Source organism: Streptomyces colwelliae, from assembly GCF_048158785.1.
GTDB lineage: Bacteria > Actinomycetota > Actinomycetes > Streptomycetales > Streptomycetaceae > Streptomyces.
In genome coordinates, this window is sequence record NZ_JBLTJC010000022.1 from 1 (window position 1) to 56,945 (window position 56,945).

Sequence of the window (56,945 nt, forward strand, 5' to 3'; positions counted from 1 at the left end):
TTGTAGCCCTGGGTACGCAACTTGCGCAGGATGCCCGTCAGTTCAGTGGCCGTCCAGGCGTCCTCGGTGATCGCCGTGGAGGCGTACGCGAGCCGGGCGAAGGACGGCGGCGGACTGTCCCTGCCCGGCGGACTCTCGGACGGGCCCGCGAGCGTCCTGGTCGGCTGGGTGCTGACCGCGATCGGGCTGGCGCTGGCCGGGCCCGGACTCACGTATTTCTGCGGGCGGTTGCTCCAGTCGGTCAGCCCCGGCGCGCTGCGGCTGCTGGCCGGGCGGGTGCTGATGGAGGAGGCGACCCGGATCGGACGCCCGCTGGGCGTCGTGTGCGCGGTGGCGTCCGGCGGCTTCGCGATGACGGCGCTCTACGACGCGGACGCCCCGGCATTCGGCCCGCTGACCACCCTCGGCGGGCTCCTGGTGACCGGCTGCACGGTGGCCACCCTGCTCACCGCCGCCCTGGAGGCCAAGCACGCCCGCGCCGACACCACGGCCGCGCTGCTCCGCCTCGGCGCCCCCGCGACCATGCTGCGCAGCGCCGCGGCCCTGCGCGCGGGCGCGCTGCTCGCCCTGTTCCTCCCGCTGACCCTGCTCGTGGCCGAGCTGGCGGCGCTGCCGCTGGCCGGCCGATGAGTTTTGCGCCGGACTCCGGTCTACCCACCGAATAGCACGCACGCCCGATGGGAGAGACACCGTGTACCAGCAGATGATCTTCGTGAACCTGGCCGTGAACGACGTCGACGCGTCGAGGAAGTTCTTCACCGAGCTCGGTTACTCGATCAATCCCCAGTTCAGCTCCGACGACAACACCTGCGTCGTGATCAGCGACACGATCATCGTGATGCTCCTCAACAAGAAGCGCTACAGCGACTTCACGAAGAAGGAGATCGCCGACTCGGCCAGGACCAGCGAGGTGCTGCTGTGTCTGAGCGCCGAGAGCCGCGAGAAGGTCGACGAGCTGGTGAACAAGGCGGTCTCGGCGGGCGGCACCGCCAACGACGACATCAACGACCAGGGATTCATGTACGGCCGTTCCTTCGAGGACCTCGACAACCACTCCTGGGAGGTCGTGTGGATGGACCCGGCGGCCGTCGAGAGCTGACCGGTCGGATGCCTAGCATGGGCGCGTGCAGACGAGCCCGGCCCATGCGGCCCACCACGACGAACGCGAGATCGAGACGGTCGAGGACTTCGACGCGACCGTCTCGGCCCGCGGCACTCTCGCCGGACACCGCGTCCAGGGCGTCGATCTGACGGACCGTACGCGGGAGTTGCTCACCACGGACACCGCGGGCGCCGTCTTCCTCGGCTGCCCGATGCGCGACGAGGCGGCGACGAAGATCCGCGCCGACGGCGCCCTGGTCTTCCCACCCGTCCCGCACCTCCCCTTCGACCCCTACCGCGGCCATCTCTACACGCCCGCCGAGCTGTTCGACTCGCTCGGCAAGGGGTACGAGCAGACCCCGGACGCGCTCGCGTACGCCTGGCTCCAGCGGACCAAGGCCGACGGTGACATATACGCGTCGATGCTGCGCGCCGTCCACGACGACTCGATCTCCGACGCCCTCGACGAACTCCTGCGCGGCGCACGGGTGGTGGGCGTGATGGGCGGCCACGCGATGGCGCGCGGGACGGAGGCCTACGGCGGTGCCGCGCGCCTGGGCCGTGAGCTGAGCCGCGCCGGGTTCACCGTGGCGACGGGCGGCGGACCCGGCGCGATGGAGGCGGCGAACCTGGGCGCGTACGCGGCGCCGTACGAGGACGACATGCTGGATGAGGCGTGCGAACTCCTCGCCTCCTCCCCGTCGTTCAGCCCCTCGATCACCGACTGGGCCCAGCGCGCCTTCGAGGTCCGCACCCGCTGGCCGAAGGGCAATCACTCGATCGGCATCCCGACGTGGTTCTACGGCCATGAGCCGCCGAACGCCTTCGCCTCGCACATCGCCAAGTACTTCGCCAACGCCACCCGCGAGGACGGGTTGTTGGCCCGCTCGAACGCGGGTGTGGTGTTCCTGCCGGGCGCGGCCGGGACCGTGCAGGAGATCTTCGACAACGCGACGCCGAACTACTACGAGTCGCGCGGCGAGCCCACGCCGATGGTGCTCGTGGACCGGGAGCACTGGACGGAGCGGCTGCCGACGTGGCCCCTGCTGCGTGCACTTGCCCGGGAACGGCCAATGGAGGCCCGTATCGCCCTCGTTGACCGGATCGAGGAGGCTCCGGAGGCACTGAAACGTCTCACTGATTAAAGTGCAGGTAAAGGCAACTGCTGTACACCGCATATGCATTGACACTGCTTACGCAGCACTTATAGACCAGTGAGACTCCTGGGGGTAGTGGTGCCTCACCTCATTGCCGCTCCATCTCCCCCTAAACCCCCCGCAGTTGCACATCCCGTGAAGGGCAAACGTGTCCATATCTCGACGTTCCGTACGCATCCTCGGTGTCGCGTCCGCCTCGGCCGCACTCGCGCTCGGATTCGCGGGCAACGCGCTCGCCTGCAACATCAGCGAGTTCTCCGCCGAAGCCACTTGTGACGGCACCAACGGTGTCATCACCGTCACCGACAAGGATGCCTCCGGCACCCCCGCCGTCATCACCGTGTTCCTTGAGAACAACGGTGCCGACACGAAGCAGGTCGGCAAGCCGACCGAGGTCAAGGGCTCAGCCCAAGGCGTCACCGTCAGCTTCGCCGAGGACTGGCAGCCGAACGCCACGTACCGCGTTCACGTCAAGGCCGGCAACCAGGTCGACAAGGACATCACGCCGAACCTGACCACCCCGTCCAAGGCCTGCGAGACGGAGTCGCCCAGCCCGTCCCCGTCGGAGGCTTCCCCGACGCCGTCGGCGACCCCCTCGACTCCGGCCGAGTCCGACACCCCGACCCCGTCGGCCTCGGAGAGCAGCAGCACCGCCCCCGCGACGACGACGGACAACGCGCCGTCTCCCGCGGCCGGTGACTCGAACCTCGCCGAGACCGGTGCCAACTCCAACACCGGCATGATCGCCGGCATCGCGGGCGCCCTCGTCGTCGTGGGCGGCGGAGCCGTCTACTTCGGCATGCGCCGCCGCGGTGCGAGCAACGGCAGCTGATCAACAGCCGCTGAACAACCCGCTGTTGTGGCCCGTCCGGTTCGTGGGGACGGGCCACACACATGTCCGCTAGGCGCCGAGTACGACGATCTCGGCCGCGTCGAACTCCACCCCGACCGTGCCTCCGACCTCCGGCGCCTCCCGCAGCGCGCAGGCCGCCTCCAGGCGCGGCGCGTCCTCCGGCTGGAGCTGTACGGCGACATGGGTGCCCTTGAAGGTGCGGGCGGCGACCGTACAGCGCAGACCCTCGTCGGCGGGCAACAGGCGTACGCCCGCGGGGCGTACGAGGAGCGTGTGGGTGCCCTGGGGGGCGTCCTCCGGCACCGGGAGCTTGCCCCAGGGTGTGTCGGCGGCCTCTCCGGCGACGGTCGCCTCGACCACGTTGTCGAAGCCGAGGAAACGGGCCACGAACTCGTCGGCGGGGTGCTGCCAGACCTCAAGTGGCGTACCGGACTGGGCGATCCGCCCGTCCCGCATCACCACGACCCGGTCGGCCAGCGCGAACGCCTCGCCCTGGTCGTGCGTGACCGCGAGCACGGTCGTGCCCAACGCCCCGAAGAGTTCCCGGAGTTCGACGACCAGCCGCTCCCGCAGTGACCGGTCGAGCTGGCCGAGCGGTTCGTCGAGCATGAGAAGACGGGGGCGGGGCGCGAGGGCGCGGGCGAGTGCCACCCGTTGCTGCTCACCGCCGGACAGCCCCGCGACGGCCCGGCGGGCGGCACCCGGCAGTCCGACGAGGTCGAGCAACTCGCCGACCTGGGCGTCCTGTTGTCTCTTCGACGCCCCGTGCATGCGCAGGCCGAAGGCGACGTTGCCGGCCACGTCCCGCTGCGGGAACAGTTGGTGGTCCTGGAACATCAGGCCCACGCCCCGCTTGTGCGCGGGCACTCCCGACTGGTCCCGGCCGTCGAGCAACACCCGCCCGGAGTCCAGGGGTTGGAGCCCGGCCACCGCCCGCAGCAGCGTCGACTTGCCGCTGCCGCTGGGCCCGAGCACACACACGATCTCGTGCTCCACGACCCCGAGGTCGACGGCGTCCAGCACGGGCCGCCCGCCGAACCGCACGGTCGCGCCCTCAAGGCTCAGCAGCATGTTCGGCGGCATGTCCGTCAGCGGGTTCTGCGGCGGGTTCAGTGGCGTGTTCGGTGGCATCTAGAACTCCCCCGTCCGGTCGGTGCGCAGCCGCTCCAGCACCAGCAGGGCCACCGCGCACACCACCATCAGAATCGTCGAAAGGGCCATCGCCTGGCCGTAGTTGAGATCGCCGGGCCGGGACAGCAGCCGGGCCACCGCGACCGGCAGCGTCGGGTTGTCGGGCCGCGCGATGAACACGGTCGCCCCGAACTCCCCCAGCGACACCGCGAACGCGAACCCGGCGGCGATCAGCAACGCCCGCCGTACGAGCGGCAGATCGACCTCGCGCCACACCCGCCACGGCGACGCCCCGAGCACGGCCGCCGCCTCCCGCAGCCGCCCGTCCACCGCCCGCAGCACGGGCAGCATCGTCCGTACGACGAAGGGGACGCCCACCAGCGCCTGTGCGAGCGGCACCAGGATCCATGAACTCCGCAGATCGAGCGGGGATTTGTCGAGCGAGATCAGGAACCCGAAGCCGACCGTCACCGCCGACACCCCGAGCGGCAGCATCAGCAGCGCGTCGAAGCCCCGCACCAGCCGCCCGGCATCGCGCCGGGTGAGGGCCGCGGCGGCGAGACCACCGATCACCACGGCGATGGCGGTGGCGGCGACGGCGTACTCCAGCGAGTTGCCGATCGCCGCGATCGGCGGGACCAGGAAGGTACCGCCGTCGTCGTGGGTCAGCGCCCGGTAATACCCGAAGTCCGGTGAGTCGAGCGACCGTTGGACCAGCACGGCGAGCGGCAGCAGAAGCAGCACGGCGATGGACGCGACGACTCCGGCCAGCAGGGTCCACTGGCCGGCCCCGCGCGGGCGCCGTGCGGTCACCGACGGGTCCACCAGCCGTAGGGCGCTCTCCCGTCGTCGTACCGTCCAGGAGTGGACGGCGAGGATCGCGCCCACCGCGACGAACTGGACGATCGTCAGGACAGCCGCCGTGGAGAGGTCGAAGACCTCGGAAGTCTGGCGGTAGATCTCCACTTCGAGGGTCGAGAAGGTCGGGCCGCCGAGGATCTGGACCACGCCGAAGGACGTGAAGGTGAAGAGGAAGACCATCAGCGCGGCGGCGGCCACAGCGGGCCCGAGCGCGGGCAGCGTCACCTTGCGCCAGGCCCGGAGCCGGGAGGCGCCGAGCATCCGCGCGGCCTCCTCCTGACGCGGGTCGAGCTGTGCCCAGAGGCCGCCCACCGTCCGTACGACGACCGCGTAGTTGAAGAAGACGTGCGCGAGCAGGATCGCCCAGACGGTCGTGTCGAGCCGTACGCCCCACAGGTCGTCCAGGAGTCCGCCCCGGCCGACGAGCGCGAGGAAGGCCGTACCGACGACGACCGTGGGCAGCACGAAGGGGACCGTCACGACGGCCCGCAGGACGTGCCGGCCCGGGAATTCGAAGCGCGCGAAGACATACGCGCCGGGGAGCGCGATCAGCAGCGTGAGCGCGGTGGACGCGAGCGCCTGCCAGGTGGTGAACCACAGCACGTGCCGGATGTCGGACTGCGCGAGCACGTCCCCGATGCGGCCCAACTGCCAGGCGCCGTCGGCCTTGAGGCCGCGCGCGACGATCGCGGCGACGGGGTAGGCGAAGAACACCGCGAAGAACGCGACGGGCAGGGCCATGAGCCCGAGCCGCGTCACGTTGCCCCTACGGGAGGATTTCCGCGGAGCTACTTCAGCCGCCGCTTCGGCTACTTCAGTACGAGCGAGGTCCACGACTTGACCCACTGGTCCCGGTCGGCGGCGATCTTCGCGGGCGCCATGGTCTCGGGGTTCGGGGCCTGGCGGCCGTACTTCACGAACTCCTGCGGCACCTGGGCACCTTCGATCACCGGGTAGACGAACATGTTCAGCGGCATGTCCTGCTGGAACTCCTTGGTGAGCAGGAAGTCGAGGAACGCCTTGCCGCCCTTGGTGTTCTCGGCGTTGCTGAGCAGCCCCGCGTACTCGGTCTGCCGGAAGCAGGTGCCGTACGACACCCCGGTGGGCGCGGTGGTCGGCTTCGGGTCGGCGTAGATGACCTCGGCGGGCGGCGAGGAGGCGTACGAGACGACGAGGGGCCGGTCGCCGCCCGCCTTCTTGCCGCCGGCGGAACCGGAGAACTCCTGGTCGTAGGCCTGCTCCCAGCCGTCGACGACCTTCACGCCATTGGCCTTGAGCTTCTTCCAGTAGCTCTGCCAGCCGTCGTCCCCGTACTGCGCGGCGCTGCCGAGCAGGAAGCCGAGGCCGGGCGACGAGGTGGCCGCGTTCTCGGTGACGAGGAGGTTCTTGTACTCGGGCTTGACCAGATCCGCGAAGGAGGTCGGCGGGGTCAGCTTGTGCTTGCTGAAGTACGCCTTGTCGTAGTTGACGCAGATGTCGCCGGTGTCGATGGGCGTGACCCGGTGCTTGGTCTGGTCGACGCGGTACTCGGACTTGACGAGGTCGGAGCCCTTCGCGTCGTAGGACTGGAAGAGGCCGTTGTCGAGCGCGCGGGAGAGCAGGGTGTTGTCGACGCCGAAGAAGACGTCGCCCTGGGGGTTGTCCTTGGTCAGGATCGCCTTGTTGACTGCCTGGCCGGCGTCGCCGTCCTTGAGGACCTTGACGGTGTAGCCGGACTGCTTCTCGAAGTCCTTGAGGACGCTCTTCGAGACGGCCCACGAGTCGTGGCTGACGAGGGTGACGGTCTTGGAGTCGCCGCCGCTGCCGCTGTCGGACGAGCCGCACGCGGACAGCGTGACGAGGCCGAGCCCGACGGCTGCGGCCACGAAGGTCTTGGTGTGGTGCACGGTTGTTTTCCTCCTGGGGTGTCCAGGAAGAGACGCGGCCCTGCCCACAGGATGTGGGCAGGGCGCAACAGCAAGAGTGGTGACCGAACTTCCTACCCAGAATGACCTGGGCGAGGTTCAGAGGGTCTGCGGACAATCCCGCACTCTCAGCGCTGTGGCGCTCCCCTGTCGGAATATGAAGATGTACCTACGCCGGTCAGCCTACCGCTCGGTCGCGGCGAGCTGGCCGCACGCTCCGTCGATCTCCTGGCCCCGGGTGTCCCGGACGGTGACCGGCACCCCGTGCGCCGCGATGGCCTCGACGAACGCCTTCTCGTCCTCGGGGCGGGAGGCGGTCCACTTCGAGCCCGGCGTCGGGTTCAGCGGGATCAGGTTGACGTGCACGGGCTTGCCCTTGAGCAGGCGGCCGAGGCGGTCACCGCGCCACGCCTGGTCGTTGATGTCGCGGATCAGCGCGTACTCGATGGACAGCCGGCGCCCCGACTTCGCCGCGTACTCCCAGCCGGCGTCGAGAACCTCGCGCACCTTCCACCGCGTGTTCACGGGGACCAGGGTGTCGCGCAGCTCGTCGTCGGGCGCGTGCAGCGAGATCGCGAGCCGGCACTTGAAGCCCTCGTCGGAGAACCGGTGGATCGCCGGCACCAGTCCGACGGTCGAGACGGTGATCCCGCGCTGCGAGAGCCCGAGGCCGTCCGGCTCGGGGTCGGTGAGGGCGCGGATGGACTGGACGACCCGCTTGTAGTTGGCGAGGGGTTCGCCCATGCCCATGAAGACGATGTTGGAGAGCCGCGCGGGACCACCGGGGATCTCGCCGTCCCTCAACGCCCGCATACCGTCGACGATCTGGTGCACGATCTCACCGGTCGACAGATTGCGGTCGAGGCCCGCCTGTCCGGTCGCGCAGAACGGGCAGTTCATGCCACACCCCGCCTGCGAGCTGATGCACATGGTGACCCGGTCCGGGTACCGCATCAGCACGGACTCGACGAGCGTCCCGTCGAACAGCCGCCACAGCGTCTTACGTGTGGTCTCTTGGTCGGTCGACAGATGCCGTACGACGGTCATCAGCTCAGGAAGCAGCGCCTCTTGCAGCTTGGCGCGCGAGGCGGCGGGGATGTCGGTCCACTCCGCCGGGTCGTGCGCGAACCGCGCGAAGTAGTGCTGCGAGAGCTGCTTGGCGCGAAACGGCTTCTCCCCGATCGCGGCGACGGCTTCCTTGCGCTCGACGGGCGTGAGATCGGCAAGGTGCCGCGGCGGCTTCTGGGCTCCGCGGGGGGCGACGAATGTGAGTTCTCCGGGCTTAGGCATGGCCCTACCAGTGTCGCAGACATACGAAGAGGGACTCGCCGCCCTGTGGACAACGAGCCCCTCACGCATAAACCCGCAGGTCGGGCCGTGTTTCAGCCGGACCCGACGAACAACACCAGCAGCAGCCACACCACCGGAGCGGTCGGCAGCAAGGAGTCCAGGCGGTCCATGATGCCGCCGTGGCCCGGCAGCAGCGTGCCCATGTCCTTGATGCCGAGGTCGCGCTTGATCATGGACTCGCCGAGGTCGCCCAGCGTGGCGCTGGCGGCGACCGCGAGGCCCAGGACGAGACCTTGCCACCAGCTGCCGTCGTCGATCAGGAACTGCATGCACAGCGCGCCAGCCACCATCGCGAACGACACTGCCCCGAACAGGCCCTCACGGGTCTTTCCGGGGCTGATGCGCGGGGCGAGCTTGTGCGTGCCGAAGCGCCAGCCGACGGCGTAGGCGCCCGTGTCGCTGACCACGGTCAGCAGCAGGAACGTCAGGACCCGCCAGGCGCCGTCCTCGGCGGTGAGCATCATGGCGACGAACGTGGCCAGGAACGGCACATAGAACGCCGCGAAGACGCCCGCCGTGACGTCCTTGAGGTAGCCCTCGGGCGGCTCCGTCATCCGCCATACGAGGACGGCGAGCGCCGTGAGCGCCATGGCGACCCAGGCGCCCTCGGGGCCCCGGACGTATCCGGCGACGACCATCGCCGCACCGCCGACCGCGAGGGGCACGAGGGGCGCTTTGATGCCCTTGCGCTCCTGCAGCCGCGAGGTCAGCTCCCACAGACCCACGACGACGGCGACCGCTATGACGCCGACGAACGCGGCCTTGACGACGAACAGGGACGCGATGATCACCGCGCCGAGTCCGACCCCGACCCCTATGGCCGCACCGAGGTCCCGGCCCGCGCTCTTCTTCTGCGGGGCGGGCGCCGGTGGCGGGACGTCGGGCATGGGCTCCGGATTCTGCGGCACCGCCCCGTAGGGCTGCGCCTGCGGCGTGTCAGAGGGCTGCGTCCGCGGGTCGTACGGCGGTGACTGCCGTACGTCGTACGGCGGTTGCTGCGTCTCGTCGCGGAACAAGGGGCCGCTCAGCCGAGCGGCCCCCCGGTCGTCATCCTGGTGTCCGCCGTATGCGGGCTCGTCGGGCACGATGGGCATGGGGCGAGTCTGCTGCGCCTCAGGCGCATCGTACGTGGGACCCGCCGGGGCAGCCCCCTGGACAGGCCCCTGGTCGGACGGCCCCCAGTACCCGGCTTGTGGCGGTGCTCCCCAGGAAGAGTCGTTCATCAGACCTCGAGCAGCTCCGCTTCCTTGTGCTTGAGGAGTTCGTCCACCTGGGCGACGTACTTCGCCGTGGTGTCGTCGAGCTCCTTCTCCGCACGACGGACCTCGTCCTCGCCGGACTCCTTGTCCTTGACGAGCTTGTCCAGGGCGTCCTTGGCCTTGCGGCGGACCGCGCGGATGGACACCTTGGAGTCCTCGGCCTTGGTCCGGGCGACCTTGATGTAGTCCTTGCGGCGCTCCTCGGTCAGCTCGGGGAACGTCACTCGGATGATGTTGCCGTCGTTGCTGGGATTGACGCCCAGGTCCGAGTCGCGGATCGCCTGTTCGATGTTCCGCAGTGCGGTCTTGTCGAACGGGGTCACCACGGCCATGCGCGGCTCCGGCACGGAGAACGAAGCCAGCTGGTTGATCGGCGTCAGCGCTCCGTAGTAGTCCGCCACGATCTTGTTGAACATCGCCGGGTGCGCACGGCCGGTGCGGATCGCGGCGAAGTCCTCCTTGGCGACCACGACGGCCTTCTCCATCTTCTCCTCGGCCTCGAGGAGGGTCTCTTCGATCACCACTTGCTCCTGCGTGTCTTGAGTAGGCCCGGCTGCTGTGCTGTGTCGGCGTCGGCGGCCGGCTGCGTCGCGTCTTCTTCCTGCACGGTTCCCGACCGGCAGGACATTGTCCATCCCCCGGTCAGGGTCATCAGCCCTGGCTGCCTTGGTCACCCACAAGCGTGCCGATCTTCTCACCCTTGACGGCGCGGGCGATATTGCCCTCCGCCAGAAGCTCGAAGACCAGGATCGGAAGCTTGTTGTCGCGGCACAGGGTGATGGCGGTCATGTCCGCGACCTTGAGGTCCTGGGTGATGACCTCGCCGTAGCTGAGCGAGTCGAACTTGACGGCTTCGGAGTTCGTCTTCGGATCGGAGTCGTAGACCCCGTCCACGCCGTTCTTGCCCATCAGCAGCGCCTCGGCGTTGATCTCCAAGGCGCGCTGGGCGGCGGTGGTGTCGGTGGAGAAGTAGGGCATGCCCATACCGGCGCCGAAGATGACCACGCGACCCTTCTCCAGGTGGCGCACGGCGCGCAGCGGGATGTACGGCTCCGCGACCTGGCCCATGGTGATGGCGGTCTGGACACGGCTGTCGATGCCCTCCTTCTCCAGGAAGTCCTGGAGGGCGAGGCAGTTCATCACCGTGCCGAGCATGCCCATGTAGTCGGAGCGTGCCCGGTCCATGCCGCGCTGCTGGAGTTCGGCGCCGCGGAAGAAGTTGCCGCCGCCGATGACGACGGCGACCTCCGCGCCGTCCCGGACGACGGCCGCGATCTCACGGGCGATCTTGTGCACCACGTCGGGGTCCACGCCCAGGCCACCGCCTCCGGAGAAGGCCTCTCCGGACAGCTTCAGCATGAACCGGCCGCGTACCTTGCCGTCGTCGCTCTTCTGGGGCTTGGTGGTCATGGTGTTCTCGCCTCTTCAACGTGGTCGCACATACGAAGAAGGCCACTGCCGGTGGGGTGTCGTTCGCATCCCATGCTCGGCAATGGCCTCCTCGTCAGATCTGCTGTCGTCCGCCACGCGCGCGTGCGCGACGGCGTACCGGGCCGACTGCTCACGACCCTAGCGGGATTCCGCGGGGCGTCGCGCGTCGATCGCGGTACGGACTCAGATGCCGACCTTGATGCGCGTGAAGCGCTTCAGGGTGACACCCGCCTCGTCCAGAACCTTCTGGACGGACTTCTTGGGGTCGAGCGCGTACGGCTGGCCGAGCAGCGTGGCGTCCTTGAAGAAACCGCCCACGCGACCCTCGACGATCTTGGCGATCGCGGCCTCGGGCTTGCCCTCGGCGCGGGTGACCTCCTCGGCGATGCGGCGCTCCGACTCGACGACCTCGGCCGGCACATCTTCCTTGGCCAGGTACTTCGGCGCGAAGGCGGCGATGTGCTGGGCGACACCGCGGGCGACCTCGGCGTTCGGCTTGTCCAGCTCGACGAGGACACCGATCTGCGGCGGCAGGTCGGGCATCGTGCGGTGCATGTACGCGGACACGTAGCCGTCGGTGTACTGGGCGAAGCGGTCCAGGACGATCTTCTCGCCCAGGTTCGCGTTGGCCTCGTCGACGAACGCCTGGACCGTCTTGCCGGACTCGATCTCGGAGGCGAGGAGCGCCTCGATGTCGGCCGGGGAGGTGGCGGCGACGTGCTGGGCGATCTGGTTGGCGACGGCCTGGAACTTCTCGCCCTTGGCGACGAAGTCCGTCTCGCACTTCAGCTCGACCAGGACACCGGAGGTGTTGTCGTCGGCGATGACGGAGACCACGGCGCCATTCTCGGCGGAGCGGCCCTCGCGCTTGGCGACGCCCTTCTGGCCCTTGATACGGAGCGCCTCGACGGCCTTCTCGACGTTGCCGTCGGCCTCGTCCAGCGCCTTCTTGCAGTCCATCATGCCGGCGCCGGTGAGCTCACGGAGCTTCTTGACGTCGGCGGCGGTGTAGTTCGCCATGATCTGAAAATCTCTTCTCGGAGTTCGAAGTCTCGAAGTCGGCGGCGGCCGCGTGGTGGGCGGGCTTCCGCCAAAGATCTACGGGCTACGAAGATCTAGGGGCTGTGGGTGAACGGCGGGTGGCGCGGTCCGCACCACCCGCCGTCACTTCAGTCAGCCCTTTGGCCCGGAAGGTCAGGCCGTTGGCCGGGTCAGGCCTGCTCGGCCTCGGCGGCCGGAGCGGCCTCGACCTCGGCGGCGGGGGCCTCGACGACCTCGGCAGCGGCCTCAGCGGCAACCGGAGCCTCGTCGGCCTGCTCGGCGTCGGCGACCTTCTCCGTCTCGGCGGAGGTCTGCACCTCGGCCTCGGCGGCGGGGGTCTCGTCGGCCTTCTTCTCGCCCTCGAGCAGGTCGCGCTCCCACGCGGCGAGCGGCTCACCGGCGGCCTTGTCACCCTTGGCCTCGGCGGCGACACCGGAGCGGCTGATGAGGCCCTCGGCGACGGCGTCGGCGATCACGCGGGTGAGCAGGGTGACGGAGCGGATCGCGTCGTCGTTGCCCGGGATCTTGTAGTCGACCTCGTCGGGGTCGCAGTTCGTGTCGAGGATGGCGACGACCGGAATGTTGAGCTTCCGGGCCTCACCGACCGCGATGTGCTCCTTCTTGGTGTCCACGATCCAGACGGCGCTGGGAACCTTGGACATCTCGCGGATACCACCGAGGGTCTTCTCCAGCTTGGCCTTCTCGCGCGAGAGCACGAGAAGCTCCTTCTTGGTGAGACCGGACGCGGCGACGTCCTCGAAGTCGATCTGCTCGAGCTCCTTGAGGCGCTGCAGACGCTTGTAGACGGTGGAGAAGTTGGTGAGCATGCCGCCCAGCCAGCGCTGGTTGACGTAGGGCATGCCGACGCGGGTGGCCTGCTCGGCGATGGCCTCCTGCGCCTGCTTCTTCGTACCGACGAACATGACCGTGCCGCCGTGGGCGACGGTCTCCTTGACGAACTCGTAGGCGCGGTCGATGTACGACAGCGACTGGAGCAGGTCGATGATGTAGATGCCGTTGCGCTCCGTGAAGATGAAGCGCTTCATCTTCGGGTTCCAACGACGGGTCTGGTGACCGAAGTGGACGCCGCTTTCCAGCAGCTCCCGCATCGTGACGACGGCCATGGCCGTTCTCCTTGATTTACTCGGTTGTGCCGCGAGCACCGGACGGCACTCGCGCCTGACGCCCACGTGCGCGTGCCCAGAGGACCGAGGAGCGCTGACATCGGTTTTCGTCTTTCGACGGAGGACCAGATGCCGGGGCGTGCGAAGTCGACCCGGTGACCCGGATCGCCAAAGGAAGTGTACGGGACCCGCGAGGTACCGGGTGACGCCGTTGTCCACAACCCCACACCGGTCCACAGGTCCCGGCCATGATCGGCACGGGTACGGCACGGTTTGTGCCATGCGAACGCGACGACATGACCTTCCTGTGCGCGCAGCCCTGGCGTTACTACTGGGCCTGTTGCTGACCTTCTCGACCTGCACGGCCCGGGCGAACGACAGCCCACCACCCGTACCCGTAGTCCAGGCCCCCTCAGTACCGGCCATCGCCCGCACCTGGCCCGTCGGCTCCCACCCCTTGGTCCTACGAGGCTGGGAACCCCCGGCGACGGTCTACGGCCGGGGCCACCGGGGCGTGGACTTGGCGACCCCGGCCGGCGCTCCGGTACGAGCGGTAGCGGCGGGCCGGGTGTCCTTCGCGGGCCGGGTGGCGGGAAGAGGGGTGGTCGCGGTCGAACTGACCGGCACGGACTTACGCACGACGTACGAGCCAGTGACCGCGACCGTGAAGAAGGGCGACGAGGTGAAGCCGGGCGAGGTGGTGGGAACCGTGGAACTCACGGGCTCCCACTGTGCAACGTCGTGCGTGCACTGGGGCTTGCTGAGAGGGGAGGTGTATCTGAACCCGCTGGAGCTACTGCCCCCACGGCTGCTGAGCAGGGGCCCATCCCGCTTGCTACCGGTCCTGACAACGCCCTTCTTTTAGGGGCGCGGGAACTGCGCGACCAGCCCCCACCGGGCCCGCAGCCGAAACTCATCCCAGAACCCCCCGCAAAGCCATACTCACCGCAGCCTCAGTAATCACCGAGGGATCCTCCGCGGCCCCCAGCTCAATCCGCCGCACAGCCGCATCAACAACCCCTTGCAACAACATCGCCGCCAGCCGAGGCTCCCCATGCCCCATCTCCCCGAGCGCAGAGACGATCATCGCCACCAACCCCCCATGCGCGGCACGGATCTTCTCCCGAGCCCCCGCATCGAGTTCGCTCGCGGAGATGGCGACGACAGCCCGGTGCCGCCGATCCCCAACCAGGGCAAGCTGCTGCCGCACATACGCCTCGACCTTGCCCTCCGCCGAGTCAGCACGCTGCATCGCCGCCGACACATCCGCCGCCCACACGGGAAAGTCGACCTCGCACAGCTCCTCGACGACAGCCGCCCGCGACCGGAAGTACTCGTACACGGACGACCGCGCGAGCCCCGTCCGCTCGGCCAGGGCCGGGAAGGTCAGCGCCTCCGTCCCACCCTCGGACAGCAGGGAACGAGCCGCGTCCAGCAGGGCGGCTCGCTGCATCGACCGGTGCTCGGCCACGGAGGCCGCTCGAATCCTTGGCACGTCAACCACTCTACGGACGGCGCACCCCGCGCGGGAGTGACCCAGGCCATGCAGGCACGATTCTGCGAGGTCGAGAAGGCCGTACGACTTCCGTTCAACGGCCGAAACTCGCCAGCTTGGCGCGCAGCTGCAACACGGACTTGGTGTGGATCTGGCTGACCCGGCTCTCGGTCACCCCGAGCACGTTGCCGATCTCGGCGAGGGTGAGGCCCTCGTAGTAGTACAGGGTGACGACGGTCTTCTCCCGCTCGGGCAGCGTGTTGATCGCCCGCGCCAGGAACCGCCGCAGCTCCCTGCCCTCGGCCACCTCCACCGGGTTGTCGGCGGCGGTGTCCTCCAGGGTGTCCATCAGGCTCAGCCGGTCGCCGCCCTCGCCGCCGGCGTGCAGCAACTCCTCCAGGGCGACCACGTTCGCCAGCGACAACTGGCTGAAGACGGCGTGGAGTTCCTCCACCGCGATGCCCATCTCGGCGGCCACCTCGCCCTCGCTGGGCGTGCGCCTGAGCCGCGCCTCCAGCGTGGCGTACGCCCGCTCCACGTTCCGCGCCTTCTGCCGTACCGAGCGCGGGATCCAGTCCAGTGCGCGCAGTTCGTCGATCATCGCGCCCCGGATGCGGGTGATCGCGTACGTCTCGAACTTGATCTCCCGCTCGATGTCGAACTTCTCGATCGCGTCGATCAGCCCGAACACCCCCGACGACACGAAGTCCGCCTGTTCCACATTGGGCGGCAGCCCGACGCTCACCCGTCCCGCGACGTACTTCACGAGCGGCGAGTAGTGCAGGATCAGCTGCTCACGCAGCCGCTCGTCGCCCGTCGTCTTGTACGACCGCCACAGCTCGTCGAGCGTCGAGGGAGCGGGCGGCCGGACGCTGCCACCGTCGCGGGCGGCTGGGGGGATCGCCGCCCGGTCGGACCCGGAGGTGTGCTGGGGCATTCGTCGCCTTGTGCCGTTCTGCCGTGAAGTGGGGTTGCCTGGGTGAGCTGTCGGACTGATGTCGAGTTACCGGTCTGTCTGCCGGTCTGTGCCGGAATCCCCGTGAGCGTAGCGTGACTGGAGTGTCGCGGTGTGCGAAGGGCGGGGCTCGGACCGGGCACGGACGCGTTCGACGGGGTGCCGGAACGGGTCACTCCGATCGCTCTGCGTGATCATCGGAATGCGCCAACTGCGGGAATTCCCAAGGGTGTCGGGGTTCCCCCGGACGGCCGAACACACTCGGTCAGCGGCGCCCCCGATCGGGCCGGACCGAGATCATCGCCTGGCGTGTCAACTTCCAGCCGTCGCTGTGTCGTTCGACGTAACCAAGTGCTCGGAGTTCGTACAGTCTCGCGATCGCGTCGTCCTCCGTGGTCTGCGCACCGCGCGCGATCTCCCGTGGCGGTGCGGCCCTGTTGCCGGGCAGTGCGGCGAGGATGCGCCGGGCGGCCGGCTCCAACAGGTCGCGCGGGAGCACCGGTCCGCGTCGGTCCGGTGCCAGTTCGCCGATGCCGCCGACCAGTTCGACGATTTCCGCCGCGTCGGTGACCAGCACCGCGTCCCCGCGCAGGAGTTCGTGCACTCCGGCGGAGAGCGCACTCGTGGCCGGCCCGGGCACCCCTATCGTGTGGCGCCCCAACCGCTGCGCGGCCCGCGCCGTGACGAGGGACCCGCTCCGGTACGCGGCCTCGACGACCACGGTGCCCCTGGTGAGCGCCGCGATCACCCGGTTCCGGAGGATGAACCTGCTCGGCGTCGGATGCTCGCCGGGCGGCAACTCGCCCACCACGAGCCCCTGTTCGGCGATCCTGCGGATCAACTCGGCGTGCCCGCGCGGGTAAGGCCGATCGACGCCGCAGGCAAGCACGGCAACGGTGGCGTCGGTCGCGCCGAGGGCGCCGCGATGGGCGGCACCGTCGACTCCGTAGGCTCCGCCGGACACGACCACCCAGCCGCGTTCGGCCAGTCCGGCGGCGAGGGTGGCCGCCATGTGCGCGCCGTACTCGGTGCACGCGCGGGCGCCGACGACGGCGACCGACTTGAGTGCCAACACCCGCAGGTTGGGATGCCCGCGCACCCACAGTCCGATCGGCCGCGCGTCCCCGAGATCGTCGAGCTGGGCGGGCCACTCGACGTCACCGGGACACACGAACCGGACGCCCGCGTCCTGCGCGGCGGCCAAGTCCCGCCCGGGCTCGACCAGTCCGGCCCGTGCGCACAGCCCGGCCCACCGCTTGTCGGTCACCCCGGTGAGCTGCGGCCCTCCGTTCCCGAGCCGCCGGGCGACCTCCACGGCCCCGAGCTCCCGGATCCACCGGCCGGCGACCTCGTCACCGGGTTCGACGACCCGGGTGAGGAAGACGCGGGCGAGCAGGTCGTCGCCGGCGTCATGGGTCCCGGTCCGGTCATCGGCCCCGGTCGCATCGTCGGCCGCGTCCCGGCCATCGGTCCCAACCCGGCCATCGGCCCAGGTCACGTGGTCGGCCCCGATCGCATCACCGGTCCTGTCCCGGGCATCGACGCGGACGCGGCCATCGACCCCGGTCGTGCCAGTGGTCCCGACCCAGCCATCGGCCCCGCTCAATTCACCGGTCCCGGTCGCGCCATCGGTCCGAGCCCGACCCTTGACCCCGCCCACGTCATCAGCCCCGGCGCGATCAGAACTCCCGGCCCAGCCATCGGCCCCCGTCCCGTCATTGACCCCGCCCACGTCATCGGCCCGGGTCACGTCATCGCCCCGATCGCCATCGGCACGCCTCGCGGTACGCCCGTGCGCAGTTGGAGCGCGAGGGCGACGTCGGTCGCACCAGGTCGGTCGTGGCCGACGAGGTCCGCGACCGTCCAGGCGACGCGCAGCACCCGGTCGAGCCCGCGCGCGGTGAGCGCACCGCGCTCCAGACTGCGCTCGGCCTCGTCCATCGCCCCGCGCTCGGCGTGCCAGCGGCTGCGCAGCTCGCGGCCCGGCACCTCGCTGTTGGTGCGCCAGGGCGTGTCCTCGAGCCGCGCCGCCGCCCGCTCCCTGGCCGCCCGCACCCGGTCCGCGACCGTCGCCGTGGACTCGCCCCGCGAGCCGCGTCCGGTGAGCTGGTCCCGCGTGACGCGGTCCACCTCCACCCGCAGGTCCACCCGGTCGAGCAGCGGCCCGGAGAGCCTGGCCTGGTACCTCCGGATCGACATCGGCGCGCACTCGCACAGGTCGTCGGTCTGCGAGAAACGGCCGCACGGACAGGGGTTGGCCGCGAGCACCATCAGGAACCTCGCCGGGAACCGGACCACGCCCGCACTGCGCGCGATCACCACGTGCCCGGCCTCCAGCGGCTGCCGTAGCGCGTCGAGTGCCTGACCGCTGAACTCCGGCGTCTCATCCAGAAAGAGAACACCTCGATGTGCCAGCGACACCGCCCCGGGCCGCGCGATCCCCTGGCCGCCCCCGACGAGGGCCTGCATCGTGGCCGAGTGGTGCGGGGCGCAGTAGGGAGCGGTGTCGATCAGGGGTTTGCCCGGGGGCAGCAGGCCCGCCACCGAGTGCACCGCCGTGACTTCCAGCGACTCCTGCCGGCCGAGCCGGGGCAGGACCGCGGGCAGCCGCTCCGCGAGCATCGTCTTCCCGGCCCCCGGCGGGCCTTCGAGGAACAGATGATGGCCGCCGGCCGCCGAGACCTCCACCGCTGTCCGTGCCGAGAACTGGCCGACGACATCGGCGAGATCATGCCCCGGGTCGTGCTGGGACGCGCCCACGCTGTGCATCCCCGTGGCAGCCCCCGTACCGGGCATGCGCAGCCCGGCGAGCAGCGGGTCCGGGCGGCCCAGCTCGTCCGGCTCCTCGTCGGGTACGGGTTCGTCGGCGAGTACGGCGATCAGCTGCCGCAGTGTGCGGACGCCCAGCACGGACACCCCGGGCACCAGGGACGCCTCGGCGGCGGCGCACTCCGGCACGACGACCTGTTCGTATCCGGAGTCCGCTGCGGCCAGCACGGCGGGCAGGATGCCCCGGACCGGCCGGACCCGTCCGTCCAGGCCGAGTTCGCCGATCATCACGATGTCGGCGAGCACGCGCGGATCGATCCGCTCGGCCGCGCCGAGCACGGCCGCCGCCACGGCGAGGTCGAACCCGCTGCCGCTCTTCGGCACCGACGCCGGACTCAGTCCCACGGTCAGTTTCTTCTGCGGCCAGGGAGCGCCCGAGTTGACGACCGCGGCCCGCACCCTGTCCTTGCTCTCCGTCAGGCTCTTGTCGGGCAGCCCCACCAGCGTGAACGCCGCGACCCCGGGTTCGAGGTCGGCCTGGACCTCGACCACCACACCTTCGACGCCCACCAGCGCCACCGAACACGTTCGAGCGAACCCCATCTCAGGCCACCCCCCGAGCATGCTCGACCACGGCCGCGCCGCGCCGGGGCACGACGATGCCCACCAGGTCGATACGGACCCCTCCCGGCGGGGCTCCTCCGTGTGTGTGGATCCACCGCTCGGCGAGGCCTCGTAGGCGCTCCGCCTTCTCGGGTGTGACGGCGGCCATCGGGTGCTGGAAGGCGCCCCTCCGCCGGGTCTTGACCTCGCAGACCACCAGGACGTCGCCGTCCCGCGCCACGATGTCGATCTCGCCGGTCCTGCCACCGCGCCAGTTGCGCTCCAGGACCGTCATACCGGCCGCGACCAGCCGTCGTGCGGCCACCGTCTCGCCGTACTTGCCGAGTGCACTGCGTGCGTTCATGTCGGCACCACCTCCGGCACCAACCGTCACGCAGAACGGTCCACCAAGTGGATCTTGGTGGACCGTTCAGTGATTGTGGAAAACTCCGTCACCCACACGGGTGAAAGCCGCCCCACGGGCAGCCACCGTCACCCGCGCCGCCGTCACCCGCCCGGCAGCTCCAGATCGCTCTTGTTCAGCTCCTCGATGTTCACGTCCTTGAACGTGAGCACGCGTACCTGTTTGACGAAGCGAGCCGGTCGATACATGTCCCACACCCAGGCGTCCGCCATGGACACCTCGAAGAACACCTCGCCCTGGACCGAGTGCACCTGCATCTCGTAGTCGTTGGTGAGGTAGAAGCGCCGTTCGGTCTCGATCACATATTTGAACAGACCGACGACATCTCGGTACTCCCGGTAGAGCTTCAGCTCCATCTCGGTCTCGTACTTTTCGAGGTCCTCGGCGCTCATGGCATGTTCCCCTTCACCCGTGCGATCCCACCATTGTGCGCCAGTCCCGTAAGCCCCTAGACGATTTCGGTGTCGAGGGTCACGGGCCCGGCCGGGGGACCTTCGTCGAGCAGCCTGCGGAGCAGCTCGGCGAGTCTGGTCGGATACACCGTCTCATGCGCCCGGTCCAGTTCCCGGTACGTCCACCAACGTGCTCCGGAGACGCTGCGTCGCTCCAGATCGGTGAGGGCCGTGGCGCCGGGCACGCCCTCGGCCGTGGCGGACGTCCTGGCCAGGTAGTACCACTCGTCCTGGTCCCAGCGGCGGCCCGCGAACGGGAAGGAACACGTCCGGGTCCACAGCACCGGGCCGAGTTCGACCTGGGTGATGCCGGTCTCCTCCGCGAGTTCCCGTAGCGCGGCCTCCTCGTGGGTCTCGTCGCCCTCCAGGCCGCCGCCTGGGGTGAACCACCAGTCGTCGCCCGGATCGTCCGGCTCATGGCCGTGGAGCAGCAGGATGCGGTCCTGCGGGTCGAGCAGGACGACCCGGGCGACCTTGCGCAGACCGCCCTCGTACGAGTCGCCGTACGCGCCCTCCTCGGTGGCCTCAGCGGGCACCGGCGGGCTCCGTCCGGGTGCGGGCGCGGCGGCCGGCCGCCAGCTTGGCGATCGGGCCGTAGGCGCCGCCGCCGAGGACGAGGACCGCGCCCGCGACGATCACGGCGAGGATCGCGCCCAGCGGGCCGGGGTGGGAGAGGCTGCCGAGCGGCTCGAAGCCGGTGGGGCGCTCCAGCATGCCCTTCATGGGCCAGACGACGGCGTCCACGCGGGCGCTCACGGCGCTGCTCGCGACGGTGCCGCCGGCCACGTCCGTGAGGTGGGCGCTGGAGTCCAGGGAGCCCTGGCGTTCGTCGCCGAGGAGGAAGAGGCGGCCCTTGGGGACCTTCACCGCGGGGATCGTCTTGTCCTCGACCGCGCCGCCCTTGAGGTAGTCCTCGGCGATCTGCTTGCCGTTGACGACCAGCTTGCCGTTCGTGCAGCAGGAGACGGTGTCGCCGCCGACGGCGACCACGCGCTTGACCACGGGCGCGTTCGTCACCCAGGTCTTGTCGGTGAAGACCACGACGTCGCCGCGGTGCACCTCGTCGCCGTCGACCCGCTGGGCCAGCACCCGGTCGCCCGCGTCGATCGTCGGCGTCATCGAACTGGTCGGCACCGTGTACGGCCGGTAGACGACCGCTCCCCAGCCGAATCCTCCGAGGAACAGCACAAGGCCCAGCGCGACGGCCAGTCCGGACAGTCTCTGTCCGGTCCGGCTGCCCACCGGGCCCTTGCCTGTGCCACCGCCGGTACGCGGGGCCGTACGTGTTGCGCTCTCGCCACCCATGGGTCCGCACCCTACCCGGCGGTACCGAGGGTGGTCAGCCCTTCCTCCGGGACCAGGGTCACAAGCTCTACAAGGCCTTTACTCGTCCTTGCCCGACCGCTTGCGGCGCCACAGGACCAGCGGCAGGACACCGACGAGGGCGAGGCCCTGCGGTGCGGCCGTCAGGAGGCGGGAGGCCGAGGCCTGGGTGTTGATGCCCGCCTGGTCGAAGGTGTCCGGGATCGGCAGCGTGCCCCAGCGGTTGATGGGCCAGGCCTTGACGATCGCGCGGCCGACGACGTCCTTCACCGGGACCATGCCGTGGTGCTTGTCGGACTGGTTGTAGCGCGAGTCCCGCGAGTTCTGCCGGTGGTCACCCATCACCCAGATGTCGCCCTTGGGGACCTTGACGGTGAACTGGCCGCCCTGGTCGTCGTTGGTGCACGGGGTGTTCCCGGGGTAGACGTACGGCTCGTTCAGCGCCTTGCCGTTGACCGTCAGCGGGCCGGTGCCGCTGCAGGAGATGGTGTCGCCGCCGACGCCGATGACCCGCTTGATGAGGTCCTTCTCCTGGGCGGACGGCATCAGACCGATCCAGCTGAGCACCGTCTGAAGGGCGTTGGGGTCGGCCGCGGGCTCGCCCGCCAGCCAGTCGTCCGGGTCGTGGAAGACGACGACCTCGCCGCGCTCGGGCTCGGAGCCGAACCACGGGGTGAGCTTGTCGACCAGGACGCGGTCACCCTGCTGGAGGGTGTTCTGCATCGAGTCGGAGGGGATCGAGAACGCCTGCACCAGGAACGTCTTGATCAGCAGCGCGAGGACGAGCGCGATGACGACCAGGATCGGCAGCTCCTTCCAGAAGGAGCGCGGCTTCCTGGGCTGGGCGGGCGGATCACCCGGCCCCCGTTCCTCGGTGCGGGTCGCGTCGCCCGGCGCCGTACCGTCCTCGTCCGCTCCGGAGTCACTCCCGGAGGTCACGGCGCTGTCCGCGGCCGGGACGGGCGCTTCCACGGGACGTCCGTGGTGCTCCTCGCCATCGTGTCCGGACCGTGCGCCAACCGCCACATCCCCCACGCCAACTCCTTACTCTGTGCCGCCGCCTGCCCCATCCTCGGCGCAGGCCCACCACTCCCATAACGAGCGGGAGTTCCGCAGGGCTCGGGAGTTGGACCGATCCGTTCGGATCGACCGGGGCAACCCTATGCGACAGTTCGGGAGCAGCGGTCGTCCCCGACACGGAGTTGGAAACCGATGCGAAGGTTTTAGGTTCGTTCAGGCTGGTCCAGTGCCCCATGGGCCAGGCGATCACCTTGGCCCGCCCCACCACCGAACTGAGCGCGACCGTGCCTCCGTAGCTGGTGTTCTGGTGGGCGCGGGAGTCCGCCGAGTTGCCGCGGTGGTCGCCCATCACCCACAACCGCCCCTTGGGGACGGTGATGTCGAACTTCGTTTCGGACGGGGCGTTCCCTGGATACAGGTAGTCGCCCTCGGTCAGGGGGACGCCGTTGACGGTCACCCGCCCTTGCGCGTCACAGCACTTGACGTGGTCGCCGCCGACGCCGATGACCCGCTTGATGAGGTCCTTCTCGTTGTCGGACGGCAGCAGGCCGATGAACTGGAGGCCTTCCTTGACCTGCTTGACCACGACCGGGTCGTTCTTCTTGGTGGTCTGTTCGTCCGCGAGCCAGCCGCCCGGGTCGTGGAAGACGACGACGTCGCCACGCTTGGGCTCGGAGCCGAACCACGGGGTGAACTTGTCGACCAGGACGCGGTCGCCGATCCGGATCGTCTGCTCCATGGAGCCCGACGGGATCACGAACGCCTGGAGGAGGAAGGTCTTCAGGACGAGGGCTATGAGGACCGCGACACCGACCAGGAGGGGTATCTCCCGGACCGCGGAGCGCCGTCGGCGCCGCTTGACCTTGCGCTGGAGCTTGCGCCGCTCGGCCCGGCTGCGGCCGGCACCCCCGGCCGGGGCCAGCGCGCCCGCGCGCCGGAAGCCGGTCGGCAGCAGGTTCTCGTTCCCGAAGGAGCCGCCCGGCGGCGTCGCGCCGCGGGGCCTGCCGCGGTTACCCATGGACACCGTCCGCGGCGGGTACGCGCGCGTAGGCACCGGGTCGGACGAGGTGGGTCCAGTGCCCGGCGGGCCAGACGATCCAGTCGGCCCGGCCGATGACGTCACCAACGGGAATCATGCCTCCGCCCGGGTCACCCAGGTGGTCCCGGGAGTCACTTGAGTCGCCGCGGTGGTCACCGAGGACGAACAGCGTGCCGTCGGGCACGACCACGTCGAAAGCCACGGAGGACGGAGCGTCCCCGGGGTACAGGAACGCCGTCTCGTCGACCGACCGCCCGTTCACCTCGAGCCTCCCCTTCTCGTCGCAGCAGACCACGTGGTCTCCCCCCACACCCACAACGCGCTTGATGTAGTCGGCGTCCCCGAAATAGCCGGTTCCGTCGAACACGACGACGTCGCCGCGCCGCGGATGAGCACCAAAACGGTACGCCAACTTATTTACGAGAACGCGGTCGCCGATCCTCAATCCGGATTCCATGGATCCGCTGGGAATTTGGAATGGCTGTAGCAAGAAGGTGTTGAGCAGCAGCAGAAACACCAGACAGACCAGGGCAGTCAGGGTGATCCGGCCGCCGGGCAGCCACTCGGCGACCCGCGACACCAACGCGAAACGCGACCGGTCCTCCGGCCCTCCGGTGTCCGAGGAGTCCTCGGAGTCGGAAGGGCGGGAGGAGCGGTCGCGCTCCGTGTGCTGTGCTTCGGTGTCCATCGGAGCCAGATGTTATCCGGCCCCGGTATGAACCCCGTATCAAGCTCAGTTGTCGCGCTTCTCCTTGATCTTCGCGGCCTTGCCGCGCAGGTCACGGAGGTAGTACAGCTTCGCGCGACGGACGTCACCACGGGTCACGAGCTCGATCTTCTCGACGATCGGGGTGTGCACCGGGAAGGTGCGCTCGACGCCGACGGAGAACGAGACCTTGCGGACCGTGAAGGTCTCGCGGACACCGGCGCCCTGGCGACGGATGACTACGCCCTTGAACTGCTGCACACGGGAGCGGTTGCCCTCGATGACGCGGACGTGGACGTTGACGGTGTCACCCGGGCGGAAGGCCGGGATGTCGGTGCGCAGCGAGGCGCCGTCGACGATGTCGAGCAGGTGGGACATTTCGTCTGCTTTCTTCATCGATGCCACAGGTCACCGACGGGAGATAGATGTGGAGAAGGATGCTGTCCGTGTCGGGGCGGGCGTCATGTCCCCCTGTGGCAGGGGCGCACGCCGGACGACGCACAACAGCGACCTATTCTTCCACGCCGTCCGGCCTGCGCCAAAATCGGCCGTAGGGCTCCCCCGCCGGGTCCGGTGACCAGCCCAGGATCGAGAGCATCTCGCGGTCCTTCTTGTCGAAGGCCTTGGGCTCGCAGCGCTCGATCAGGTCCGGGCGGTGGGCTGCCGTGCGCTTGAGCGCCTCGTCGCGCCGCCAGCGGGCGATCTTGCCGTGGTGGCCGCTGAGCAGCACGTCCGGGATCTCCCGGCCGCGCCACTGGGGCGGCTTGGTGTAGATCGGCCCCTCCAGGAGGTTGGCCATGGCGCCGGGCGCGAAGGAGTCGTCGCGGTGGGACTCGGCGTTGCCCAGGACACCCGGCAGCAGCCGTGCCACGGCCTCCGTGACGACCAGGACGGCCGCCTCCCCGCCGGCGAGCACGTAGTCGCCGATGGACACCTCGTAGACGGGCATCCGGGTCGCGTACTCGTCGATGACCCGCCGGTCGATGCCCTCGTAGCGGGCGGGCGTGAAGACCAGCCAGGGCCGCTCGGAGAGTTCCACGGCGAGTTCCTGGGTGAAGGGCCGGCCGCTGGGCGTGGGCACGATGAGCGCGGGCGCGCCGGAGCCCGTCTCGTAGCCGTCGGCCAGGACGGAGTCCAGGGCCGCACCCCAGGGCTCGGTCTTCATGACCATGCCGGGGCCGCCGCCGTAGGGGGTGTCGTCGACCGTGTTGTGGCGGTCGTACGTCCAGGAGCGCAGATCATGCACGTGCACATTCAGCTGTCCACGCGCGCGTGCCTTGCCCACGAGGGAGACGTTCAGCGGTTCGAGGTACTCGGGGAAGATCGTGACGACGTCGAGCCTCATGCGCCGGCGTCCTCGGAAGAGCCGTCCTTGGAGGACACGATCTCCGCCTGGTCGTCGATCAGCCCGGGCGGCGGGTCGATGACCGCGCGCTGCTCCTCCAGGTCGATCTCGACGACGATCGACTCGACGAACGGGATCATCACCTCGCTGCCGTCGGGACGCTCGACGATGAAGAGGTCCTGGGAGGGCAGGTGCGAGATCTCGGTGATCCGGCCGATCTCCTCGCCGTCCTTGGTGACGACGTCGAGGTCCATCAGCTGGTGGTCGTAGTACTCGTCCTCCTCCTCGGGCAGCTCCTCGGGATCGACCTCGGCGATCAGGAGGGTGTTGCGCAGGGCCTCGGCGCCGGTGCGGTCGCGTACGCCCTCGAAGCGCAGGATGAGGCGGCCGCTGTGGACGCGGCCCGTCTCGATGGTGAGCGGTCCCGTCGGGGCGGGGTCCGTGAACAGGACGGCACCGGGCGCGAGCCTGAGTTCGGGCTCGTCGGTGCGTACCTCGACGGTGACCTCGCCCTTGATGCCGTGGGCACGGCCGATGCGAGCGACTACCAGCTGCACTGTGCTTGATCTCCTGTCATACAACTCACCTGTCACACACCTCCGGCGACCGGCGGTACGACGACGGGCCGGGGACGGCCAGTGGCCCTCCCCGGCCCGAGCCGGTTGCGCTGAACGTCAGCGGACGTGGTCCACGTCGACAAGGTCGACGCGGACACCTCGGCCGCCGATGGCACCCACGACGGTGCGCAGAGCGCGAGCGGTGCGGCCGTTGCGACCGATCACCTTGCCGAGGTCGTCGGGGTGCACCCGGACCTCCAGCACGCGCCCACGACGCAGGTCGCGCGAGGCGACCTGCACATCGTCAGGGTTGTCGACGATGCCCTTCACGAGGTGCTCGAGAGCCTCCTCGAGCATGCTCAGGCCTCGGTCGACTCGGACTCGGCCGCAGCCTCGTCCTTCTTGTCAGCCTTCTTCTTCTGGGTGATCGCCTCACCCTTGCTCGCGTCGTCGCCACCGAGGGCGTCGAACACGGGACGCGCGGCCTTCGGCGCGGCCACGAGCAGCGGAGCCGGGGCCGGCAGGCCCTTGAACTTCTGCCAGTCGCCGGTGAGCTTCAGGATGGCGAGCACGGGCTCGGTCGGCTGCGCGCCGACACTCAGCCAGTACTGCGCGCGGTCGGTGTCGACCTCGATGCGCGAGGGGTTCTGCACCGGGTGGTACAGACCGATCTCCTCGATGGCCCGGCCATCACGGCGGGTACGGGAGTCGGCGACGACGATGCGGTAGTGAGGCGAACGGATCTTGCCCAGACGCTTCAGCTTGATCTTGACTGCCACGGGAGTGGGTTCTCCTGGTTTTGACGTGATTGGGCACGGCGAGATGGCCGCGTGGGGTTGCGGTACCCGAGTGCCCGATGGACGCGTCAGCCGGAGGCGAGAGGGTTCCTGTGCGGCTGTCGAGTACAGCTAGCCATTGTGCCACACCCTGGCGGTCGGCCCGACCGGGGAGCATGCCCCCGCCTGCCCCCGCCCATGCGGAAGCGACACCCGGCGCCGGGAGGTGACCGGCGCGGGTGTGCGCAACCCGACCTGCGGGATGCGGCTGCCACGAGCAGCCGCATCCTCAGGCCGCGCCCACGACCTCCGGGATGCGGAAGGGCTTGCCGCAGCCCCCGCACACGATCGGCGCCTGGGCCAGCACCGACGGGACGACCCGTACGTTACGACCGCAGTCGCAGACCGCCTTGACGCGGACGCCGCCACCGGACGAGCCGTGACGGGCGGCCGGGCCGCGGAAGGTACGGGAGGTGTCGGCCGAGGTGGCGACGGTGTGGGCCTTGAGCGCGCGCTGGAGGCGCTCGATCGTCGGCCGGTAGCGCCGCTTGGCCTCGGGGTTGAGCTGGACCAGCGAGAAACCGCTGCTGGGATGCGGTTCGTCGGGGTGGTCCAGGCCCAGCTCCTCGGCGATCGCGAGGAATCTGCGGTTGTGGTAGCGGCCGGCACGGGACGTGTCACGCACGCCACGCGAAGCGGCGATGCCATGGACTGCCTCATGCAGCAGTCGCTCGAAGGAGAGCTCGTGTCCGCAGGCGGACGACGACTCTCCGATCAGGGACTCGGGCGCGGCCAGATCGGGCAGCTCGGGGTGGTACCGCTGAATGTCGGCCCACGCCTCTGCCAGCTCTGCGGCGAGAACAGGTGGTGTCTGTGTCGTGCTCACGTAATGACAACGAGCCGGAGTGCCCCTGTGTTCCGATTCCGGGGCATCCCAAATAATTTGCACGTACCCGTCAGTTGCCGCTGATGCGTCCGGAGGAGGGCGGGTGCGCTGATCTGCGGAGAAGCCTCACAGCTCAGCACAAGGTGGTGCGTAGGCCCACGTACGACCCGGCGCGTAGACGCTGTCCGCGCGCCGGGTGAGCTGATGTCCGCCGATGCGCAAGGGGCGTTTCGGTCGCTCTCCCGCCGGAGCCCGTCGCTTCAGTAGGCGCGCGCGACGACCGCGACGTTACCGGGCGCCTTGTCGTCGTCCGGCACCGACCCGTCCTCGGCGACCAGACACCGTACGGTCACCGCGTGCTCGGTCAGCTCGGCCTCGCCTTCTTCGCCGAGGGTCGCCCACGGGATGCGCGCCCAGCCGCCCGCGGTGGCGGCCTCGACGGCCTCCGCGATCGTCGACACCTCGGAGGTCCGGGACTCGCGCCGCTCACGCGACTGCCTCAGCAGCAGCGCCTGATCCTCCTCCAGGACTACCGGAAGCAGCTCTACGAGGGAGTCGATCGCCACCGGCTCCTTGCCGCCCGGGATGCGGCGGGCCAGCATCGCCGTGCCGTTCTCCAGGTCACGGGGTCCGACCTCGATCCGTACGGGTACGCCCTTCAGCTCCCAGTCGACGGCCCGGCGCCCGAAGGGGATGTCCGTGCGGTCGTCGACGCGGACGCGCACACCCGCCGCCTTCAGCCGGGCCCCGATCTCGCGGACCTTGGCCAGAACCGCCTCGTCGCCCTTGATCGCGAGGACGACGACCTGGATGTGCGCCAGCCGCGGCGGCACCCGGAGTCCGTCGTCGTCGCCGTGCATCATCACCAGGGCGCCGATCATGCGCGTGGTGGAGCCCCAGGAGGTCTGCCAGACCAGTTCCTGCTTGCCTTCCTTGGACAGGTACTGCGTGTTGAAGGCCTTCGCGAAGTTCTGGCCCAGCTCGTGACTGGTCGCCATCTGCAGCGCCTTGCCGTCGCCCATCATCCCTTCCAGGGTGAGGGTGTTGATCGCGCCCGCGAACCGTTCCTTGACCGTCTTGCGGCCCGGTACGACGTCCATCGCGAGGACGTTGACCATGAAGTCCTCGTACACCTGGCGATGGATGTGCGCGGCGAAGTCGCGCGCCTCCTCGTAGGTCGCGTGCGCCGTGTGGCCCTCCTGCCAGAGAAACTCGCTCGTGCGGAGGAAGAGCCGGGGACGCAGCTCCCAACGGACCACGTTCGCCCACTGGTTGATCAGCAGGGGCAGGTCGCGGTAGCTCTGCACCCACTTCGAGAAGTACTCGTTGATGATCATCTCGGAGGTGGGCCGGACGACCGCGGGCTCCTCCAGCTCCTTGCCGCCGCCGTGCGTGACCACCGCCAGCTCGGGCGCGAAGCCCTCGACGTGGTCCGCCTCGCGGGCAAGATAGGACTGCGGGATCAGCAGCGGGAAGTACGCGTTCTCGGTGCCCGTCTCCTTGATGCGGGCGTCCATCTCGGCCTGCATCCGCTCCCAGATGCCGTACCCGTACGGTCGGATGACCATGGAGCCGCGCACCGGGCCGTTGTCGGCCAGCTCGGCCTTGCTGATCAGATCCTGGTACCAGCGGGGGAAATCGTCCGCCCGCGGCGTGAGTACGGGTGCCTTTGCCATGGCGAGATCGTACGGGGCCGCGTTGCCGTCATGTGAATTCTTTTCACTCCCACAGGGAAGCCACAAGCCGGAACCCACAACCCCTGGACGCCGTCGCGAGTGCGGAGTTTGCTGGCATACGGGGGAAGTGCGGGCGCACATCACGGGGGCCTCGGAAACAGGCACGGCCACAACTCTCGGCGGATTGGGGCGCTTTCCATGACACCTACGCTCGTGCGGCACTACCTGCCTCATGCGGGGCCAGTGCCCCGCGTGGACCTGGATGCACGCGCGCGTGACTGGTCCGAGATCCAGGAGCGGATGCTGGTGCCGCTCTACGAGGCGGTCTACGAGCGACTGGAAGTGGGATCCGGCACCCGGCTGCTCGGCCTCGGCTGCGGTTCCGGGCTCGCCCTGCTGATGGCGGCCTCCAGAGGCGCGACGGTCACCGGTGTCGAGCGCTCCTCCCCCGAACGGCTGGCTCTCGCCCGCGAGCGACTGCTGCCGGCCGCCTGGTCCCCACGCGCGCGTGCGCACACCCGGCTCGTCCACGGCTCCCCCAGGGACGCGGCCGCCGCGGAGACGCCCGCGTACACCCTGGTGACCGCCTTCGAGCCCATCGGGTGTCTCGCGGGCGACTCGGAGGGGCTCGGCGACTCGCTCGCCGCCGCGACACCGCTCGCCGCGCGCGGGACGCCCGTGGTGCTGGCGGGCTGGGGTCCTCCGGAGCGCTGCGCGACCGCGTCCGTCCTGCGGGTGGCCGCCAGGCTGGCGGACCCGCTGCGCGGCACGGGCAGCCCGCGCCCGGTCCTGCGCGACGACCTGGAGGAGGTCGCCCACCGCGCGGGCCTCAGGCCGGACGGCTCGGGCCGGGTCGCCTGCCCCTTCGGGTACGCCGACGTCGAGAGTGCCGTACGGGGGCTGCTGTCGACGGGGCTCTTCGACGCGGCGATCGTCGCGACCGACCAGGCGCAGGTGGAAAAGGAGTTGGGGGAGGCTTTGCATCCGTATCGTCGGCAGGACGGCACGGTGTGGATGCCGAACGTCTTCCGGTATCTGATCGCGCGTACGACCTGAGGACGACTCATCGCACGTACGACCTAGGGATGATTACGGCTCTTCCTTGAAGAGGCGCGTGACGCCCGCGATGCGGTACGCGTCCGTCTCCTCCAGGGTCTCGTTCTCCAGGAGGGCCGCCGCGAGCGCGTCCAACTGGTCGCGGTGGTCGCCGAGTTTGCGGATGGCCTCGTCGTAGCACTCGTCGACGATACGGCGCATCTCGTCGTCGATCACGTCCAGGGTCTGCGGTGCGGCGGCGAGGCCGTAGGCCTGCTGGGCGTCGCTGGGGAGGGCGGAGAGGCGGCCGACGCGCTCGCTCATGCCCCAGCGGGCGACCATCCCGCGCGCGATGTTGGTGACCTGTTCGAGGTCGTTCTCCGCGCCGGTGGTGATCACCCCGTAGACGACCTGTTCCGCGGCCATGCCGCCGAGGGCGCCGATGATGCGGCCGCGCAGGTACTCCTCGGTGTACGCGTACCTGTCGGCGTCCGGCGTCGAGAGCGTGACGCCGAGGGCCCTCCCGCGCGGGACGATGGTGATCTTGCGGACCGGGTCGGCGCCGGGCTGGAGCATGCCCAGGAGGGCGTGGCCGCTCTCGTGGTAGGCGGTGCGGCGGCGTTCCTCCTCGGGCATCACCAGCGGGCGTTCGGCGCCCAGTTGGACCTTCTCCAGGGCTTCCGAGAGGTCGGTCTGGGTGACCTGGTCCTGCTTGCGCTTGACCGCGAGGAGGGCGGCCTCGTTGGCGAGGTTGGCGAGTTCGGCACCGGTCATGCCCGGGGTCGTCCGGGCGACCTGGGCGAGGTTCACGTCCTTCGCGAGCGGGATCTCGCGGGTGTGGATCTCCAGGATCGCCTCGCGGCCGCCCCGGTCGGGCGGTGAGACCACGACCACCCGGTCGAAGCGGCCGGGCCGGGTCAGCGCCGGGTCCAGGACGTCGGCGCGGTTGGTCGCGGCGATCACGATGACGCCCTCGGAGCCGGAGAAGCCGTCCATCTCGGTGAGGATCTGGTTCAGGGTCTGCTCGCGCTCGTCGTGACCGCCCATCCCCGAACCGCCGCCGCGGGCCCGGCCGATGGTGTCGATCTCGTCGATGAAGATGATCGAGGGGGCCACCTTGCGGGCCTCCGCGAACAGTTCACGCACGCGTGAGGCACCGACACCGACGATCATCTCGATGAACTCGGAGGCCGACGCCGAGAAGAACGGCACCCCGGCCTCCCCCGCGACCGCCCGCGCGAGCAGCGTCTTTCCGGTGCCGGGCGGACCCGCGAGCAGCACGCCCCGGGGCATCTTGGCGCCCATCTTGCGGTACGCGTCGGGGTTCTTGAGGAAGTCGACGACGTCGTTCAGCTCGCCCTCGACCTCGTCGATGCCGGCGACGTCCTCGAAGGTCGTGCGCTGCTTGCCCGGCTCCAGCTCGACCGGCTTGGGCGGGGCCTTGCGGCCGAGCATGCCGCCCGCGCCGCCGAGCCCCGAGCTCATCCGCCGCGCGATGAAGAGCCACAGGACCACCAGGAGCACCATCGGGGCCAGCGAGATCAGCAGATTGGCCAGAAAGCTCCGGTGCTGGACGACGGGTTCCGCCGTGACGGTGACGTTGTGCTTGGTCAGGTCCTCCCAGAGCTGGTCGTCCGCGAAGGTCGGCCGCTCGGTGTCGAACTTGGTGTATTTGCCGTCGCCGTCCGGCTTGTCCTGGCTCTTCTTGAGCTGGCCCTGGATCGCGTTGCCCTTGGCGTAGATCTTGGTGACGTTGCCCGCGTCGACCTGCTTGCTGAACTCCGTGTACGAGATGGTCGGTTCGTCGCCCTCGTTGAAGAACGACAGGATCAGGTTGGCGACCAGGTACACGACCAGCGCGGTGAGGATCAGGCTCCACCAGCCGCCGCGCATCTTCTTCCCGCCCGGCGACGGCTTCGGGGGCTCGTCGGGGGTGCCCTCGGTACGCCAGGGCTGGTCGGGAGACTTGCGCGGCGGCGCGGGGTTGGTCATATCGGCAAGTTACGACACGGGCCAGGCGTCGGCACGCCCAGCATGCGCCGAGGGCGCCCTTCCGGAGAAGGGCGCCCTCGGCGACGTAGAAGACGGGCTGTCAGCTCATGAACCCTCTGAGGCTCAGCCCATGAACCTTCTGGGGCTCAGCAGCTGCTCAGCCCATGAACTTCTTGAACTCGTCCGGCAGCTCGAAGTCCTGGCCGCCCTGCTCGGGCAGTCCGAACGCGTTGCCGCCCTGGGCGGCGCCGGCCTCGCGGCGCTTGGCCTCTTCCAGCTCCTGCTGCTTGCGCTTCATCGGGTTGCCGGAGCGCTGCTTGCCCTTGGCCTGCTTGGGCTGCTTCTTGGTGCGGCCGGGGCCGCCACCCATGCCCGGCATCCCGGGCATGCCGGGCATCCCGCCGCCCTGTGCCATGCGGGACATCATCTTGCGGGCCTCGAAGAACCGCTCGACCAGGCCCTTCACGGCGCTGACCTCGACGCCGGAACCCTTGGCGATACGGGCGCGGCGCGAGCCGTTGATGATGGTCGGCTCGGCGCGCTCGCCCGGGGTCATCGACTTGATGATCGCGGCCGTGCGGTCGACGTCCCGCTCGTCCAGGTTGTTGATCTGGTCCTTGATCTGGCCCATGCCGGGGAGCATGCCGAGCAGCTTGCTGATGCTGCCCATCTTCCTGACCTGTTCCATCTGGGACAGGAAGTCGTCGAGGGTGAAGTCCTGGCCCTTCTTGGACGCCAGCTTGGAGGCCATCTTCTCGGCCTCTTCTTGGCTGAACGTCTTCTCCGCCTGCTCGATCAGGGTGAGCAGGTCACCCATGTCGAGGATGCGGGAGGCCATCCGGTCCGGGTGGAACGCGTCGAAGTCGTCGAGCTTCTCGCCGTTCGACGCGAACATGATCGGCTTGCCGGTGACCGAGGCGATCGACAGGGCCGCACCACCGCGGGCGTCACCGTCGAGCTTGGAGAGGACCACGCCGTCGAAGCCGACGCCGTCGCGGAAGGACTCGGCGGTGTTGACCGCGTCCTGGCCGATCATCGCGTCGACGACGAACAGGATCTCGTCCGGCGAGACCGCGTCACGGATGTCAGCGGCCTGCTGCATCAGCTCCTGGTCGATGCCGAGACGCCCCGCGGTGTCCACGATCACGATGTCGTGGACCTTGGACTTCGCGAACTCGATGGAGTCCTTGGCGACCTTGACCGGGTCCCCGACACCGTTGCCCGGCTCGGGCGCGTAGACCGCGACGCCGGCGCGCTCGGCGACCACGCTCAGCTGGTTCACCGCGTTCGGGCGCTGGAGGTCGGCGGCGACGAGCAGCGGCGAGTGCCCCTGGTCCTTGAGCCACTTGCCGAGCTTGCCCGCGAGGGTCGTCTTACCGGCGCCCTGGAGACCCGCGAGCATGATCACGGTGGGCGGGTTCTTGGCGAAGCGCAGGCGCCGGGTCTCGCCGCCGAGGATCGTGACGAGTTCGTCGTTGACGATCTTCAGGACCTGCTGGGCCGGGTTCAGCGCCTTGTTGACGTCGGCGCCGAGGGCACGGTCCTTGACGTTCTTGATGAACGTCCGCACGACCGGCAGCGCCACGTCCGCTTCGAGGAGGGCGATCCGGATCTCGCGCGCGGTGGCGTCGATGTCCGCCTCGCTCAGACGCCCCTTGCCACGCAAATTCTTGAAGGTCGCTGAGAGGCGGTCGGAGAGAGTATCGAACACGGCGGCGTCGGTCCTCGGAGTCGGGGGCAGTGTGAGCGTCTTCCAGGGTATCCGGCCGCGCAAGCGAATCGTCCCCGCCCGCGGGGTCGGAAAGCCGGGACGGGCTCACGCCCGCAGCGTCTCCTCCAGTTTCCGCGCGATCGCCGTGGCCTCCTCGCCCGGCAGTGGCATGCCCTCCCCGCCGGTGACGTAGAAGGCGTCCACCGCGTTCGAGCCCAGGGTGCTGACGTGCATGCTCCGCACCCGGACCTTCGCCTCGTCCAGCGCCCGCCCGATGCGGTGCAGCAGTCCCGGGGCGTCATGCGCGCGCACCTCGATGACCGTCGCGTGCCGGGACGCGGCCGGGGCGACCGTCACGCGGGCCGGCGGGGCCACGACACCCCGGCGGCGCGGATACGCGGCGTCGCGTTCGGCGAGGCGGCCCGCGATGTCCAGGGACCCGTCCAGCGCGCGTACGAGATCGGCGCGCAGCCGGGCCGCCTGGGGCAGGGAGCCGTACTCGGCGGCGACCCGCCAGTTCAGCAGGAGGACGGAACCCTCCACACCGTCGGGCAGATCCAGCGCGCGCAGCTCCGCCGTGCGGACCGTCAGGCGGTGCATCGCCAGGACGCCGGCCACCGCGGGGAGTACGCCCGGCTGGTCGGGGACGGCGATCAGGAGTTCCACGCCGAGGGGTTCGGGGTCGCCTGCGGGCTCGTCCTCGGACGGGGGTTCGGTCTGGGCGCGCAGGGCCAGCACCGGGCCGCCGGTCGCAACCGCCTCGATGGCGAGCCGTTCCTGTTCCGCGGTGGCCGCGCCCGCCTCGGGCTCCTCGGGGGCGTCCCCGGAGAGCACGGCGGCGACCCGCTTCACCAGGTCGGTGACGAGGCCGGCCCGCCAGGACGACCAGGCGGCCGGGCCGGTGGCCAGCGCGTCCGCCTCGGTCAGCGCGTGCAGCAGCTCCAGGGTGCTCGTCGTACCGACCGCCTCGGCGACCGAACGGACCGTCGCCGGGTCCTCCAGGTCGCGCCGGGTGGCCGTCTCGATGAGCAGCAGGTGATGGCGTACGAGCGTGGCGAGCACGGCGACTTCCGCGCGGTCGAAGCCGATGCGGGCGGCCACGTCCTTGGCGATGATCTCGCCGGCCACGGAGTGGTCGCCGGGCCAGCCCTTGCCGATGTCGTGCAGCAGCGCGGCGACCAGCAGGAGGTCGGGGCGGCTGACGCGGCGGGCGAACTCGGAGGCGCGGACGGCGGTTTCGATGAGGTGGCGGTCGACGGTCCAGATGTGGACGGCGTTGCGCTGCGGGCGGCAGCGCACCCGCTCCCAGTCGGGGAGGAGCCGGGTGATCAGGCCCTCCGCCTCCAGCGCCTCCCACACGTCGATGGTGGGCTGACCGGAACCGAGCAGCGTCACGAGCTGTTCGCGCGCCTCGGCGGGCCAGGGCGTGGGCAGCGGGCGCACGGTGGCCGCGAGGCGCCGTACGGCGTGCAGGGAGAGCGGGAGACCGGCCTGCGCGGCGGCAGCGGCGGCGCGCAGCGGGAGGACGGGGTCGCGCTCGGGGCGCGCGGCGCGGGCGAGCACCACCTCGCCGTCCTGTTCCACGACGCCTTCGGCCAGCGGGGAGCGCTCGGTGGCGGGTTTCGCGCCCCCGCCGAGCATGGCGCGCAGCCTCGGCCGCACGGCGCGCGACCGCAGCACGCGCCCCACTTCACGCCAGGTGACATCACTGGCGTACGACACGACACGCGCCGCTTCATAGACCTGACGCAGCAGGGTGTCCGCGTCGAGGAGGCCCAGCTCGGCGGCGACCTGGTCCTGCTCCTGGAGCGCGAGCCGGTCGGTCGCGCGCCCGGTGGTGAGGTGCAGGGCGTCGCGCACGTCGAGGAGCCGGCGGCGGGCGTCGGCGAGTCCTTCGCGCGGGGCGTCGGCGAGCCAGGAGGCCGCTACGGCGCGGAGCGCGGTGGCGTCGCGGAGGCCGCCGCGGGCCTCCTTGAGGTCGGGTTCGAGGAGGTACTGCAACTCGCCCTGGCGCTCGGCGCGTTCGGCGCAGAGTTCCTGGAGTTCGGGGAGGCGCTTGGGTGCCTGGTTGCGCCAGTCGGCGAGGACGGCCGTACGCAATCCGGCGGTCAGGCCGAGGTCGCCCGCGATGTGGCGGGCGTCGAGGAGGCCGAGCTGGACCTTGAGGTCCTCGCCGGCGGTCTTGCGGGCCTCGGCGGGCGTACGGACGGAGTGGTCGAGGGCGAGGCCGAGGTCCCAGACCGGGTACCAGATGCGGTCGGCCAGCGCGGCGACCGCGCCGGAGTCGCTGCCGTCGTGCAGGAGGAGCAGGTCGAGGTCGCTGCGCGGGGAGAGCTCGCCGCGGCCGTAGCCGCCGACCGCGACCAGGGAGACGCCCTTGAGGGCTTCGGAGCCGGCGGCGAAGAGGCCGGTCAGCCAGTCGTCGGTGAGTTCGGCGAGGGCGGCACGGCGCGGCGGCCCGGACCGCACCCCCTCAGTGAGGAGGCGCAGCCGGGCCGCCGCGTAGCCGCTGGGTCCGGAGTCCTCTGCATCCTTGCGCACGTCCGTACTCGTCACCCAGCGACTCCTGTTCGTTTCTTTTTAGAGCGCGTCCGGTCCGCGCTCGCCGGTCCTGACCCGGACGGCTGTCTCGACCGGGAGGGACCAGACCTTGCCGTCACCGATCTTGCCGGTGCGGGCGGCCTTGACGATGACGTCGATCAGCTGCTCGGCGTCGTCGTCCTCGGCCAGCACCTCGATGCGGATCTTGGGGACCAGGTCGACCGTGTACTCGGCGCCCCGGTAGACCTCGGTGTGTCCCCGCTGACGACCGTAGCCGCTCGCCTCGGTGACCGTCAGACCGTGGACCCCGAAGGCCTGGAGGGCCTCCTTGATCTCGTCGAGCCGGTGGGGCTTCACGACGGCGGTGATGAGCTTCATGCGTCCACCTTCTTCGTCTCCGTGGCAGAGCTGAGCGAGCCGCCGCTGAGGCCGCCACCGGCGCCGCTGAAGTCGTATGCGGTCTCGGCGTGCTCGGCCTGGTCGATGCCGGAGACCTCTTCGTCCTCGGTGACCCGCATGCCGATGGTCTTGTCGAGGAGGAAGGCGAGGATCGCGGAGACGATCAGGGAGTAGAAGAGGACCGCGAAGACACCGGCGCACTGGATCCAGAACTGGTGCATGCCTCCGCCGTAGAAGAGACCCTCCACGTCGGACTGGCCCTTGCCGCTGGCGAAGAGGCCGATCAGCAGGGAGCCGAGGATACCGCCGACCATGTGGACGCCGACGACGTCGAGGGAGTCGTCGAAGCCGAACTTGTACTTCAGGCCGACGGCGGCGGCGCAGCCGACACCGGCGATGGCGCCGACGGCGATCGCGCCCATCGGGGAGACCGCACCACCGGACGGGGTGATGGCGACCAGACCGGCGACGGCACCCGAGGCCGCGCCCAGCGTGGTGAACGCGCCGTGGCGGATCTTCTCGTAGGCGAGCCAGGCGAGCATGGCGGCGGCGGTGGCGACCTGGGTGTTGACGAACATCAGCGCGCCGACGCCGTCGTCGTTGCCGAGCCACGAACCGGCGTTGAAGCCGAACCAGCCGAACCACAGGAGACCGGCACCGAGCATGACCAGCGGAAGGCTGTGCGGACGCATGGGGTCACGCTTGAAGCCGACGCGCTTGCCGATGACCAGGATGACGCCGAGGGCGCCGGCACCGGCGTTGATGTGGACCGCGGTACCACCGGCGAAGTCGATCACACCGAGCTTGTAGGCCCAGCCGTCGGCGCCCCACACCCAGTGGGCGACCGGGACGTAGACGACCGTGAGCCACAGGGCGACGAAGAGCGCCCAGGCGGAGAACTTGACGCGGTCGGCGATGGCACCGCTTATCAGGGCGGGCGTGATGACGGCGAACATCATCTGGAAGACCATGAACACGAAGATCGGGATGGTGTAACCGTCCCAGAGCTCGGTCAGGCCGACGTTGCTCAGGCCCAGCCAGTCGGAGTTGTAGCCGATGAAGCCGTTACTCGAACCGAAGGCGAGCGAGAAGCCGTAGAGAACCCACAGGATGGTGACGACCCCGATGCTGATGAAACTCATCATCAGCATGTTCAGGGTGCTCTTGACGCGGACCATGCCTCCGTAGAAGAAGGCCAGTCCCGGTGTCATGAGCAGCACCAGGGCAGAACAGATCAGCATGAAGCCTGTGTTCGCGGAGGACAGTTTGGGTGCCTCAGCGGCAAGCGTGATGGCGGCTGATGCCATCGGCGTCTCCTCGTCGGTTGTACGGCCCCGTGCGGGCGAAGCCTGGATGCGGTCCGGTCAAGGCGGGGGGGTCCGGTTATGCGCCATGAGATTGGCGCAGCGCGGTTTCCGTCGACGCCCCTCGATGTTTCGCCGGGGTGACGAAGGCGCCGTGTGTGTTACGCGTCGATGAACCGCCGGATCTCCGGCCGCGCGATCGTTATCGTGGCGCAACCTTTTCCGAGGGCGCGAAACCGGCCGCGGTCGGCCTTCCGGTGACCTGGCGCGCGGGCGCCGGGGCATGGGGTCCAGACCCCTCCGGCGCCCTCCCGCGGCCCGGTCGGGAGTCTCCCGGCGAGGCGGACGATTCCGGCCGCACCACCGACACCACGCACCGCCGCGCGGACGGTCTTTCGAATACGAGTGTTTGACGCGCTCGGACCGCTCGGCGGCCGGAGACAGGACCGGCCGCGGTCGGTCCTCCGATGACCTGGCATGGGGGAGCCGAGTCGGGCGGTTCGGGAGGACCGGCCGCGGCCGGGGATCGGGGTGGTCAGACCGCTTCGGCGGTCTCCGGCAGCTCGATCGCGAGCCGGTCGGTGAGGTCGACGACCACGGCGAGTTCACCGAAGTCGCGGACCGCCGTGTCGACGGTCTTTCGGATACGAGTGTTGACGCGCTCGGAGCGCACCTTCTTGGCGACGGTCATCGCCTCGGTCGCCAGCACCGCGCTCTGCTCGGGTTCCCGCTGCAACAGGTGCACGGTGGCCATGCCGATGAGATTGAGTGCGTACGACCGCTGGTGCACGTCGTCCTTGGCGAAGAGGTCCACCGCCCGCTGCATGACGGGCTCGGCGAGCGAGGCGTAGGCGGGGCTGCGGCCGGCGACGTAGGCGAGGTCGCGATAGGAGTGCGAGTTCTCGCCGTACAGCTCGGCCTCGGAGAAGAAACGGATCCAGTCCGGGTCCGGGTCGTCCCAGTCGTGTACGTCCCCGAAGGTGTCCTCGGCCATCCGGACGGCCCGCTTGCACTTGCCGGGCTGCCCCATGTTGGCGTAGGCGCGGGCCTCCATCGCATACAGCATCGACTGGGTCCGCGGACTCGCGCAGTCCCGGCTGCCGTACTGCGCGAGGTGGATCAGCTCCAGCGCGTCGTCGGGCCGGCCGAGGTGGATCATCTGCCGGCTCATGCTGGACAGGACGTACGACCCGAGCGGCTTGTCGCCCGCCTCCTTGGCGGCGTGCAGGGCGAGGACGAAGTACTTCTGCGCGGTGGGCTGGAGCCCCACGTCGTACGACATCCACCCGGCCAGCTCGGCGAGTTCGGCGGCGACCTTGAACAACTTGCGGTTGGTGGCCTCGGGTTGGGGCTCCTGGAGCAGGTCGGTCACCTCGTGCAGCTGTCCTACGACCGCCTTGCGGCGCAGGCCGCCGCCGCACTGGGCGTCCCACTTGCGGAACATCGCCGTGGTGGACTCCAGCAGCTCCAACTCGGGCCGGGAGAGCCGCCCTTGGTGCCGGGAGGCGCTCGCGGGCTCGGGCTCCGGCTGGTGGGCCGAGGGGCCGGGGACGAGCCAGCGCTGCATGGGCTCGATGAGGGACGGTCCCGCCGACAGGGCCAGCGAGGCCCCGAGGAAGCCGCGCCGCGCCAGCATGAGGTCGCTGCGCGAGAACTCGCTGAGCAGGGCCACCGTCTGCGGGGCCGTCCACGGCAGGTCGACGCCGGACACGGAGGGTGCCTGGCGGGCCGCGCGCAGGCCCAGGTCCTCGACCGAGACGACACAGCCGAAGCGCTCGGAGAACAGCTCCGAGAGGATCCTCGGGATCGGCTCGCGCGGGTTCTCCCCGTCCAGCCAGCGGCGCACCCGCGAGGTGTCCGTCGAGATGTGGTTGGCCCCCAACTGCCGTGCCCTGCGGTTCACTTGACGCGCCAGCTCACCCTTGGACCAGCCGCTGCGCACGAACCACGAGCCGAGCAGCTCATTGGGGCGCTTGTCCGTACTGGCCGCGGTTGTCCCGCTTCCGCCGTTGCCGCCCACTGGAACGCCCCCATCCCTGGAACCACTTGTCGCCGCTGTGCGCCAAGCCCTATCAGAATGCCGGTAAATACAGCTTCCCGTCCCGCACTTGTCACCCTTCGAACGAGATGACGAGTTGCCTCCGGCATACCCACAAGCGCATGTGCCCCGAGGACTTGTGCACTCAAAGTAATCCTACGATCACCCGTCCAGCCACGGCGATCCCGGAAACGCCACCATTCGCCACCCCTTCGAATGAACCTACGGTTGCCCGCGCACGATTCACTTGACATAGGACGGCCCGAGGTGGGCGCAGCGGTGCACGCAGGGGCGCGTGCCGTCGAGCACACCACCCGGGGCACTCCTGGGCGCCGCCTGGACCACGCGACGCAGGGCAGGCGTGAACGCAGAGTGACGACACGCATCCGTCTCGTAACCACCGGTGCGTTGGACCCGTTGGAGGGGGCATGGGCTTCACGATCGGCAGCAGCCGGGGTATCCGCGACATCCGGTCCGGCACGCGCCGCCGCGGCCGCGCGTCGGAGTGCACAGCGGTGGCCGAGTTCACCGGCCTGTGGGGCTGGGACGTGGTCGCGGGCGCGCGGGCCGCGGGAGGCGCGTGCTCCTGCGGCGACACCAAGTGCCCCACGCCGGGCGCGCATCCACTGGCCTTCGCTCCGGAAGTGCGGGCCGGCGCGACACTCGACGAAGTCACCGACGCCTGGGCCGAGTTGCCGGGCGCCGCGATCATGCTGCCGGTGGGCCGCGCGTTCGACGTGATCGAGGTGGCCGAGCCCGCCGGACGCCGCGCGCTGGCCCGCCTGGAGCGGATGGGCCTCCCCCTCGGCCCGGTCGCGGCGACCCCCGACCACCGCGCCCACTTCTTCGTCGCCCCCGGCGCCGCCGCCGAACTCCCCTCCCTCCTCTACCGCATGGGCTGGGACGACCCCACGTCCCTCGACCTACGCGGCCTCGGCCCCGGCACCCACATCACCGCCCCACCCTCCGACCGAGCAGGCCTGGGCCCGGTCCACTGGCTCCGCTCCCCCGCCCTCGACTCGGCGACAAAGCCCCCGGCGGCACGCCTGCTGCTGGGCACGCTGGCGTACGTTGCACACAGGTCGCGCGCATAGGTCGTAAACGACGAAGTGCCCGTCCCCAACGGCGAGTTGGGGCCGGGCACTTCTCTGAACCAGGCTGACTACAGCGGGCTTTAAAGGGGCGCGGGGAACTGCGCGACCAGCCCCCACCGGCCCGCGGGAAAAGGAACCGCGCAACCCAAGGAACGTCAGTCCCCGATAAGGGCGTCAACAAACGCCTCCGCATCGAACGGCGCCAGATCGTCCGCACCCTCTCCAAGGCCAATCAGCTTCACCGGTACACCCAGTTCACGCTGAACGGCGATCACGATGCCGCCCTTGGCCGTACCGTCCAGCTTGGTCAGCACGATGCCGGTGATGTCGACGACCTCGGCGAAGACCCGCGCCTGCACCAGCCCGTTCTGCCCGGTGGTCGCGTCGAGGACGAGCAGGATCTCGTCGAGCGGCGCGTGCTTCTCGACGACCCGCTTGACCTTGCCCAGCTCGTCCATGAGCCCGGTCTTCGTGTGCAACCGCCCGGCCGTGTCGATGAGGACGACGTCGACCCCCATCTCCTTGCCCTCCTTCACCGCGTCGAACGCGACGGAGGCGGGGTCGCCGGCCTCGGGCCCGCGCACGGTGTGGGCACCGACCCGCTCACCCCAGGTCTGCAACTGGTCGGCGGCGGCGGCCCGGAACGTGTCGGCGGCGCCGAGCACGACGGTCCGCCCGTCGGCCACGAGGACGCGGGCGAGCTTGCCGGTGGTGGTGGTCTTGCCGGTGCCGTTGACCCCGACGACCATCACGATGCCGGGCTTGCGGTCCTCGGGCTCGGTCTTCACGGTGCGGTCGACGTCGGTGCCGACCAGCTTGAGCAGCTCCTCGCGCAGCAGGGTGCGCAGCTCCTGCGGGGTGCGGGTGCCGAGCACCTTCACGCGGGCGCGCAGGCCGTCGACCAGTTCCTGGGTGGGGGCCACGCCGACGTCGGCGGTGAGGAGGATGTCCTCGATCTCCTCCCAGGTGTCCTCGTCGAGGTGCTCGCGGGACAGGAGCGTGAGCAGCCCCTTGCCGAGCGCGTTCTGTGAGCGGGAGAGCCGGGAGCGGAGCCGGACGAGCCGTCCGGCGGTCGGCTCGGGAACATCGAGTGCGGCGGGCGGTTCCTCGACGGCGACCGGGACCGAGCCGTCCGGAAGATCCACCTCCTCTATCGTCCGGCGCGCTTCGTCGCGCGGCGTCTCGGCCTCGTCGCCGACGTGCGGCTCGGCCGGCGGGGCGGTGATGTCGGGCACGGAGGTGGGCGGCGGGGGCAGGGGCTTCTTGCGCCGGCTGCCGACGACGAGCCCGCCGAGCGCACCGAGCACGACCACGGCGATGACTACAGCAAGGATGACGGTTTCCATAACCCACCCAGTATCAGCCATGGGTCTCGCCGGGGCCCAGCGCGGGCACGGCCGGGGCGTCGGCGCCGCCGGACCCCATATGCCCCGGGACGCCCGGACGGCCGTAGTCACGGCCATGGCCATCTGATGCACCGTCAGCTACCGTCCCCCACCACACACGAAGGGGGACCTCCCATGCCCGTCTCGGTCGTACGTTTCAACCTCGTCGAACCCGGCGCGACCCCCGCCTCGCTGAGCGCCCGCTACCGGGCCGCCCTGGAGATGGCCGCGTACGCCGACGAGCACGGGATCACCACCGTGCAGACGGAGGAGCACCACGGCGTGGCCAACAACTGGCTGCCGTCGCCCTTCGCCTTCGCGGGCGCCGTGTTCGGCGCGACCCGGCACATCGCGGTGACCGTCTCGGCGGTCATCGGCCCGCTGCACGACCCCCTGCGGCTGGCCGAGGACATCGCCGTACTCGATCTGCTCAGCGGCGGCCGCCTGGTGACCGTGGCCGGGATCGGCTACCGGCCCGAGGAGTACGCCCAGTTCGACGTGGACTGGAAGCGCCGGGGCAGACTCCAGGACGAGCTGCTGGAGACGGTGCTGAAGGCGTGGTCCGGCGAGGAGTTCGAGTACCGCGGCCGTACGGTACGGGTCACTCCGCGCCCCTTCTCCGACCCGCACCCCCTGCTCCTGGTCGGCGGCTCCTCCAAGGCCGCCGCCCGCCGGGCCGCGCGGCTGGGCCTGCCGTTCTTCCCCAGCGCGCACCTGCCCGACCTGGAGGCGTACTACAAGGACCGGCTCGTCGAGTACGGCACCGAGGGCTGGACGATGATGCCGGGCGCCGAGACCCCGCTGCTGCACATCGCCGAGGACCCGGACCGGGCCTGGGCCGAGTACGGGGCGCACTTCCTGCACGAGGCGCGGACGTACGCGTCCTGGCAGTCCGGGGACATCCGCTCGGCGGTGAAGTCGGGGGCGACGACCGTGGCGGAGCTGCGCGCGGAGGGCGTCTACCGCATCCTCACACCGGACGAGTGTGTGGCGCTGGGCCTCGACAACCTCGTACTGCATCCGCTGTCGGGCGGGATGCCGGTGGACGAGGGATGGCGCAGCCTGCGGCTGTTCGCGGAGCGGGTGCTGCCGCGGCTCGGGGAGTGACCCGTGTTCGGAGAGTGACCTTTACCCGCAACCGGTGGACCGGCAGGTCGACCGGTGGTCCACTGCGGTCATGACCTTGGCTGTGGATGTGTTCCTGCGTGACGCGGACGGCCAGTGGAACGTGCTCGACGTTCCGGAGGGGTGCAACGACTCGGCCGGCTTCGAGAACTGGCGCGAGACCGTCTGGGGTTCGGCGCCCGTGCGCTCGCTGGGCTGCACGTACCTTCCCGTGCTGGCCTCCAGCGACCTGTACGTCGAGGCCTCGGACGTACCGGACTTCCTGCGAGAGCTCGCGCTGCTACGGGAGCATCTGGAAGCTGTCGCCGCGGCGGTCGGGGAGCGTACCGACCTCGTGGAGAGCCGCCTGGACAACATCGAGGCCGCCGCTCTCCGGGCCCGGGAGATCGGCGGCGGCGTCCTCATCTGGTGAGTCCACCGGTATACGGCGGAAGGGTTTCGGGGAGGCGGGCGGCGGGGGATGGAGCCCGCCTCCCCGAGCTTACGGGAGGGCCAGGTCAGCCCATGTCCTCCAGCTTCTTGCCCTTCGTCTCCTTCACGAACTTCAGGACGAACGGGATGGAGAGCGCGGCGAAGACCGTGTAGATCACGTAGGTCGCGGAGAGGTTCCAGTCGGCCAGCGACGGGAAGCTCGCGGTGATGGCCCAGTTGGCGATCCACTGCGCGGAGGCGGCGACACCCAGGGCGGCGGCGCGGATCCTGTTCGGGAACATCTCTCCGAGGAAGACCCAGACCACGACACCCCACGAGAGGGCGAAGAAGAGGACGAACACGTGGGCCGCGATCAGCGCGGTCCAGCCCTGCGCGGAGGGCAGCTTGCCGTCGACGAGGTCGAAGGAGAAGGCCCAGGCCTCCAGCGCGAGACCGACGACCATGCCGACCGAGCCGATGAGGGCCAGTGGCTTACGGCCGATGCGGTCCACGAAGATCATGGCGATCACGGTGCCGATGATGTTCACGATCGACGTCGTGAAGGAGTAGAAGAACGACTCCGTGGGGTCGACGCCGACGGACTGCCACAGCGTCGAGGAGTAGTAGAACGCGACGTTGATGCCGACGAGCTGCTGGAAGGCCGAGAGGCCGATGCCGACCCAGACGATCGGCTTGAAGTAGAAGCCGCCACCGCCGAGCAGGTCCTTGAAGGTCGACTTGTGCTCGCTCTTCATCGCGTGCTCGATCTCGGCGACCCGGGCGTCCAGGTCGACCTCGTCGCCCTCGACCTCACGCAGCACCGCGTGGGCGCGGTCCAGCTTGCCCGCGGAGATCAGGAAGCGCGGGGACTCGGGGATCGCGAAGGAGAGCAGGCCGTAGAGGACGGCCGGGATCACCATGACGCCGAGCATGACCTGCCAGGCCTCCAGGCCCATGAGCTTGCCGCGCTGGTCGCCGTCGGCGGCGTTCAGCAGACCCCAGTTGACCAGCTGCGAGATCGCGATGCCGATGACGATCGCGGCCTGCTGGAAGGAGCCGAGCCGGCCGCGGTAGGCGGGCGGGGAGACCTCGGCGATGTAGGCCGGGCCGATGACGGAGGCCATGCCGATGGCGAAGCCGCCGACGATCCGCCAGAAGGCGAGGTCCCACAGCGCGAACGGCAGCGCCGAACCGACGGCGCTGACGGTGAACATCACCGCGGAGATCTGCATACAGCGGATACGGCCGATGCGGTCGGCTATCCGGCCGGCGGTCGCGGCACCGATCGCGCAGCCGATCAGGGCGATCGCGATGACCTGGGCGAGGGCCGCGGAGCCGATGTCGTAGCGGCTGCGGATCGCCTCGACGGCACCGTTGATCACGGAGCTGTCGTAGCCGAAGAGGAAGCCGCCCATCGCGGCCGCCGCCGCGATGAAGATGACGTGCCCGAGATGTTCGGGATGAGCCGACCCGGCTCCTGACTGAGGTGCCTGCGCAGTGCTGGTCACGTGTAACTCCTCGGGCCACCGGCAACGCCGCCGGTGTGGGGGGCGACCCTTCCAGTGGCTCACAGCTTCCAGCCGCCCACCACTTGAAGGTAAGAACAACGTTGCAGAGACTATGCCTTCATGTTTCGAAGTCAACACCCGGTCATGTGTGAATTTGAGGGCACAGCAAGGCGGAGTTGTGTTCAAGAATTGAATGCTTCGAGAAGTGCAGGTAGAGACCGGTGTAGCCACCACGTACCGTCGCCCGACTACCGCAGTCGCTGCGAGATGACCTTCGACACACCGTCGCCCTGCATGGAGACGCCGTACAACGCGTCGGCGACCTCCATCGTGCGCTTCTGGTGGGTGATCACGATCAGCTGCGAGGCCTCCTGAAGCTCCTGCATGATCCGGATCAGCCGCTGGAGGTTGGTGTCGTCGAGCGCCGCCTCGACCTCGTCCATCACATAGAACGGGCTGGGCCGCGCCTTGAAGATCGACACGAGCAGCGCTACGGCGGTCAGTGAGCGCTCCCCGCCGGAGAGCAGGGAGAGCCGCTTGACCTTCTTGCCCGGCGGACGGGCCTCGACGTCGACGCCCGTGGTGAGCATGTTGTCGGGATCGGTCAGGATCAGCCGCCCCTCGCCACCCGGGAACAGCCGGCTGAAGACACCCTCGAACTGGAGGGCCGTGTCCCGGTAGGCCTCGGTGAAGACCTGCTCGACACGCTCGTCGACCTCCTTCACCACTTGAAGCAGGTCGGCGCGGGTCTTCTTCAGGTCCTCCAGCTGCTCACTGAGGAACTTGTGCCGCTCCTCCAGCGCCGCGAACTCCTCCAGCGCGAGCGGGTTCACCTTCCCGAGCTGCTGGTACGCCCGTTCGGCCGACTTGAGCCGCTTCTCCTGCTCGGCACGGTGGAACGTACGGGGCTGGTTGCGCGGATCCTCCGGGTCCTCCGGCAGCACCTCGCCCTCCGCCGCGAGCGAGGGCGGCACGAGCTGGTGCGGGCCGTACTCCTCGACCAGCCCCGCCGGCTCCACCCCCAGCTCCTCCAGCGCCTTGGCCTCCAGCTGCTCGATCCGCATCCGCTTCTCGGCACCGAGCACCTCACCGCGGTGCACCGAGTCGGTCAGCTTGTCGAGCTCGCCCTTGAGGTCGCGCCCCTGGTTGCGGGCGGCGGCCAACTCCTGCTCGCGGCGCGCCTTGGCGGCATCGGCGGCGGTGCGCTCCTCGTCGGCGCGGTGCAGGGACACCTCGACGTGCGCGAGCAACTGCCGCGCCCCGAAGGCGACGGCCTCCGCCACACCGGCCTCGTGCCGCAGCCGCGCGAGCCGCTGCTCGGCCCGCGCCCGTGCGTCGCGCTCCGCTCGGGCTGCACGGTCGAGGGAGTCGGCGCGCCCGGCAAGCCCCTTGACCCGCTCCTCATGCGTACGAACCTGAAGCCGCGCCTCCATCTCGGTCTGCCGGGCATTGGCCCCGTCAGCGGCCAACCGATCCCGCACGGAGGTGTCGGGTTCCTCCTCGACCGGCATCTCCTCGGCGACGGCCAGCCGTTCGGCCAACACTTCGGCTTCTTCTACGGCCTTGTCGAGTGCGTCCTGCGCCCGTGCCGCCGCTGCGGTCGATCTCTCGGCTTCTCCGGCAGCCCCGCGCGCCTGGCCGGCCAGGCGTCCCAACTGCTGGGCCACGGCCGACTTCTCGCGCTCCGCGGCTCGGCGCCGCTCCCCCAACTCCTCGACCAGGGCGGCGCATTCCTTTCGTCGCTCACCTGCCGTCTGCTGTGCGCCGGCCAACTCCTCGCAGCGGACGGCCAGTTCTTCCAGCTCGGCGGCGGCTTCGTCCACTGAGGCCTGGACTTCGAGGAGGCTGGGCGCGCCTGCGGAGCCGCCGTGGGCGAAGTGGGCGCCGAGCAGGTCGCCTTCTGCTGTTACCGCTGTCAACTCGGGCTGCGTGTATACGAGTTGCTCGGCGGCTTCGAGGGTGTCCACGACGACGATGTTGTGGAGGAGGCGGCGGATGGCGGGCATGAGGTCGCTGGGGGCGCGGACGAGATCTGCCGCGAAACGTCGTTGGGCGTCTGCGGGTGCATCGTGGCTGGGCGCGCCGTTCCCCGCGCCCCTTTGGGGCGCCTCAGTGGGCGGAGTCGAATGGTCGGGGGCGTCTGCCAGCAGCAGTGCTGCCCTACCCCCGTCTTGCTTGCGCAGCAGGCGGATCGCGTCCGCCGCCGATGCCGGAGTTGTCACGGCGATTGCGTCCGCCGCCGCGCCGAAGGCCGCCGCAAGGGCTACCTCGTGGCCCGGGGTCACCGTCAACAGCTCCGCCGCTGGACCCAGAACACCGGTGAGCCTGTCCCGTGCGCCCAGCAGTATCCCCGTGCCGTCCTTGCGGCGCAGGCCCAGGGCGAGCGCGTCGCGGCGGGCCTGGGTGGCGGCGCGCTGGCGTTCCGCTGCCGTGGTCGCCTCGCGGGCTGCCGTCAACGCGGCCTCCGCCTCGGCCAGTTGGCGCTTGCCCGTCTCGTGCCGGCCGGAGAGCTCCGCGTCGCCGGCGTCCAGGCCGTCGACCTCGGCCTGGAGTGTCTCGTACTCCTCCTGCGCGGTGACCGCACGCTGCTGGGCCTCGTCGCGGGCGGAGGCCAGGCGGTCGATCTCGGCCTGGGCGGACGCGGCGCGTGAACGGGCCGCGTTGACCTGGCCGTTGAGCCGGGCGAGGCCCTCGCGGCGGTCGGCGATGGAACGGGCCACGTCCTTCAGCCGCCGTTCCTCGGCCGTCAACTCCCGCTCCAGGTCGGAGCGGTGGGCGACCGTGTCCTCCAGGGCGTGCTCGGCCGCCTCCAGAGCCGCTTCGAGCTCGGCCTCCTGCTCGCGGATCCGGGCGGCCTCGCGCTCCATGTCCTCGGGGTCACGACCGCGCCGTTCCTCGGGAGGTGCGGAGGTCGCGCTCTTCACCCGGGCGTCGGCCAGCGAGATCGTGCCGCGCACCCGCTCGGCCAGCTGGGACAGCTCGTACCAGGTCTGCTGGGCGCGCTGGAGGCGCGGCGTGAGCTGCCGTACCTCGTCCTCCAGGAGGCCCTCGCGCTGGAGCGCCTTGCGCAGCTCCAGTTCGGCGGCCTCCTTGCGCCCCTTCAGCGCGGCCTCGTCGGCGATCTCGGTGTTCAGCGCCTGGCGCAGTCGTACGAGATCGTCGGCCAGCAGCCTCAGGCGCGCGTCCCGAAGATCCGCCTGGATGACGGCGGCGCGGCGGGCGACCGCGGCCTGGCGGCCCAGGGGCTTGAGCTGGCGGCGGAGTTCGTCCGTCAGGTCCTGCACGCGCGCGAGGTTGGCCTGCATCGCGTCCAGTTTGCGGAGCGCCTTCTCCTTGCGCTTGCGGTGCTTGAGGACTCCGGCCGCCTCCTCGATGAAGGCGCGACGGCCCATCGGGTCGGCGTGGAGCACGGAGTCGAGCTGGCCCTGGCCGACGATGACGTGCATCTCGCGGCCGATGCCGGAGTCGGAGAGGAGTTCCTGGATGTCGAGGAGGCGACACGTGTCGCCGTTGATCTGGTACTCGCTGCCGCCGTTGCGGAACATGATCCGCGTGATGGTGACCTCGGCGTACTCGATGGGCAGCGCCCCGTCGGAGTTGTCGATGGTCAGGGACACCTCGGCGCGGCCCAGCGGGGGGCGGCCGGTGGTGCCGGCGAAGATGACGTCCTCCATCTTGCCGCCGCGCAGCGACTTGGCGCCCTGTTCGCCCATGACCCAGCTGAGCGCGTCCACGACATTGGACTTGCCCGAGCCGTTCGGACCGACGACGCACGTGATCCCCGGCTCGAACCGGAGCGTGGTCGCCGAGGCGAACGACTTGAACCCCCGCAGGGTCAGGGCCTTGAGGTGCACGCCGCTGGACTCTACCTTCCGCTGCTCGCTGTCTCCATGAACGTCCGGTTCCCCGCGGTTTCGCCCTTGAACGTGCAGGGCACACCAAACGTTAAAGAGGGTGGAGGCAGGCGGGGGAAAGAAAGAAGGGACGCCGAAGCGTCCCTTGCAAACTCTGACAATTTAGCGGTTGATGCAGGCCGCCCAACCACTGCTTGTCATGTGATGCGTCGCAGTGATCAGGTGAGCGCGGGCTCCGCCTGGCGTGCGTCGAGCTCGAGAAGCGAATCGTGAGTTGCGGCAGCCGTCAGCGCGTCGTTCTCGTCCTGGATCCGAACGAGCTCGGATTCCAGGTCCTGGACGCGTTGCTGGAGCCGTCGCATCTCGGCGAGGAGTCGCGGGTCGGAGCCGCCGACGTAACCGAGAAGCGCCTTTGCCATGATGGATGGTCCTCCACACTGAGTGACCGACCGAAGCGGTGTGGGTCGTGAGGGAATCGCACCCGCGATGCTTGACACAATCGAGTGTTGCTCTGCTGTTCTTCCATGCCAAACAGCTAAGGTGCGCGGGGCTTTCAGAGTCTCACCAAAAAGTTTGACGGTCAACACGATCACGCCCCGTATTGGCGGACGACCCGGGGGCGCGCGGCCCTGACCGGGCGGCGCTGCGGCTCCTGCGGGGTCTCGCTGGGTATGGCGATCATCCTTAGGTGCGGAGCCTGCCAGAGCGAGCCGTTCTTGGCAACCACCAGGCAATTTCTGCTGTGGGCAGCTGCCGGTGGCATGTCCCTCCGCTTCCGCCAGGGCCGCTTTACACCGTTTCGCAGTTTGTGCTCAGCGGATCGCGAAGCCGTCGTAGCCGCCGCGGGGTGTGTCCCAGATCTCGGTCACGCCGTCAACGCGCCCGGGCGTGTCGTGCCCCTGGAGCCAGTCGAGGAGTCCTTCGCAGCCCTCGCGCGATCCCTCCGCGACCACTTGCACGCGCCCGTCGCCCAAATTGAGAGCAAAACCACTCAGGCCCCCGATCTCCAGAGCCTTGGCACGGGTAAACCACCGAAAACCCACACCTTGCACACGCCCTCGCACCCAGGCGACCATCCGCACATCCTCGCTCATGGCTGCAACCTAACCGGCCAAAACCTCTCTGGGCACTTGCTCCCCTCGCGCCATGCGGTACCGTCCGCCCCAATGAATCTCATATGAAACTCACTCGATCGAGTGAGCTGGGTCACCGCACGGACGAGTTGACCGCAAGGACGAAAGGCAAGGACATGGGACGCCACCGACGCTCCGCCGCCGGCCGCGCCGCCACGAGCCGCGCCACGGGGGTCACAGAGACGCACGGCTCATACACGAGCGGCTACGACCCGCATGACTCGTACGACTGGAACGACCGCTCCGACCGGAACGACCGCTTCGACTGGAACCCGGCCGACGGCTCGACGATCGGCATGGCGCCCTATCTCCACCCGGAGGGCCCCGCCGAGTTCCACCAGCCCCACCCGAACCACCAGGCCCCCACGGACCACCGGGTCCACGAGGGCCGCGCGCACCACGAGGTCCCGCCGAAGAGCGAAGCCCGGCTGAAGGCCGAGCGCCGTCTGAAGGCCGACTCCCGCCTGAAGAGCGAGGCCTATCTCTTCGCCACCGAGGAGGACTACGCCGTGGTCTTCCCCGAGGCGGCGGGCGCCACCGCCTCCCGGGGCGACGGCTCACGCCCGGGCCGCGGTCGCCGTCGTAAGCGCAAGGGCGTGACGCCGGTCAAGACGGGCCTGCTCGGTGTCTCCGCCGCGGTCGCCATCGGCACCGTGGCGGTCGCCGCGGGCGCGATGCCGGGGCTGGAGAACTACAAGCTCGGCGGTGGCGGCGGCTCGGACAAGGTGCAGGCGGCCGGTTCGCCGTCCAACTCCGCTACCGAGCAGGGCGGTACGTCCGGCAGCGCGGAGTCCCGCGACGACGGCTCGGCCACGAGCCGCGACGCGAACCGCGCGGCCTCCCCGTCGGCGGCTCCGACCAAGTCCGCCACCGCGCCCGCCACCAAGGCCCCGTCGAAGAAGCCGGCGGCCACCCCGACCGAGAAGCCGACCACGACTCCCTCGGCGAAGCCCAAGACTCCGGCGCCTGCGCAGTCCGCCGACGCACCGGTGACGGTCTCCGCGGAGGCCGCCGCCGAGGCCGCGGTCCTCAAGCTCGTCAACGAACAGCGCGCGATCGTCGGGTGCAGCCCGGTGGCTGCCAACAGCTCCCTGACCGAGCTGGCCGAGAAGTTCAGCACGCAGATGGCCGACGAGGACTTCTTCGACCACACCGACCCCAGCGGGGCCACTCCGTGGGACCGGGCGGAGACGCTCGGCATCACCAACCTCGGCGGCGAGAACATCGCCCGCGGCCAGGCCGACGCGGCCGCGGTCATGGACGCCTGGATGAACAGCCCCGGCCACAAGGCCAACATCCTGAACTGCGACTTCAAGACCTTGGGTGTCGGTGTGCACTTCGGCACCGGCGGCCCCTGGTGGACGCAGGACTTCGGGTACTAGTCCGAAGCCGTAGGACGCCCATAGGGAGCACTAACCACTGGTTAGTGCTCCCTTTTGGTTAGCGCTGCGTTCGCGTACGCTGAGGAAATGGACACGACCCAGGAGCGTACGGAGGAGCCGAACTTCCCGTACAGCGTCTTCGCGAAGGCCTGCCCCTCCCGAGGCACCCTGGAGCACATCACGGGCCGCTGGGGCGGCCTCACCCTGTGCGCGCTGCACGACGGCTCACTGCGCTTCAACGAACTGCGGCGCCGTGTCGACGGCGTCAGCGAGAAGATGCTCTCGCAGACCCTGCACGCCCTGGAGCGCGACGGCCTGGTCCACCGCGAGGCCCAGCCGACCAACCCGCCCCGCGTGGACTACGAGTTGACCCCGCTGGGACGCGGAGTCGCCGAACGCCTGAAGGGGCTCGTCGACTTCGTGGAGTCCCGCATGGACGACGTCCTCGCCGCCCGCACGCGCTACGACGAAACACGCGACGCCCGCTAACTCCTCGGCGCCCGCTGGCACTTCGGGCAGAAGTAGCTCGACCGGTTCATCCACGCCCGCCGGCTCATCGGCGTACCGCAGCGCCGGCACGGCAGACCCTCGCGGCCGTACGCGTCGAGCGAGCGGTCGAAGTAGCCCGACTCCCCGTTCACGTTGACGTACAGGCTGTCGAAGCTGGTGCCGCCCACGGAGAGGGCCGCGTTCATCACATCCCGTGCGTGGCCCAGGAGTTCGGCGGTGCGCGGGCGTGTGAAGGTCGCGGTCGGACGTTCGTAGTGGACGCGGGCCCGCCAAAGGGCCTCGTCCGCATAGATGTTGCCGACTCCGCTGATCAACGACTGGTCGAGCAGGGCCCGTTTGATGGTCGTCCGCTTGCGGCGCAGGGACTGGTGGAACAACTCGTCGTCGAACAACGGGTCCAGGGGGTCACGCGCGATGTGCGCGATGACGTCCGGCAGCCCGTCCGGGGTGTTGTCGTGCAACGACAGCCCACCGAAGGTGCGTTGGTCGACGAAGCGGAGTTCGGTACCGAGGCCGTCGGCGAACCGGACCCGGATGCGCAGATGCTTCTCGTCGGGCAACTCGTGCGGCTGGACCAGGAGTTGACCACTCATCCCGAGGTGGGCAAGCACCGACTGGTGGGTGTCCTCAAGCGGCAGCCACAGGTACTTGCCGCGCCGGCTCGGCGTACCGATCCGATGCCCCTTGAGCCGGTGCGCGAAGTCGTCGGCGCCGGCGACATGACGCCGTACCGCACGCGGATGGAGCACCTCGGCGTCGGCGACGGTGCGCTGGGCGACCCAGCGCTCCAGGCCTCGCCGGACGACTTCGACCTCGGGCAACTCGGGCATGGCATCCCCTGTGGACACGGGTGAATGAGCCGAGCGCCCGCCCCTCGGCGGGGACGGGCGCTCGGGTCGCGCTGTTCGGTCAGGCGGACGCCGACGACGTGTCGGCGCTCTCCTCGGCAGGCTGCTCAGCGGCCTCGGTGGCGGTTTCGGTGGCCTGTTGTTCGGCCGCCTCCTTCGCCTTCTCGGCGCGCTCGTCCGCGTCGGCCCGGATGGACCGCCAGGCGGACTCGGCGGCCTGCTGCTCCGCCTCCTTCTTGCTGCGGCCGGTGCCGGTGCCGTACGAGACGCCTCCGACGCGGGCGGCAGCAGTGAAGGTCTTCTCGTGATCGGGGCCGGTCTCCGTGACCAGGTACTCGGGGACACCGAGCCCCTCGGTCGCGGTGAGCTCCTGAAGACTGGTCTTCCAGTCCAGGCCGGCACCGAGGTTCGAGGACTTCTCGATGAGCGGGTCGAACAGGCGATGTACCAGTTCGGAGGCCGCGTCGAGGCCCTGGTCGAGATAGACCGCGCCGATCACCGCTTCCAGGGTGTCGGCGAGGATGGACGCCTTGTCCCGGCCTCCCGTGCCCTCTTCACCGCGGCCGAGCCGGATGAAGGAGCCGAGTTCCAGACCGCGACCGACCTCCGCCAGCGCACGAGAGTTGACCACCGCAGCCCGCAGCTTGGCCAGTTGGCCTTCGGGCAGGTCGGGGTGGGTCGTGTACAGCGTGTCCGTGACGACGAGGCCGAGCACGGAGTCCCCGAGGAACTCCAGCCGCTCGTTCGTCGGCAGACCGCCGTTCTCGTACGCGTACGAACGGTGGGTCAGCGCACGCACCAGAAGGGCGGACTCGAGGTGATACCCGAGCCGCCCTTCCAACAGCGTGTGGGACGAGGCCGTGTCCGCGTGTTTCTTGGCGGTCGATTCCGCCTTGACGTCAGACATGGTGCCTCTCACCAGCCGCTCAGACCTCGAGGACCTGGCGCTTGTTGTACGTGCCGCAAGAAGGGCACGCGATGTGCTGCTGCTTGGGCTCGTGGCAGCGCTCGCACGCAACCAGAGGGGTGACCGCAGCCTTCCACTGCGACCGGCGGTGGCGCGTGTTGCTGCGCGACATCTTCCGCTTCGGAACAGCCACGGCTACTTCTCCTGCTTCTCGTTGGCGCGCGCCGGTCGGGGCGCTTCGCCACTGATCTCGTCCTTCTCGCCGTCTTCGAGTGAACCGGCGAGTCCCTGCAGTGCCGCCCAACGGATGTCGACGGCATCGTGGTGGTGGTCCGGGTCGTCCGTGAGCCGTACTCCGCACTCGGAGCACAGGCCCAGACAGTCGTCCTGGCACACCGGCTGCATCGGCAGTGCGAGCACCACCGCATCGCGCAGCACGGGCTCGAGGTCGAACAAGCCGTCCTCGATGAAGAGCATGTCCTCGTCTTCCTCGGCGTCGTCGACCGGTTCCGCTTTGGGGCGGCCACGGTCGTCGGCGTCAGGGTACGAGAACATCTCCTGGAAGTCCGCTTCGAGCGACAGCTCGAGCGGCTCCAGACACCTTACGCACTCCCCCTTGGCCGTTGCACGGGCGGTGCCTGTGACAAGCACACCTTCCATGACCGACTCAAGGCGGAGGTCGAGCTCCACCGGGGCGCCTTCCGGCACTCCGATGACTCCCTGGATCCCGAGATCCTTGGGAGCGTCGATCGAACGGTTCAGGCGCTGCTGCGCACCAGGACGCCGACCCAGCTCGTGAGTGTCGAACACGAGGGGGTTGCGGTGGTCGAGGCGGGCGTTCAGAGCCATCCCTGTCTTTCGGTCTGCTAGCTCAAGAGGACGCTGCCCTTCGGTGCTTCCGGGCAGCGTTGATCGCGGACGTACACGCGACCGAAGAGCCAGGATACTGGACCTTTCGCTCTCGGCCCAATCCGGTGTGCGCTCTCGGCCACCGGCCCGGATCCCTACAGGCCGCGGCCCTGCTCGTACGCCCGCAGCTGCTCCGCGCTGATCATGCCGGTGTCGAAGAGGCTGGTCTCGTCGAGGGCGTAACCCTGCTGAGCCTGGGCCTGCTGGTTCTGCTGCTGGTCGAGCTGGGCCTGCTGCATCTGATTCGGGTCGTACACGGGCTGCTGGCCGGTGTCGTAGCCCTGGTAGGCGTAGGGGTCCGCCTGCTGGTACCCGTACGGGTCCTGCTGCTGGGGCTGGGCGTAACCCTGCTGCTGGTAGCCGTACGGATCCTGCTGCTGGGCGGTCTGCTGGTAGTCGTAGGCCGCCTGCGGGGCGTAGTCCTGCTGCTCGGGCTGGAGCGGGGTGGCCGAGACCGGGGTGTCCGTGACGGTCGCGAGGTCGGCGAGGTAGTCGGCGTCGCTGGTGTGCTGAACCTGGTTGCCGTCGTCGTCGAGGGAAAGGGCGCCGAGGTCGTCGCTGGCGATCCGTCCGTGCAGCTTCTGCCGGCCCTTCCCTACGGCCTCCAGGGTCTTGGCGAGGACCGCCTCGAAGGCGCCGAGCTTGACGTCCACGTACGCGTCGGCGTCACGGCGCAGGGTCTCCGGGTCGTGGCTGCGCTCGGGGGCGTCCTCGTCCTCGTAGCCCTGGTCGTCGATGCCGGGGCCGGTGCCGAGCAGCTTCTCGCGGCCGCGGCCGACCGAGCCGAGGGTCTTGGTGAGGACGACCTCGAAGTTGGCGAGCTTGGAGTCGACGTAGTCGTCGGCCTCCGCGCGGACCTCCTCGGCCTCCTGGCGGGCCTCGGCGAGGATGCGGTCCGCCTCGTTCTGCGAGCGGCGGGCGACCTCGGTGTCGGAGATCAGCGAACCGCGCTCGGCGTGCGCGGTCTGGATGATCCGCTCGGCCTCCTGGCGGGCCTGCTCGACCATCTCGTGCCGGCCGCCGATCAGCTCCTGCGCCTCCGCCAGCGAGTCGGGCAGGGCCGCACGCACCTCTTCGAGGAGCGTGAGCAGCTCGGCGCGGTTGACCACGCACGAGGCCGACATGGGCATGGACCGGGCGCTGGAGACCGAGGCGACGATCTCGTCGAGCTTGTTCTGCACGTCCACCGTGTGCTCGCCACTCTCTACCGACGTGTTGGAGACGGACGGGTCGACTGTACGACCACTCCCGCCCCGCCCGACACCGGGTGACGCACTGTCAGTCCCTCAGCCCTTGCCGAGCCGCTCCGTGAGCGCCTCCAGGACCACGCCCGGCACCAGGTGGGAGATGTCGCCGCCCCACTGCGCGACCTCCTTGACCAGCGAGGACGACAGGAAGCTGTAGGTGGGGCTGGTCGGGATGAACAGGGTTTCGACGCCCGACAGCCCGTTGTTCATCTGGGCCATCTGGAGTTCGTAGTCGAAGTCGCTGACCGCGCGCAGGCCCTTGACGATGGCCGGGATGTCGCGCTGCTTGCAGAAGTCGACGAGCAGGCCGTGGTAGGCCTCGACCTGGATGTTGCCGAACTCCGCGGTGACCTCGCGGATCAGCTCGATCCGCT

54 protein-coding genes and 1 pseudogene (1 of these 55 running past the window's edge) are annotated in these 56,945 nt (G+C 69.7%); 11 read left to right on the forward strand and 44 right to left on the reverse strand.

Annotation, left to right across the window (positions count from 1 at the left end):
* Positions 1–69: 69 nt before the first annotated feature.
* The 4 genes and pseudogenes from ACNFOC_RS07145 to ACNFOC_RS07160 form a co-directional block, all read left to right on the forward strand.
* Positions 70–630, forward strand: a pseudogene (locus ACNFOC_RS07145) (hypothetical protein); the annotation flags it as partial.
* Between the two features lie 61 nt (positions 631–691).
* The gene (locus tag ACNFOC_RS07150) at positions 692–1,099 is read left to right on the forward strand and encodes a VOC family protein (protein ID WP_416957790.1); all 408 of its coding nucleotides are present in this window, start codon (positions 692–694) and stop codon (positions 1,097–1,099) included.
* A 25-nt stretch (positions 1,100–1,124) separates the two neighbouring features.
* Positions 1,125–2,246 (forward strand): LOG family protein, encoded by a 1,122-nt coding sequence (locus ACNFOC_RS07155; RefSeq protein ID WP_416957792.1) that lies wholly within the window; start codon positions 1,125–1,127, stop codon positions 2,244–2,246.
* 160 nt (positions 2,247–2,406) lie between these two features.
* Positions 2,407–3,090, forward strand: coding sequence for an LAETG motif-containing sortase-dependent surface protein (locus ACNFOC_RS07160; protein ID WP_416957794.1), 684 nt, complete (start codon positions 2,407–2,409; stop codon positions 3,088–3,090).
* Between the two features lie 69 nt (positions 3,091–3,159).
* Here ACNFOC_RS07160 and ACNFOC_RS07165 read toward each other — a convergent pair whose 3' ends face one another.
* From ACNFOC_RS07165 to rpsB, 9 genes are all read right to left on the reverse strand, one after another.
* Positions 3,160–4,194 (reverse strand): ABC transporter ATP-binding protein, encoded by a 1,035-nt coding sequence (locus ACNFOC_RS07165; RefSeq protein ID WP_416957891.1) that lies wholly within the window; start codon positions 4,192–4,194, stop codon positions 3,160–3,162.
* A gap of 48 nt (positions 4,195–4,242) precedes the next feature.
* Positions 4,243–5,844, reverse strand: coding sequence for an ABC transporter permease (locus ACNFOC_RS07170; RefSeq protein WP_416957893.1), 1,602 nt, complete (start codon positions 5,842–5,844; stop codon positions 4,243–4,245).
* A gap of 68 nt (positions 5,845–5,912) precedes the next feature.
* Positions 5,913–6,989: a thiamine ABC transporter substrate-binding protein gene (locus ACNFOC_RS07175; RefSeq protein WP_416957796.1), complete on the reverse strand. Its 1,077-nt coding sequence runs from the start codon at positions 6,987–6,989 to the stop codon at positions 5,913–5,915.
* 201 nt (positions 6,990–7,190) lie between these two features.
* The gene (gene rlmN, locus ACNFOC_RS07180; protein WP_416957798.1) at positions 7,191–8,297 is read right to left on the reverse strand and encodes a dual-specificity RNA methyltransferase RlmN; all 1,107 of its coding nucleotides are present in this window, start codon (positions 8,295–8,297) and stop codon (positions 7,191–7,193) included.
* A gap of 92 nt (positions 8,298–8,389) precedes the next feature.
* Entirely contained in the window at positions 8,390–9,580 is a 1,191-nt protein-coding gene (locus ACNFOC_RS07185) for a phosphatidate cytidylyltransferase (protein ID WP_416957800.1), read from the reverse strand.
* Positions 9,580–10,137 carry a ribosome recycling factor gene (gene frr / locus ACNFOC_RS07190; RefSeq protein WP_019058716.1) on the reverse strand — a complete coding sequence of 186 codons (558 nt, stop codon included), beginning with the start codon at positions 10,135–10,137 and terminating at the stop codon, positions 9,580–9,582. Before frr ends, ACNFOC_RS07185 begins: the two co-directional genes overlap by 1 nt.
* Positions 10,138–10,267: 130 nt before the next feature.
* A complete protein-coding gene (gene pyrH / locus ACNFOC_RS07195) occupies positions 10,268–11,026 on the reverse strand; it encodes a UMP kinase (protein WP_033282640.1) in 759 nt (252 codons plus the stop codon).
* 204 nt (positions 11,027–11,230) lie between these two features.
* The gene (gene tsf, locus ACNFOC_RS07200; protein ID WP_416957803.1) at positions 11,231–12,067 is read right to left on the reverse strand and encodes a translation elongation factor Ts; all 837 of its coding nucleotides are present in this window, start codon (positions 12,065–12,067) and stop codon (positions 11,231–11,233) included.
* Positions 12,068–12,258: 191 nt separating this feature from the next.
* Complete coding sequence (gene rpsB, locus ACNFOC_RS07205) at positions 12,259–13,212, reverse strand: 30S ribosomal protein S2 (RefSeq protein WP_416957805.1); 954 nt, start codon at positions 13,210–13,212, stop codon at positions 12,259–12,261.
* Between the two features lie 280 nt (positions 13,213–13,492).
* Here rpsB and ACNFOC_RS07210 point away from each other — a divergent pair, with 280 nt between their 5' ends.
* Positions 13,493–14,077 carry a murein hydrolase activator EnvC family protein gene (locus ACNFOC_RS07210; protein WP_416957808.1) on the forward strand — a complete coding sequence of 195 codons (585 nt, stop codon included), beginning with the start codon at positions 13,493–13,495 and terminating at the stop codon, positions 14,075–14,077.
* Positions 14,078–14,125: 48 nt separating this feature from the next.
* On the opposite strand, the gene ACNFOC_RS07215 is transcribed toward ACNFOC_RS07210, so the two are convergent.
* From ACNFOC_RS07215 to proS, 18 genes are all read right to left on the reverse strand, one after another.
* A complete protein-coding gene (locus ACNFOC_RS07215) occupies positions 14,126–14,683 on the reverse strand; it encodes a TetR/AcrR family transcriptional regulator (RefSeq protein ID WP_416957810.1) in 558 nt (185 codons plus the stop codon).
* Positions 14,684–14,801: 118 nt separating this feature from the next.
* Positions 14,802–15,644 (reverse strand): RNA polymerase sigma factor WhiG, encoded by an 843-nt coding sequence (whiG, locus tag ACNFOC_RS07220; protein ID WP_019058710.1) that lies wholly within the window; start codon positions 15,642–15,644, stop codon positions 14,802–14,804.
* A gap of 283 nt (positions 15,645–15,927) precedes the next feature.
* Positions 15,928–17,160 (reverse strand): DNA-processing protein DprA, encoded by a 1,233-nt coding sequence (dprA, locus tag ACNFOC_RS07225; protein ID WP_416957813.1) that lies wholly within the window; start codon positions 17,158–17,160, stop codon positions 15,928–15,930.
* Positions 17,161–17,408: 248 nt separating this feature from the next.
* A complete protein-coding gene (locus ACNFOC_RS07230) occupies positions 17,409–19,034 on the reverse strand; it encodes a YifB family Mg chelatase-like AAA ATPase (protein ID WP_416957815.1) in 1,626 nt (541 codons plus the stop codon).
* Position 19,035: 1 nt separating this feature from the next.
* A complete protein-coding gene (locus ACNFOC_RS07235; protein WP_416957817.1) occupies positions 19,036–19,398 on the reverse strand; it encodes a YraN family protein in 363 nt (120 codons plus the stop codon).
* Positions 19,399–19,541: 143 nt separating this feature from the next.
* A complete protein-coding gene (locus ACNFOC_RS07240; RefSeq protein WP_003965949.1) occupies positions 19,542–19,850 on the reverse strand; it encodes a DUF2469 domain-containing protein in 309 nt (102 codons plus the stop codon).
* A 56-nt stretch (positions 19,851–19,906) separates the two neighbouring features.
* Positions 19,907–20,446, reverse strand: a complete 540-nt coding sequence (locus ACNFOC_RS07245; RefSeq protein WP_416957830.1) for an NUDIX hydrolase — start codon at positions 20,444–20,446, stop codon at positions 19,907–19,909.
* Positions 20,436–21,215 (reverse strand): signal peptidase I, encoded by a 780-nt coding sequence (gene lepB, locus ACNFOC_RS07250; protein WP_416957832.1) that lies wholly within the window; start codon positions 21,213–21,215, stop codon positions 20,436–20,438. The genes ACNFOC_RS07245 and lepB (ACNFOC_RS07250) overlap by 11 nt, the downstream gene beginning before the upstream one ends.
* A gap of 78 nt (positions 21,216–21,293) precedes the next feature.
* The gene (lepB, locus tag ACNFOC_RS07255) at positions 21,294–22,268 is read right to left on the reverse strand and encodes a signal peptidase I (RefSeq protein WP_416957834.1); all 975 of its coding nucleotides are present in this window, start codon (positions 22,266–22,268) and stop codon (positions 21,294–21,296) included.
* On the reverse strand, positions 22,156–23,271 hold the full coding sequence (lepB, locus tag ACNFOC_RS07260) for a signal peptidase I (protein ID WP_416957836.1): 1,116 nt from the start codon (positions 23,269–23,271) through the stop codon (positions 22,156–22,158). The genes lepB (ACNFOC_RS07255) and lepB (ACNFOC_RS07260) overlap by 113 nt, the downstream gene beginning before the upstream one ends.
* Entirely contained in the window at positions 23,264–23,980 is a 717-nt protein-coding gene (lepB, locus tag ACNFOC_RS07265) for a signal peptidase I (protein WP_416957838.1), read from the reverse strand. Before lepB (ACNFOC_RS07265) ends, lepB (ACNFOC_RS07260) begins: the two co-directional genes overlap by 8 nt.
* A 45-nt stretch (positions 23,981–24,025) precedes the next feature.
* On the reverse strand, positions 24,026–24,376 hold the full coding sequence (gene rplS / locus ACNFOC_RS07270; protein ID WP_019058701.1) for a 50S ribosomal protein L19: 351 nt from the start codon (positions 24,374–24,376) through the stop codon (positions 24,026–24,028).
* Positions 24,377–24,509: 133 nt separating this feature from the next.
* Entirely contained in the window at positions 24,510–25,343 is an 834-nt protein-coding gene (trmD, locus tag ACNFOC_RS07275) for a tRNA (guanosine(37)-N1)-methyltransferase TrmD (RefSeq protein ID WP_416957840.1), read from the reverse strand.
* Entirely contained in the window at positions 25,340–25,900 is a 561-nt protein-coding gene (rimM, locus tag ACNFOC_RS07280; RefSeq protein WP_416957842.1) for a ribosome maturation factor RimM, read from the reverse strand. The genes trmD and rimM overlap by 4 nt, the downstream gene beginning before the upstream one ends.
* Positions 25,901–26,017: 117 nt before the next feature.
* The gene (locus tag ACNFOC_RS07285) at positions 26,018–26,257 is read right to left on the reverse strand and encodes an RNA-binding protein (RefSeq protein ID WP_005479813.1); all 240 of its coding nucleotides are present in this window, start codon (positions 26,255–26,257) and stop codon (positions 26,018–26,020) included.
* A gap of 2 nt (positions 26,258–26,259) precedes the next feature.
* Positions 26,260–26,679 (reverse strand): 30S ribosomal protein S16, encoded by a 420-nt coding sequence (gene rpsP / locus ACNFOC_RS07290; RefSeq protein WP_328678514.1) that lies wholly within the window; start codon positions 26,677–26,679, stop codon positions 26,260–26,262.
* Between the two features lie 286 nt (positions 26,680–26,965).
* A complete protein-coding gene (locus ACNFOC_RS07295; RefSeq protein ID WP_019058697.1) occupies positions 26,966–27,562 on the reverse strand; it encodes a hypothetical protein in 597 nt (198 codons plus the stop codon).
* A 260-nt stretch (positions 27,563–27,822) separates the two neighbouring features.
* The gene (gene proS / locus ACNFOC_RS07300) at positions 27,823–29,238 is read right to left on the reverse strand and encodes a proline--tRNA ligase (RefSeq protein ID WP_416957846.1); all 1,416 of its coding nucleotides are present in this window, start codon (positions 29,236–29,238) and stop codon (positions 27,823–27,825) included.
* Between the two features lie 198 nt (positions 29,239–29,436).
* Between proS and ACNFOC_RS07305 the strand changes: the two genes are divergently transcribed.
* The gene (locus ACNFOC_RS07305; RefSeq protein ID WP_416957848.1) at positions 29,437–30,294 is read left to right on the forward strand and encodes an SAM-dependent methyltransferase; all 858 of its coding nucleotides are present in this window, start codon (positions 29,437–29,439) and stop codon (positions 30,292–30,294) included.
* A gap of 33 nt (positions 30,295–30,327) precedes the next feature.
* Here ACNFOC_RS07305 and ftsH read toward each other — a convergent pair whose 3' ends face one another.
* From ftsH to nsdA, 6 genes are all read right to left on the reverse strand, one after another.
* A complete protein-coding gene (ftsH, locus tag ACNFOC_RS07310; RefSeq protein ID WP_416957850.1) occupies positions 30,328–32,265 on the reverse strand; it encodes an ATP-dependent zinc metalloprotease FtsH in 1,938 nt (645 codons plus the stop codon).
* A 157-nt stretch (positions 32,266–32,422) separates the two neighbouring features.
* Complete coding sequence (ffh, locus tag ACNFOC_RS07315) at positions 32,423–33,976, reverse strand: signal recognition particle protein (protein ID WP_416957852.1); 1,554 nt, start codon at positions 33,974–33,976, stop codon at positions 32,423–32,425.
* A gap of 105 nt (positions 33,977–34,081) precedes the next feature.
* Positions 34,082–36,532, reverse strand: a complete 2,451-nt coding sequence (locus ACNFOC_RS07320; protein ID WP_416957854.1) for a [protein-PII] uridylyltransferase — start codon at positions 36,530–36,532, stop codon at positions 34,082–34,084.
* Between the two features lie 24 nt (positions 36,533–36,556).
* Positions 36,557–36,895, reverse strand: coding sequence for a P-II family nitrogen regulator (locus ACNFOC_RS07325; protein ID WP_003997576.1), 339 nt, complete (start codon positions 36,893–36,895; stop codon positions 36,557–36,559).
* A complete protein-coding gene (locus tag ACNFOC_RS07330; protein WP_416957857.1) occupies positions 36,892–38,223 on the reverse strand; it encodes an ammonium transporter in 1,332 nt (443 codons plus the stop codon). Before ACNFOC_RS07330 ends, ACNFOC_RS07325 begins: the two co-directional genes overlap by 4 nt.
* 532 nt (positions 38,224–38,755) lie before the next feature.
* Positions 38,756–40,240, reverse strand: a complete 1,485-nt coding sequence (gene nsdA, locus ACNFOC_RS07335; RefSeq protein ID WP_416957859.1) for a transcriptional repressor NsdA — start codon at positions 40,238–40,240, stop codon at positions 38,756–38,758.
* 446 nt (positions 40,241–40,686) lie between these two features.
* Between nsdA and ACNFOC_RS07340 the strand changes: the two genes are divergently transcribed.
* Positions 40,687–41,352, forward strand: coding sequence for a bifunctional DNA primase/polymerase (locus ACNFOC_RS07340; RefSeq protein WP_416957861.1), 666 nt, complete (start codon positions 40,687–40,689; stop codon positions 41,350–41,352).
* Positions 41,353–41,507: 155 nt separating this feature from the next.
* Here the strand turns inward: ACNFOC_RS07340 and ftsY are convergent, their stop codons facing one another.
* Positions 41,508–42,698, reverse strand: coding sequence for a signal recognition particle-docking protein FtsY (gene ftsY / locus ACNFOC_RS07345; protein ID WP_416957863.1), 1,191 nt, complete (start codon positions 42,696–42,698; stop codon positions 41,508–41,510).
* Between the two features lie 174 nt (positions 42,699–42,872).
* Here ftsY and ACNFOC_RS07350 point away from each other — a divergent pair, with 174 nt between their 5' ends.
* Together ACNFOC_RS07350 and ACNFOC_RS07355 are read left to right on the forward strand one after the other, a co-directional pair.
* Positions 42,873–43,844, forward strand: coding sequence for an LLM class flavin-dependent oxidoreductase (locus tag ACNFOC_RS07350; RefSeq protein ID WP_033282664.1), 972 nt, complete (start codon positions 42,873–42,875; stop codon positions 43,842–43,844).
* A 70-nt stretch (positions 43,845–43,914) separates the two neighbouring features.
* Positions 43,915–44,274, forward strand: a complete 360-nt coding sequence (locus ACNFOC_RS07355) for a hypothetical protein (RefSeq protein ID WP_416957866.1) — start codon at positions 43,915–43,917, stop codon at positions 44,272–44,274.
* An 85-nt stretch (positions 44,275–44,359) separates the two neighbouring features.
* On the opposite strand, the gene ACNFOC_RS07360 is transcribed toward ACNFOC_RS07355, so the two are convergent.
* The 4 genes from ACNFOC_RS07360 to ACNFOC_RS07375 form a co-directional block, all read right to left on the reverse strand.
* Positions 44,360–45,781: a sugar porter family MFS transporter gene (locus ACNFOC_RS07360; protein ID WP_416957869.1), complete on the reverse strand. Its 1,422-nt coding sequence runs from the start codon at positions 45,779–45,781 to the stop codon at positions 44,360–44,362.
* 248 nt (positions 45,782–46,029) lie between these two features.
* Complete coding sequence (gene smc, locus ACNFOC_RS07365; RefSeq protein WP_416957871.1) at positions 46,030–49,635, reverse strand: chromosome segregation protein SMC; 3,606 nt, start codon at positions 49,633–49,635, stop codon at positions 46,030–46,032.
* Between the two features lie 218 nt (positions 49,636–49,853).
* Positions 49,854–50,054, reverse strand: coding sequence for a hypothetical protein (locus ACNFOC_RS07370; protein WP_033282668.1), 201 nt, complete (start codon positions 50,052–50,054; stop codon positions 49,854–49,856).
* Between the two features lie 393 nt (positions 50,055–50,447).
* On the reverse strand, positions 50,448–50,729 hold the full coding sequence (locus ACNFOC_RS07375; RefSeq protein ID WP_365306918.1) for an acylphosphatase: 282 nt from the start codon (positions 50,727–50,729) through the stop codon (positions 50,448–50,450).
* A 155-nt stretch (positions 50,730–50,884) separates the two neighbouring features.
* Between ACNFOC_RS07375 and ACNFOC_RS07380 the strand changes: the two genes are divergently transcribed.
* Both ACNFOC_RS07380 and ACNFOC_RS07385 read left to right on the forward strand, forming a co-directional pair.
* A complete protein-coding gene (locus tag ACNFOC_RS07380) occupies positions 50,885–52,150 on the forward strand; it encodes a CAP domain-containing protein (protein ID WP_416957873.1) in 1,266 nt (421 codons plus the stop codon).
* A gap of 87 nt (positions 52,151–52,237) precedes the next feature.
* The gene (locus ACNFOC_RS07385; RefSeq protein WP_416957875.1) at positions 52,238–52,639 is read left to right on the forward strand and encodes a winged helix-turn-helix transcriptional regulator; all 402 of its coding nucleotides are present in this window, start codon (positions 52,238–52,240) and stop codon (positions 52,637–52,639) included.
* Here the strand turns inward: ACNFOC_RS07385 and mutM are convergent.
* From mutM to coaD, 6 genes are all read right to left on the reverse strand, one after another.
* Positions 52,636–53,490, reverse strand: a complete 855-nt coding sequence (gene mutM / locus ACNFOC_RS07390) for a bifunctional DNA-formamidopyrimidine glycosylase/DNA-(apurinic or apyrimidinic site) lyase (RefSeq protein WP_416957877.1) — start codon at positions 53,488–53,490, stop codon at positions 52,636–52,638. The two genes, ACNFOC_RS07385 and mutM, sit on opposite strands and share 4 nt — an antisense overlap.
* A gap of 79 nt (positions 53,491–53,569) precedes the next feature.
* Positions 53,570–54,415 carry a ribonuclease III gene (gene rnc / locus ACNFOC_RS07395; RefSeq protein WP_416957879.1) on the reverse strand — a complete coding sequence of 282 codons (846 nt, stop codon included), beginning with the start codon at positions 54,413–54,415 and terminating at the stop codon, positions 53,570–53,572.
* A gap of 19 nt (positions 54,416–54,434) precedes the next feature.
* Positions 54,435–54,608: a 50S ribosomal protein L32 gene (gene rpmF, locus ACNFOC_RS07400; RefSeq protein WP_015657589.1), complete on the reverse strand. Its 174-nt coding sequence runs from the start codon at positions 54,606–54,608 to the stop codon at positions 54,435–54,437.
* A 2-nt stretch (positions 54,609–54,610) separates the two neighbouring features.
* Positions 54,611–55,264 carry a YceD family protein gene (locus ACNFOC_RS07405; protein WP_405990566.1) on the reverse strand — a complete coding sequence of 218 codons (654 nt, stop codon included), beginning with the start codon at positions 55,262–55,264 and terminating at the stop codon, positions 54,611–54,613.
* A gap of 155 nt (positions 55,265–55,419) precedes the next feature.
* On the reverse strand, positions 55,420–56,511 hold the full coding sequence (locus ACNFOC_RS07410) for a F0F1 ATP synthase subunit B (protein ID WP_416957882.1): 1,092 nt from the start codon (positions 56,509–56,511) through the stop codon (positions 55,420–55,422).
* Positions 56,512–56,610: 99 nt separating this feature from the next.
* Positions 56,611–56,945: the 3' portion of a pantetheine-phosphate adenylyltransferase gene (coaD, locus tag ACNFOC_RS07415; protein WP_416957884.1), read on the reverse strand. Its footprint extends 175 nt past the window's final position; only the last 335 of its 510 coding nucleotides appear in the window; its start codon lies beyond the right edge, outside the window; the stop codon is at positions 56,611–56,613.

Coding starts and splice junctions, on each gene's coding strand:
- ACNFOC_RS07165 (WP_416957891.1), bottom strand. CDS start 4,194: ATGCCGCCGAACATGCTGCTGAGCCTTGAGGGCGCGACCGTGCGGTTC.
- ACNFOC_RS07170 (WP_416957893.1), bottom strand. CDS start 5,844: ATGGCCCTGCCCGTCGCGTTCTTCGCGGTGTTCTTCGCCTACCCCGTC.
- rlmN (WP_416957798.1), bottom strand. CDS start 8,297: ATGCCTAAGCCCGGAGAACTCACATTCGTCGCCCCCCGCGGAGCCCAG.
- ACNFOC_RS07185 (WP_416957800.1), bottom strand. CDS start 9,580: ATGAACGACTCTTCCTGGGGAGCACCGCCACAAGCCGGGTACTGGGGG.
- pyrH (WP_033282640.1), bottom strand. CDS start 11,026: ATGACCACCAAGCCCCAGAAGAGCGACGACGGCAAGGTACGCGGCCGG.
- tsf (WP_416957803.1), bottom strand. CDS start 12,067: ATGGCGAACTACACCGCCGCCGACGTCAAGAAGCTCCGTGAGCTCACC.
- rpsB (WP_416957805.1), bottom strand. CDS start 13,212: ATGGCCGTCGTCACGATGCGGGAGCTGCTGGAAAGCGGCGTCCACTTC.
- ACNFOC_RS07210 (WP_416957808.1), top strand. CDS start 13,493: ATGCGAACGCGACGACATGACCTTCCTGTGCGCGCAGCCCTGGCGTTA.
- whiG (WP_019058710.1), bottom strand. CDS start 15,644: ATGCCCCAGCACACCTCCGGGTCCGACCGGGCGGCGATCCCCCCAGCC.
- ACNFOC_RS07230 (WP_416957815.1), bottom strand. CDS start 19,034: ATGGGGTTCGCTCGAACGTGTTCGGTGGCGCTGGTGGGCGTCGAAGGT.
- ACNFOC_RS07235 (WP_416957817.1), bottom strand. CDS start 19,398: ATGAACGCACGCAGTGCACTCGGCAAGTACGGCGAGACGGTGGCCGCA.
- ACNFOC_RS07240 (WP_003965949.1), bottom strand. CDS start 19,850: ATGAGCGCCGAGGACCTCGAAAAGTACGAGACCGAGATGGAGCTGAAG.
- lepB (WP_416957832.1), bottom strand. CDS start 21,215: ATGGGTGGCGAGAGCGCAACACGTACGGCCCCGCGTACCGGCGGTGGC.
- lepB (WP_416957836.1), bottom strand. CDS start 23,271: ATGGGTAACCGCGGCAGGCCCCGCGGCGCGACGCCGCCGGGCGGCTCC.
- lepB (WP_416957838.1), bottom strand. CDS start 23,980: ATGGACACCGAAGCACAGCACACGGAGCGCGACCGCTCCTCCCGCCCT.
- rplS (WP_019058701.1), bottom strand. CDS start 24,376: ATGTCCCACCTGCTCGACATCGTCGACGGCGCCTCGCTGCGCACCGAC.
- trmD (WP_416957840.1), bottom strand. CDS start 25,343: ATGAGGCTCGACGTCGTCACGATCTTCCCCGAGTACCTCGAACCGCTG.
- ACNFOC_RS07285 (WP_005479813.1), bottom strand. CDS start 26,257: ATGCTCGAGGAGGCTCTCGAGCACCTCGTGAAGGGCATCGTCGACAAC.
- proS (WP_416957846.1), bottom strand. CDS start 29,238: ATGGCAAAGGCACCCGTACTCACGCCGCGGGCGGACGATTTCCCCCGC.
- ACNFOC_RS07305 (WP_416957848.1), top strand. CDS start 29,437: ATGACACCTACGCTCGTGCGGCACTACCTGCCTCATGCGGGGCCAGTG.
- ftsH (WP_416957850.1), bottom strand. CDS start 32,265: ATGACCAACCCCGCGCCGCCGCGCAAGTCTCCCGACCAGCCCTGGCGT.
- ACNFOC_RS07325 (WP_003997576.1), bottom strand. CDS start 36,895: ATGAAGCTCATCACCGCCGTCGTGAAGCCCCACCGGCTCGACGAGATC.
- ACNFOC_RS07330 (WP_416957857.1), bottom strand. CDS start 38,223: ATGGCATCAGCCGCCATCACGCTTGCCGCTGAGGCACCCAAACTGTCC.
- ACNFOC_RS07340 (WP_416957861.1), top strand. CDS start 40,687: ATGGGCTTCACGATCGGCAGCAGCCGGGGTATCCGCGACATCCGGTCC.
- ftsY (WP_416957863.1), bottom strand. CDS start 42,698: ATGGAAACCGTCATCCTTGCTGTAGTCATCGCCGTGGTCGTGCTCGGT.
- ACNFOC_RS07350 (WP_033282664.1), top strand. CDS start 42,873: ATGCCCGTCTCGGTCGTACGTTTCAACCTCGTCGAACCCGGCGCGACC.
- ACNFOC_RS07355 (WP_416957866.1), top strand. CDS start 43,915: ATGACCTTGGCTGTGGATGTGTTCCTGCGTGACGCGGACGGCCAGTGG.
- ACNFOC_RS07370 (WP_033282668.1), bottom strand. CDS start 50,054: ATGGCAAAGGCGCTTCTCGGTTACGTCGGCGGCTCCGACCCGCGACTC.
- ACNFOC_RS07375 (WP_365306918.1), bottom strand. CDS start 50,729: ATGAGCGAGGATGTGCGGATGGTCGCCTGGGTGCGAGGGCGTGTGCAA.
- ACNFOC_RS07380 (WP_416957873.1), top strand. CDS start 50,885: ATGGGACGCCACCGACGCTCCGCCGCCGGCCGCGCCGCCACGAGCCGC.
- ACNFOC_RS07385 (WP_416957875.1), top strand. CDS start 52,238: ATGGACACGACCCAGGAGCGTACGGAGGAGCCGAACTTCCCGTACAGC.
- mutM (WP_416957877.1), bottom strand. CDS start 53,490: ATGCCCGAGTTGCCCGAGGTCGAAGTCGTCCGGCGAGGCCTGGAGCGC.
- rnc (WP_416957879.1), bottom strand. CDS start 54,415: ATGTCTGACGTCAAGGCGGAATCGACCGCCAAGAAACACGCGGACACG.
- ACNFOC_RS07405 (WP_405990566.1), bottom strand. CDS start 55,264: ATGGCTCTGAACGCCCGCCTCGACCACCGCAACCCCCTCGTGTTCGAC.